The organism is Bradyrhizobium nitroreducens (assembly GCF_002776695.1).
Taxonomy (GTDB): domain Bacteria; phylum Pseudomonadota; class Alphaproteobacteria; order Rhizobiales; family Xanthobacteraceae; genus Bradyrhizobium; species Bradyrhizobium nitroreducens.
This window is the reverse complement of sequence record NZ_LFJC01000003.1, coordinates 7,162,423-7,219,014: the sequence shown is the minus strand read 5'-3', so window position 1 is coordinate 7,219,014 and position 56,592 is coordinate 7,162,423. Positions and strand designations below refer to the sequence as shown.

The window sequence follows — 56,592 nt, the reverse complement described above, 5'->3', positions numbered from 1 at the left end:
GACGTGATCTGATTCCAGTCCATGAAGTCGGGAATGCCGGGCGTCGACTGGATCTTGGTGTTCTCGACGCTCGAGGCCTCGAGCTTGAGGAACATCGCCATGCAATAGCCGCCGAGGCCGAAGAACACGCCCTGCCCCAGGCTCAGGATGCCGCCATAGCCCCAGCACAGCACGAGGCCGAGCGCGACAAAGGCGTAGGTCAGGTATTTCGCGACCAGATTGAGGCGGAACACGTCGAGCGTCAGCGGCAGGATCACGAACAGCACGGCGGCCAGAGCAATGAAGCCCATGAGTTCGGATCGATTGAAGAAGCGAGAGTTGATGATCATGACTTGCCTGCTTCCCGTTATTTGCGAACCTTGAGGGCGAAGAGACCCTGCGGCCGCAGCATCAGGATGCCGACCACCGCGAGCAGCGTGAGCACCTTGGCCATCGAGCCCGACATGAAGAATTCGAGCGTCGATTGCGTCTGCGAGATCGAGAACGCGGAGGCGATGGTGCCGAGCAGGCTGGCGGCGCCGCCGAACACGACGACCAGGAACGTATCGACGATGTAGAGCTGGCCCGACGTCGGCCCGGTCGAGCCGATCATGGTGAAGGCGCTGCCGGCGACACCCGCGATGCCGCAGCCGAGGCCGAAGGTATAGCGATCGACCTTCTCGGTGTTGATGCCGACCGCGCCGGCCATGATGCGGTTCTGCACCACGGCGCGAACCTGGCGGCCCCAGCGCGACATGTAGAGGACGTAGGCGACCGAGATGGTGATCAGCACGGTGAGGCACATCACGAAGACGCCGTTGATCGGCACCTCGATGCTGTCGGTGACGTGCAGGGAGCCGAGCATCCATTGCGGCAGCTCGACGCCGACCTCGCGCGCCCCGAAAACCGAGCGATAGGCCTGCTGCAGCATCAGACTGAGACCCCAGGTGGCGAGCAGCGTATCCAGCGGGCGCTTGTAGAGGTGCCGTATCAGCACCCATTCCACCAGCATCCCCAATGCGCCGGATGCGACAAAGGCCAGGATCATCGCGAGGAAGAAGTAACCGCTGAACAAGCTTGGCAGATAGGATTGGAAGAAGTTCGATGTCATCCAGGTGACGTAGGCGCCGAGGATCATGAACTCGCCATGCGCCATGTTGATGACGCCCATCTGGCCGAAGATGATGGCGAGCCCGAGCGCCATCAGGACATAGACCGAGAACAGGATCAGTCCTGCAAAGCCCTGCATGACGAAGATGGAGCCGAGATCACCAAGCGAGTAGTCGCCGAACATCGATGTCCTCCGTCGGGGATAAGGGTTCCGCGTCGCGATGCAGAGTCGCGACGCGGGGTCTTGAGGCATGGACTTGCGATCCACGCCAGGGAGTGGTTTTGCCTTGAGGGAGAGCGACGGGCGCCGCGGCCCTTACTGGTGGCGCGCCTTACTGATAGCCCTTGGGGAACGGATCGGGCTCGACGAGATCGGCGGTCTCGTAGATCAGCTCGAACTGGCCATCGAGCTTGGCGCGGCCGACGCGGGTCTTCGACCACAGATGATGGTTTTCGTGGATGCGCACATAGCCTTCCGGCGCACCCTTGAATTCGACGCCAGGCGAAGCCGCCGCGATCTTGTCGACGTCGAAGGAGCCGGCCTTCTCGACGGTCAATTTCCACAGCCACGGGCCGAGATAGGCCGCCTGGGTGACGTCTCCGATGACCGTCTTCTCGCCCCACATCTTCTTGAACGCGGACACGAAAGCCTTGTTGTTCGCATTGTCGAGCGACTGGAAGTACTTCATGCAGGCATAGGCGCCCGCGATGTTCTCGCCGCCGATGCCGTCGATTTCGTCTTCGGTCACCGAGATCGTCAGCAGCGCCTGCTTGGAGAGGTCGATGCCGGCAGCCTTGAGCTGCTTGTAGAACGCGACGTTCGAGCCGCCGACGACGTCGGTGAAGATGACGTCTGGCTTGGTCAGCTTGATCTTGTTGATGACCGAGTTGAACTGGGTATTGCCGAGCGGATAGTATTCCTCGCCGACCACCTTGCCCTTCAGCACGTTCTCGACATGCTTGCGCGCGATCTTGTTCGAGGTGCGTGGCCAGATGTAGTCGGAGCCGATGAAGAAGAACGATTTTGCGCCCTTCTCCTTGGCGATCCAGTTCAGGCCGGCGAGAATCTGCTGGGTCGCCTCCTGGCCGGTGTAGATGACGTTCTTGGACTGCTCGAGGCCCTCATAGAAGGTCGGGTAGTAGAGCATGCCGTTATATTGCTCGACGACCGGCAGCACCGCCTTGCGCGAGGCCGAGGTCCAGCAGCCCATGATCGCCGCGACCTTGTCGTTGACCAGGAGCTTCTTGGCCTTTTCCGCAAAGGTCGGCCAGTCGCTGGCGCCGTCTTCCTGGATGAACTTGATCTTGCGCCCGAGCACGCCGCCGGCGGCGTTGATCTGCTCGATGGCGAGCTTTTCGGCCTGGATCGAGCCGGTTTCGGAGATGGCCATGGTGCCGGTCGCCGAGTGCAGAATGCCGACCGTCACTTCGGTGTCGGTGACGGCAAGCCCCGTGGTGTTGACCGCCGAGGTCGCCGGGGCCTGGGCAAAAGCCCCCCGCGGCAGCATCGTCATGGCCGGCACGGCGGCCATTCCCATCAATAGTTTGCGCCGAAGCGGCGATAACAGGCCCTTGTTTGCTTCGTCCGACATGAGCACCCCACTTTTGTTCGAGAACACGCGATTGGTGCCGTGAGGATGGCTCGGATCTGGGCAGCGGAAGCATACGCAAGATCGCGTATACTGCACCGCAAAATGCCGACGTAGGCTTTTGGTACGGAATTTGCGAGGGCGCGGGGTCCGTATCGGGAGTGGGGTAAAGCGTGGCAGGGCGGCAGCGAATAGACCGCGTCAGGCGACAGTACAACCAATGGGTCGCCAACCAGACGCTGGAAGACTATGCGCTGCGCTTCACCGCCAAGAGCGCGCGGCGCTGGTCCGCCGCCCGGGTCGCCAACACGGCGCTGGGCGCGATTTCGTTCCTGGCGATGGAGGCGATCGGCGGCACCATCACCCTGAACTACGGCGTCACCAACGCGACCGCCGCGATCCTCGTGGTCTCCCTCATCATCTTCTGCTGTGGCGTGCCGATCGCCTATTATGCCGCCAAATGCGGCATCGACATCGACCTGCTGACGCGCGGCGCCGGCTTCGGCTACATCGGCTCGACCGTCACCTCGCTGATCTACGCCTCCTTCACCTTCATCTTCTTTGCGATCGAAGCGGTGATCCTCGCGTCCGCGCTCGAGATGTGCTTCGGGATTCCACGACCGGTCGGCTATCTCATCAGCGCCGTCGTCATCATCCCCTTGGTGGCCTACGGCATCACGCTGATCAGCCGGTTCCAATTGTGGACGCAGCCGCTGTGGATCGTGCTCCACATCATTCCGTTCGCGGCGATCGCCTGGCACAACCCGCACTCTTTTACGGAGTGGCGCAAGTTCTCGGGTGAGCACGGCGATCTCAACGGGCATTTCGACCTGCTGTTGTTCGGGGTTGCGGCCTCGGTGGTGTTTTCGCTGGTGGCGCAGATCGGCGAGCAGGTCGACTTCCTGCGGTTCTTGCCGCGCGACCGCCGCGCGTCCAGGGCGTCCTGGTGGATAGCGATGATGAGCGCTGGCCCCGGATGGATCGTGCTTGGTACCCTGAAACTTCTCGCGGGCTCGTTCCTCGCCTTCTTCGCGCTCAGCCATGGGGTGCCGCCCGAAGAGGCCGCCGAGCCGGCGCACATGTATCTCGAAGCGTTCCGCTACGTGCTGTCGCAGCCCGATCTCGCGCTGGCGCTGACCGGCACGTTCGTGATCCTGTCCCAGGTGAAGATCAACGTCACCAACGCCTATGCCGGCTCGATCGCCTGGTCGAACTTCTTCTCGCGCCTAACCCACAGCCATCCCGGCCGCGTCGTCTGGCTGGTCTTCAACGTCATCGTGGCGCTGCTGTTGATGGAGATCGGCGTCTACAAGGCGCTGGAGCAGACGCTGGCGCTCTATTCCAACGTCGCGATCGCCTGGGTCGGCGCGCTGGTCGCCGATCTCGTCGTCAACAAGCCGCTTGGCTTGCGGCCTCAGCAGATCGAATTCAAGCGCGCGCATCTCTACGACGTCAATCCGGTCGGCGTGGGCGCGATGACCATCGCCACCATCGTCTCCATCAGCGCCTTTTACGGCCTGTTCGGGCCCACCGCGAAGGCACTGTCGGCCTTCATCGCGCTCGCGGTGGCCTTCATCGCCGCACCGTTGATCGCCTGGGCCACGGACGGCAAATACTACATCGCGCGCAAGCCGAAGCGGAGCTGGCAGGACCTCGAGGCGATCCAGTGCTGCATCTGCGAGCACGCGTTCGAGCCGGAGGACATGGCCTCCTGCCCCGCTTATGCCGGGCCGATCTGTTCTCTGTGCTGCTCGCTGGACGCCCGCTGCCACGATCTCTGCAAGCCGCACGCGCGGATCCAGGTGCAGGTGTCGGAGACGCTGGGCAAGCTGATGCCACAGCCGATCTACGCACGGATCAACTCGCAGCTCGGCCATTATGTCGGCGTATTCGCGGTCTCTGCCGGCCTCGTCGCGCTGGTGCTCGGATTGATCTATCTGCAGACATCGGCGAGCGTGCATGGCGAGAACGCGCTCGTTTCCGAGGTGCTGTGGAAGGTGTTCTTCTCGCTCAGCATCATCATCGGCGTGGTGGCCTGGCTGTTCGTGCTGGCCCAGCAGAGCCGCCGCGCGGCCGAGGCCGAGACGCGGCGACAGACGACGCTGCTGATCCAGGAGATCGACGCCCACAAGCGCACCGATGCCGAACTGCAGCGCGCCAAGGAAGTCGCCGAATCCGCCAACCTCGCCAAGAGCCGCTATGTGGTGGGCCTCAGCCACGAGCTACGATCGCCGCTGAATGCGATCAGCGGCTATGCCCAGCTCCTGGAGCAGGATGCGACGCTGAGCACGAAGCCGCGCGATCAGGTCCGCGTCGTCCGCCGCAGCGCCGACCACCTCTCCGGCCTGATCGACGGCATTCTGGACATCTCCAAGATCGAGGCGGGGCGGCTGTATCTGTCGCGCGACGAGGTGCGGCTCAGCGAATTCCTCGACCAGCTCGTCGGCATGTTCCGTCTCCAGGCCGCGGCCAAGGGCATCGACTTCGTGTTCAGGCGGCCGCCCCACCTGCCGGTCGTGGTCTATGCCGACGAGAAGCGGCTGCGCCAGGTGCTGATCAATCTGCTCTCCAACGCGATCAAGTTCACCCAGTCCGGGAGCGTGCAGTTCGTCGTGCACTATCGCAGCCCGGTGGCCGAGTTCGAAGTGATCGACACCGGGCCCGGCATCCAGGGCGATGATCTCGAGCGCATCTTCGCGCCCTTCGAGCGCGGTGCACTCGGCGCCTCGCAGCCGCAGACCGGCACCGGGCTCGGCCTGACCATCAGCCGCCTGCTGGCCGGCGTCATGGGCGGCGATATCAAGGTCATGAGCACGGTCGGCATCGGCTCGACGTTCAAGGTCAAGATCCTGCTCTCGGAGGTCATCAATCCGCAGCGCATCGCGCCGGTGGAGGCTCCGGTCTCCGGCTATCATGGCGCGCGCAAGACCATCCTCATCACCGACGACGATCCCGTGCATCGCGACCTCCTGCGCGAGGTGCTGACGCCGCTCGGCTTCATCCTGCTCAGCGCGCCCGACGGCCCCGGCTGTCTTGCGCTGGCGCAGCACTGCCGGCCTGATTTGTTCCTGCTCGACATCTCGATGCCAACCATGGATGGCTGGTCGGTGGCTGAGGCCTTGCGCGCAAGCGGCCACCACCAGGCACGCATCCTGATGGTCTCGGCAAGCGCGTTGGAGGCCCACGGCACGCCGCTGGCACAGACCTTCCACGACGGCTATTTGATGAAGCCGATAGACATCCCGCGGCTGCTGGAGACGATCCGCCAGCTTCTCAGGATCGAATGGCAATACGGCCCGGACGAGATCGCGGTGTCGTTCTGGCGTCCCGAAAGCGGATCACGGCCGCCGGCGCGGCACATCGAGGCGTTGATCGGGCTCGGCCAGATCGGCTACGTCAAGGGCATCCAGTTGAAGCTCGATGAGATCGGCGGCGAGCATCCGGAGCATGCCGACTTCGTCGCGCAGATGCGCTTCCTGGTCGATCGCTTCGATCTCGACCAGTATATGGCCACATTGAAGACGTTGCATGCGCATGAACATTGAAGCGAAGAAGCGCGACATCGCGCTCGTCGTCGATGATTCCCCGGAGACGCTGCGGCTACTCACCGACGCGCTCGACGGCGCCGGCATGACAGTGATGGTGGCGCTCGACGGCGCGGCCGCGATGCGCATCGTCGACCAGATCACGCCCGACATCGTGCTGCTCGATGCCGTGATGCCCGGCATCGACGGCTTCGAGACCTGCCGCCGTCTCAAGCGCGATGCGGATCTTGCCAACGTCCCTGTGATCTTCATGACGGGTCTCGCCGAAACCGAGCACATCGTGCGCGGGCTGGAGGCCGGCGGCGTCGACTACGTGACGAAGCCGATCGTGATCGAGGAGATGCTGGCACGCATCCGCGTCCATCTCGGCAACGCCCGCCTGACGCAGAGCGCGCGCGCCGCGCTCGACGTCTCCGGCCGCTTCCTGTTCGCGGTCGACCGCCAGGGCCATTTGCTATGGGCGACACCGCAAGCGCAGAAATTGCTGTCCGACCATCACAGTGCACAGGCCGGCGACTTCGTCCTGACGCCGGCGCTGCTGCAATGGCTGGAGCAGGCCAGGGTCAAGGGCAGCTCGAAGTCTCAGGCGATCTCCTTGCCGGACAATCCGCAGCTCCGGCTCTATTACATGGGCGAAACCGCGCCAAACGAGTTTCTGCTGCGGCTCTCCAGGGAATCCGGCACCGCGCTGCCGGCCGAGTTCACCAGCGAGCTCGGCCTCACCACCCGCGAAGGCGAGGTGCTGGCCTGGCTCAGCAAGGGCAAGACCAACCGCGACATCGCGCAGATCCTGGGCCTCAGCCCGCGCACGGTCGACAAGCATCTGGAGCAAATCTACGCGAAGCTCGGCGTGGAGAACCGGACGGCGGCGGCAGCGATTGCAACGAATGCGACGCGACGGAATTCGTGAGCTGCGGTGTGGGCGTGTTGAGACGCCGCTGATTTGATATCTGGTGTCGTCCCGGACAAGCGCGCCCTTAAGCGCGCGCCAATCCGGGACCCTTAGCCACAGGGAGAGCGGAGTGTGAGGTGAATGTTACCGCTCCCCACAGGAGCCTTCAGCCACGCATTCCCTCACCCGTAGACGAACGCCTTGTCGTCCAGATCCGTCTTCGGGATCTCGTCCTTCTCGGTCCAGTAATCCTGGCTGTGCTGCCATTCCGGCTTGTCGCCGCGCTTGGGCAGCAGGTTCATGTTGCGCATCATGTAGCCGGGGTTGAAGTTTTCCGGATCGATCCAGGGCAGGATCGGCATGTTGTGATCTTCGGGTCGCAGCTTGACCTCGACTTTCTTCTTGCCCTTCGCCTTCATGTGGCCGAGCAGCCGGCAGACGAAGTCGGCGACGAGATCGACGCGCAGCGTCCAGCTGGCGCGGAAATAGCCGAACACCCAGACCATGTTCGGAACGCCCGTGAACATCATGCCGCGATAGGTGACGGTGTCGCCAAAGGCCAGCGGCTTGCCGTCGATCTCGAAGGCGATGTCGCCGAGCGCGGCGAGGTTGAAGCCGGTCGCGGTGACGATGACGTCGGCCTCCAGCACCTTGCCGGATTTGAGCTGAATGCCATTCTCGACGAAACACTCGATCTCGTCGGTCACGACGGAGGCCCTGCCGCTGGCGATACCCTTGAACAGGTCGGCATCCGGCACGAAGGCGATGCGCTGCCGCCACGGCCGGTAGGTCGGCGTGAAATGCGTCTCGACGTCGTAATCGGGGCCGAGCACCGCGCTGATCTGGCCGATCAGCTCCTTCTTCACCTGCTCCGGCTTGGACACGCAGAGCTTCGTGAAGGCATCCTGCTCGAACAGGATCTTGCGCCGGACGATCTCGTGAATCCAGGCCTCGTCGACCTGGAGCCGGCGCAGCTCCTCCGCGATCTCGATGGCGTTGCGGCCGAGCCGGAAATAGGTCGGCGAGCGCTGCAGCATGGTGACGTGCGCGCATTTGTCCGCGATGTTCGGCACCAGCGTCGCCGCGGTGGCGCCCGAGCCGATCACGACGACCTTCTTGTTCGTGAGGTCGATATCATCGGGCCAGGTCTGGGGATGAACGATGCGGCCCTTGAAACGGTCCATGCCTTCCCATTCGGGCGTGTAGCCCTCCGAATGGCGGTAATAGCCCTGGCACATCCAGAGGAAGTTCGCGGTGAAGGTCTTTGCTTCGCCGGTATCGGTCGTCGTCGCCTCGATGGTCCAGAGATTCTGCTCGCTCGACCAGCTCGCGGAATTGATCTTGTGCCCGTAGCGGATGTGCCGGGCGATATCGTTGTCGTCGATGACTTCCTTCATATAGGAGAGGATTTCCTCGGCGGTCGCGATGGGCGGGCCGACCCAGGGCTTGAAGCTGTAGCCGAAGGTGTGGAGGTCGCTGTCGGAGCGGATGCCGGGATAACGATGCGTGCTCCAGGTGCCGCCGAACGTCGTCTGCGTTTCCAGGATGACGTAGCTCGTGCCCGGCAGCTGCTTTTCGATGTGATAGGCGCTGCCGATGCCGGAGATGCCGGCGCCGACGATCAGCACGTCGAAGTGTTCGGAAGCTTGCTTGGTAGCGGTGTGACCGCGAACAGCGACATTCATTGTTGCTTCTATGCCTTGGTTGTTTTGCGGCCGCCCTTGACGGACGACGCGTTTCCTCCGCGGCATGATCACCCGCCGCGCTTCAGCTTCAAAATGACATAGATCAAGTCGCGGTCAAATCACAGCGCCGCACCCCAGCTCCGCGCGGTCTGCAAGATCCAGTCGCGGTAGAGCGTGAGCGGCGTGACGCCGGTCAATCCACCGCAGCCATCCCCGGCGTTCGGTCCCGTCGCCCAGCTGATGACACCGACGAGCACGGCGCCGTTCGGCTTGTCCTCGAACACGGGACCGCCGGAATCGCCGGTACAAGCGCCAATTCCGTCGCGAACACCGTTGGTTACGGGATCGACCAGGCGGATCTGGAGCGTGCCGGGCTGGCCCGTGACGACAAGTCCCGCGACGCGCGTGGCCCCGCCGCTCCTGCCATCACCGCGTACGGTGACGCCGGTACCGGCAATGACAAAACGGCTGCCGACCCGGATTGGAATATTCGGCGCGCCGACCGGCACCGCCGATTTTCCCTTGAGTGGAATTTCCAGTTGCAACAGCGCCACGTCTGCGCCGGCGCGATGGACTTGCGCCTTGTAGCCCGGGTGGATCGCGATGGTGCGCACGTTCAGCAATTGCGGTGCGCCACCACTGTGATCGACGATCTTGTAGTCCGCGCCCGGCTGCACGCAGTGAGCGCCGGTCAATACGATCTTCGGCGCGATCAGGGTGCCGGTGCAGGAATTGCCGCGCGAGCCGACGATGGTGACAACCGCGCGCGCGACTCCGTCGGTCTGCGGCGTGCCGCCACCGACGATGGCATGAGCGGGTGTCGCGAGCAGCGCGGCTGCAATGAGAATGGCAAGCTTCTTCATGGGAACACGCTTCGGCATTGGCGGCGACAGATTGCTTCGGACTGGCCCTTGCCGATAGCGCATGCTAGCCCTCTTGGAAAGGAATTGACGAGGACGGGATCTTGACGATCGAGGCGGTGATCTTTGATTTTGGCGGCGTGCTGACGAGCTCGCCGTTCGAGGCGTTCACGCGGTTCGAGACGGAACGCGGCCTGCCCGCCGACATCATCCGGCGCACCAATGCCGCCAACCATCTGGAAAACGCCTGGGCCAAGTTCGAGCGCGCCGAGGTCGACATCGAGACGTTCGATCGACTGTTTGCAGAGGAGTCGCTGGCCCTCGGCGCCGAGGTGCGCGGCCGCGAGGTGCTGCCGCTGCTGCAGGGCGATCTGCGGCCCGAGATGGTCGAAGCCTTGGAGCGCATCAAGGCGCAATTCAAGACCGGCTGCATCACCAACAACCTGCCGGCCAATGCGATCGGTAGCCTGACGGGGCGCTCGCTCTACATCGCCGAAGTCATGGTGCTGTTCGACCACGTCATCGAATCCGCCAAGATCGGCCTGCGCAAGCCCGACCCGCGCATCTACAAGATGATGGTGGAGACGCTGAAGGTCGATCCTGCCAAGTGCGTCTATCTCGACGATCTCGGTGTCAACCTGAAGCCCGCGCGCGAAATGGGCATGACCACGATCAAGGTAGCGAGTGGCGCGCAGGCCATTGCCGAGCTCGAGCAGGCGACGGGACTGAAGCTGATATAGTCCGCAAGTGCCGTAGGGTGGGCAATGCGAAGCGTGCCCACCCTAAGCAGATCGTGGGCACGGCGCTTCCGCGCCTTTGCCCATCCTACGAGACCTATTCCGCCGCAGCGGCGATGCGCTCGGGAAACGCCGCTGCCAGCGCAGCGCGATCCGGCTTCAGTACGCCGCGCTCGGTGATCAGGCCGGTGACGAGGCGCGCCGGCGTGACGTCGAAGGCGTAGTTCGCGACTGGCGAGCCCTCGGGCACGATGCGTACCGTCTCCAGCCGTCCGTCAGCGGTGCGACCGGTCATGTCGGTGACCTCGACTCCGCTGCGCTGCTCGATCGGGATGTCGCGGATGCCGTCATGGACGGAGAAATCGATCGTCGGCGACGGCAGCGCGACGTAGAACGGCACGCCGTTGTCGTGGGCGGCGAGCGCCTTGAGGTAGGTGCCGATCTTGTTGCAGACGTCGCCGTTGGCGGCGACGCGGTCGGTGCCGACGATGGCGAGATCGACCATGCCGTGCTGCATCAGATGGCCGCCGGTATTGTCCGGGATCACCGTGTGCGGCACGCCGTGATGGCCGAGCTCCCAGGCAGTAAGCGAGGCGCCCTGGTTGCGCGGACGGGTCTCGTCGACCCAGACATGGATCCTGATGCCGCGCTCATGCGCAAGATAGATCGGCGCCGTCGCCGTGCCCCAGTCGACCGTGGCGAGCCAGCCGGCGTTGCAATGGGTCAGCAAATTGACCGTCTCGCCGGGCTTCTTCGATGCGATCGCCTCGATCAGCTTCAGACCGTTGCCGGCAATGCCGCGGTTGATCTCGACATCCTGCTCGGCGATCTCGTCGGCGCGGGCGTAGGCTGCCTCGGCCCGCTCCAGCGGATCGACCGGCGCGAGCGCGACGCGCATCTCGTCCAGCGCCCATTTCAGATTGATCGCCGTCGGCCGCGCCACGATGAGCGTCTGGTAGGCCCGCTTCAGACCGGCATCGGAGGCGTCCTCGCGCATCGCGAGCGCCATGCCGTAGGCCGCGGTCGCACCGATCAGCGGCGCGCCGCGCACCAGCATGTCGCGGATTGCGACGGCCGCGTCTTCACACGATGTCAGCCTCGCGACGACGAATTCATGCGGCAGCCGGCGCTGGTCGATCGCGCCGACCGACCAGCCGTCGCGCTCGCGCCAGATGCTGCGGAAATGCTTGCCGTCGACCTTCATGGCATTCTGCCTTTTCGTAATCCGCCTTGAGCCTCAACCGCGCAGGATGCGCCCGGCCACCGCGTCCAGCTTCTTCAGAAGCTCCGGATCGCGCGCCTCGGGCGCCGTGATCAGCGCGCTGTCGAGCGCGCGGTCCGAGCCGATCGGGCACGGCTCGTGCTCGCGCGGAAAATCCTTTGCCAGCCGCGACACCAGCGCCTTCGCCTTGTCGGCGTTCGACGTCAACACGCGAATGATGTCCTGCACGGTGACGGCATCGTGGTCGGGATGCCAGCAATCGAAATCCGTCACCATCGCCACCGTGGCGTAGCAGAGCTCCGCCTCGCGCGCGAGCTTCGCCTCGGGCATGTTGGTCATGCCGATCACCGAATAGCCCGACGTCTTGTAGGTCATGCTCTCCGCGTAGGTGGAGAATTGCGGCCCCTCCATGCAGACATAGGTTCCGCCGCGTGCGATCGCGATGCCCTCGGCTTCAGCCGCCGCCGCGAGATGGATCCGCAGGCGCGGCGAGACCGGATGCGCCATCGAGACATGCGCCACGCAGCCCCGACCGAAGAACGAGCTCTCGCGCTTGTGGGTGCGGTCGACGAACTGATCGACGAGCACGAAAGTTCCGGGCGGCAGCTCTTCCTTGAAGGAGCCGCAGGCGGACAGCGAGATCAGGTCGGTGACGCCGGCGCGTTTGAGCACGTCGATATTGGCGCGATAATTGATGTCGGAGGGCGACAGACGATGGCCCTTGTCGTGCCGCGGCAGGAACACGATCGGCAAGCCGGCAATGGTGCCGCGCCTCAAAGGCGCCGATGGCTCGCCCCAGGGGCTCCTGATCACCTCTTCGCGCGCACCCTCGAGACCCGGCAGGTCATAGATGCCCGAGCCGCCGATGATGCCCAATACCGCCTGAGTCATGCCTGCTCCACCCTGTCAGCTCGATGCGACATGGTTAAGCTATGCCAGTTTTGCGGCGGTTTTGGAACGGGGGTGGTGGCGTGAGGGGCGATGGCGTCTGCCTCACCCTCGGCGGTCTTGCTTAAGCCGCGTTCGCCAGCCGCAGCTGGGTCGCGACCATCCGCTCCAGCGTCTCGACCGACTGGAAATTCTCCGGCGTGATCTCGGACTGCGGGATGGTGAAGTCGAACTCGGCTTCGACCCCGAGCATCAGATTGACCATATCCATCGAGGTCAGGCCGGCGTCGACAAGCTTGGCCGACGCAGTGACGTCCGCACTGAGCGAATTCTGTTCGAGGATGCCCTTCACCAGCTTGATGATGCGATTGCGCAATTCGGTATCAAAGGGTTGCATCGGCAAATTCCCGTCTGTCTGTCAAAGGTCGGACCGGCTTGCCGCTACGATGGGCACGGCCGGCGGGTCCCGCAATGGGCGACACCATTACTTCGCGTTTCTTAGTAAACGATGACTCAGATTGTCTGGAATCCGCCCCTCTTCCAGATTCCTAACGCGATGCCCGAAAATCGGGAGATGCAAACAACCGGACCTTAACTGTTCGTTCGGAATTTGGCTTTGTTTACCCTCTATTTCATCGACGAATTTGAATTAAATCCGTAGCCTCATCTCACAAGCAAGATGGCCGGAGGATCGCTTACGCGCATCGCGAATGATGCCGGCGATCTCGAACGGCAAACCGGAGGCGGACGAGTATGAACGTGCGTGAAGCAGTCCTCACTGTCGACGAAACACAGACGAGCTTCCTCGAGCAGGGCCCATCCCTGATCGAGCGCGCCGCCCGGACCGCCGCTGCTGCGGCGGCGGACGCCGACGGTGTCGATCGCGACGCCCGTTTCCCCCACAAGGCTTTCGAGATCGCCCGCGAGCAGAAGCTGCTTGGCGTCATGATCCCGGTCGAGTACGGCGGCTTCGGTGCGTCGATCCATGACGTCACCGACATCTGCTACACGCTCGGACGCGCCTGCGCCTCGACCGCCATGATCTATGCGATGCACCAGACCAAGGTTGCCTGCATCGTCAGGCACGGCCACGGCATTCCGTGGATGGAAACCATGATGCGCCGGGTCGCCCGCGACCAGTGGCTGCTCGCCTCCTCCACCACCGAAGGCCAGAACGGCGGCAACATCCGCGCCAGCGCCGCCGCCGTCGACCACGCCGGCGACACCGTCTCGCTGGTGCGCGACGCCACCGTGATCTCGTACGGCGCCGAAGCCGACGGCCTCGTCACCATTGCCCGCCGCGCCACCAACGCCGCGGCTTCCGACCAGGTGCTGCTGGCGCTCGCCAAGGACGACTATTCGCTGAAGCAGACCCAGGGCTGGGAAACGCTCGGCATGCGCGGTACCTGCTCGACCGGCTTCGAGCTGAAGGTCGATTGCCCCGCCGACCGCGTCTTCCCGGAGGCCTACGACAAGATCCACGCCCAGACCATGACGCCGTTCGCGCATCTGTGCTGGTCGTCGGCCTGGGCCGGCATCGCGGCCGCGGCCGTGACCCGCGCGCAGGCCTTCATCCGCAAGGCGGCCCGCACGTCCGGCGGACAGATGCCGCCGGCCGCCGCGCATTTCACCGCCGCGAAGATGTCGCTGGCCAAGCTGCGCGCGCTGATTTCGGCCAACATCGACGCCTTCTCCCGCGCAGAGCATGACGAACGCGCGCTGAGCTCGCTCGACTTCCAATCGTCGATCACGCTTCTGAAGGTGCAGGCCTCCGAGCTCGCGGTCGAGACCGTGATGCATGCGATGCGCACCGCCGGCCTCTCCGGCTACCGCAACGACGGCGAGTTCACCATGGGCCGGCACCTGCGCGACGTGCTGTCGTCCCCGATCATGATCAACAACGACCGCATTCTGGCCAATGCCGCGACATCGACCTTGATGAGCGGCGTGCCGGCAAGCCTTCGTGACTAAGTGCCTGGCGACTGAACCAACAAGAACAATTTTGAAATAGCAGGACATCGTCCCATGAACATTGCCATCCTCCCCGATTCGCCCGCGACCGCGCCGCAGATGACCGACCCGCTCGATCATCTCGCCGACAAGCTGTTCCATCGCATGGGCGCCGACGGCGTCTATGCCCGCACCGCGCTCTATGAAGGCGTCGTCGAAAAGCTCGTCGCGCTGATCACCGGCCATCGCGAGGCCGGCACCGAGGTGATGCGCTTCCCGCCGGTGATGAGCCGGGCCCAGCTGGAGAAATCCGGCTATCTCAAGAGCTTTCCGAACCTGCTCGGCTGCGTTTGCGGCCTGCACGGCACCGAGCGCGAGATCAATGCCGCGGTGAGCCGCTTCGATGCCGGCGGCGACTGGACCACCTCGCTGTCGCCCGCCGACCTCGTGCTGTCGCCGGCAGCTTGTTATCCGGTCTATCCGATCGCGGCGAGCCGTGGCCAATTGCCGAAGGGCGGCCTGCGCTTCGACGTTGCCGCCGATTGCTTCCGCCGCGAACCATCTAAGCATCTCGACCGGCTGCAATCGTTCCGGATGCGCGAATATGTCTGCATCGGCACTCCCGACGACGTCGCCGATTTCCGCGAGCGCTGGATGGTGCGCGCGCAGAAGATCGCGACCGACCTCGGCCTCACCTTCCGTGTCGACTATGCCAGCGATCCGTTCTTCGGTCGCGTCGGCCAGATGAAGGCGGTGAGCCAGAAGCAGCAGCAGCTCAAGTTCGAGCTCCTGATTCCGCTGCGCTCGGAAGAGCAGCCGACCGCCTGCATGAGCTTCAACTATCACCGCGAGCATTTCGGCACGACCTGGGGCATTCAGGACGCCCATGGCGAGCCGGCGCACACCGGCTGCGTCGCCTTCGGCATGGACCGGCTGGCCGTCGCCATGTTCCACACTCACGGCACCGACCTTTCCGCCTGGCCCGCCAGGGTGCGGGACGTTCTGGGCCTGCAGCCGCAGGCTCCGGCCGACGCTCATGTCGAAGGCTGGCGCTAAAAGCATGATCCGGAAAAGTGTGAAGCGGTTTTCCGCCGAGATCATGCTCAAAAGATAAACTCCACGAGGCGTGTCATTTCCACGGGTAAGACAAGCGTGATCCACACCAAGGTGCGATGCCGCGAGATCACCGAGTCCGATGTCGAGAAGATCGCGGACTTGCTGACGCGCGGCTTCGTCGGCCGTTCACGCGAATACTGGATGCAGGGCCTGCGCCGACAGGCTTTCCGGTCCGCACCGGAGGGCTATCCGCGCTTCGGCTACATGCTCGACAATGATGGCACGCCGGTCGGCGTGCTGCTGCTGATCTACACAGCCCGCAAGAATGGCGAAGAGACCGCCATCCAGTGCAATTTGTCGAGCTGGTATGTCGATCCGGCCTTCCGCAACTACGCTCCGCTGCTGACCAAGATTGCCCAGCGGCACAAGGACGTGACCTATTTCAACATCAGCCCGGCGCCGTGGACCTGGCCGATCATCGAGACCCAGGGCTTTCGCGCCTATTGTCGCGGTATCTTCTTCTCGGTACCCGCACTGGCGCGCGTTCCCCGCTGGAGCGAGATCGAGGTCATCTCGCCTCACGCCAAGACGATCGAGGGGCTCTCCGACTCCGAAACCGAGCTGCTGACGCGGCATGCGCGGTACAATTGCCTCAGCCTCGTCTGCCGCACGCCGAAGGGAGCGTTTCCCTTCATCTTGCAACCGGTGCGCATCCGCCGGGGCTTCATTGCGCCGCCAGCGATGAAGCTGATCTATTGCCGGAACGCAGCGGAATATGCCGCCTGCGCCGGCCGTATCGGCCGGCTGCTGCTCCGGCTCGGCAAGATCGCGGTGGCGGTCGATACCAATGGGCCGATTCCCGGCCTTGTCGGTTTCTACACCGAGCGGCGCGGCCGCAAATATTTCAAGGGCCCGCACCGGCCGCAGCTCGGCGACCTCACCGATACTGAGCTCGTGCTGTACGGGCCGTAGGGCAGCGGTCGGGCCAAGACCAAACCGTCGTCCCTGCGAACGCAGGGGACCCATACCGCGTGATCCATCTCTAAGCCCCGATAGTAGTACCGGGCCCCACTTCACTTCGAGCCTTCGCCAAATTCCTGCCTGTGGTTATGGGTCCCTACTTACGCAGGGACGACACCTCATTTGACGCGCGCCGATGGCCAACTCTTGCAGGCACCTCAGCAATCAGGATGCGCTCTCCATCGCCAGTCACCCTCCGTAAACTACTGCGCTTAAGGGAATTTTCCGGCCTCTTCGTTACCCTCGGCTGCTGAATTAAGTTGCGTTAAGTCTATTGCTCGCCGAGATCCCGCCGATCCCATGATTTCGACCCGCGACAACGAGCTTGGTGCACGCCGCGAGCAGGGCCTGGAGGCCCTGGTCGCGCTGAGCCAGCTTGCGCTCGACCACATGGAGCAAGGCGTCTGCGTCTACGATGCCGACAACCGGATCGTGCTGGTCAACCAACGCTACCTCTCCCTGTTCGACATGTCGGCGGAGGTCGTGCGGATCGGCACGCGTTACCGCGAGGTGCTCGCGCACAGCGCCGGCCGGGGCAACTTTCCGGAAAGCCAGCTTGACGCACTCTATTCGGCGCGGATGGCACAGATTGCCGGAGGAAGGCCGTTCCGGACCGAGCAGCGGCTTGCCTCCGGCCTCGTCATGTCGCTCGAGCTGAAGCCGCTCCCCGGCGGCGGCTGGATGACGATCTGCGACGATGTCACCCGCCTCGCCCGGCTCGAAGCGGAATTGCGCGTGCAGACCGAGCGAAGCCAGCACGCGCTCTCCAACATGTCGCACGGTCTCATCATGTACGACGCCGACAGCCACGTCGTCGTCTGCAACGACCGTTTCCTGAAGCTTTACAACCTCGATTCCGATGTCGTGAAGCCGGGCGTCTCGCATCGTACGGTGCTCGACCATTGGGTGTTGCGCGGCAATCAGTCCGGCATGCCCGCCGACGAATTCCATAGGGCCAGATTGGAGGACGTGCGTAACAGGCGAGCGAAAACCATGCTGGTCAAGCGTTACGACGGCCGCATGGTGCAGACGGTCTCCCGCTTCCTGCCCGACGGCGGCTGGGTGACCGTGCACGAGGATGTCACCGAGCGGCTGCAATACGAGGAAACGCTGCGGCAGCAGAACTTCATGCTCGATGCGGCGCTGGAGAACATGGCGCACGGACTCGCCTTCTACGACAGCGACATGCGCCTTCGCGTCTGCAACACCACGTACCGCAAGATCTACCGGCTGTCGCCGGAGGAGACCAGGCCGGGCACGCACCTGGGCGAGTTGATCGAGCGTTCGATGGCGAACGGAGCGTTTGCTTCAGAGTACAGCCCCCGGGAAATCCTCGAAGCCGCCCGAACGCGGATCGCGGACCGCGACAGCTCGCCGATGCGTCGGCGCATGTCGAACGACACCGTGATCTCGGTGCGCTATTGCGCACTGGCCGAGGGTGGCTTCGTCGCCACCTACGAGGACATCACCGACCGTGAGCACGCCGTCGAGGAGTTGAGCGAGCAGTACCGCCGCTTCGATGCGGCCCTGAACAACATGAGCCAGGGCCTTTGCATGCTCGACTCGAGCCTGCGCGTGATCGTCTGCAATCGCCGCTATATCGAGATGTACGGCTTGTCTCCTGACATCGTGAAGCCCGGCGTCTCGATGCGCGAGATCATGGAGCACAGCTGCGAGCTCGGCAACCACCCGGACATGACGGGCGCCAAGCTCTACGCCGACTATGTCGAACGGCTGCGCGAGGGCGAACACACGCTGCACCGGCATCTGAACGACGGCCGCATCATCAAGCTTAACCACAAGCGCATGGAGCAAGGCGGCTGGGTGGTCACCTATGAGGATGTCACCGAGCGTCACAAGGCCCAGGCCCGCGTCGCGCACATGGCGCGGCACGATTCGCTCACCGACCTGCCCAACCGCACGTTGTTCCGCGAGAAGATGAGCGAGGGGTTGAACCAGGTGGCGATCGCAGGCGGCGCGATGGCGGTGCTGTGCTTCGACCTCGACAATTTCAAGACCGTCAACGACCGCCTCGGCCATGCCGCTGGCGACCGCCTGTTGCGCTGGGTCGGAGCGCGCCTGAAGGAGAATGTCGGCGAGCACGACACCGTCGCGCGCCTCGGCGGCGATGAATTCGCCGTGCTCCAGCGCGGGCCGCAGCCGCAATCGGCGGAAAAGCTCGCGCGGCGCCTGGTCGAAATCCTCGGCCATCCGCCGCCGCTGGAAAACCAGTCGATCCATGTCGGCGCCTCCGTCGGCATCGCGATCGCGCCCGACCACGGGCTCGATGCCGACGAACTGATGAAGTGCGCCGACCTCGCGCTGTACCAGGCCAAAGCCAAGGGCCGCGGCGCCTACCAGCTGTTCGAGCCCGAGATGGAGGAGGAGGCGCGCAGCCGGCACGCGCTGGAGCAGGATTTGCGCGGTGCATTGGAGTCACGCGAATTCCACCTGGCGTTCCAGCCGCAGGTGCGGCTCGATTCATCGGAGCTCACCGGCTTCGAGGCGCTGCTGCGCTGGAAGCATCCTTCGCGCGGCTCCGTCTCGCCGGCCGAGTTCATTCCGATCGCGGAAGAGAACGGGCTGATCGTTCCGATCGGCGAATGGGTGCTGCGCACCGCCTGTGCGACCGCCGCGTCCTGGCCCGGTGTTGCCGTCGCGGTGAACCTGTCGCCGGTGCAGTTCCGCTCGCGCGGGCTGGTGGCGATGGTCACGAGCGCGCTGGCCGAAGCCGGCCTGCCGCCGCAGCGGCTCGAGCTCGAGGTCACAGAGACCGCCCTGCTCGACGACAGCGAGGCGACGATCGAGATCCTGCACCAGCTCCGCGCGCTGGGAGTCCGCGTCAGCCTCGACGATTTCGGCGTCGGCTATTCCTCGCTGAGTTACCTGCGCAAATTTCCGTTCGACCGCATCAAGATCGACCGTTCCTTCGTCGGCACGCTCGGCGAAAGCCCGGAGAGCGTGGCCATCGTCCGCACCATCGCAAGCCTCGGCTCCGTGCTCGGCGTCGAGACCACGGCGGAGGGCGTGGAGACCGAGGAGCAACTCGACTTCGTGCGCGAATGCGGCTGCACGGCCGTGCAGGGCTATTATTTCGGCAGACCCTGCCCGGCATCGGAGGTCGGGCGCGCCATCGAGACGCTGAACACGGTCCGGCGCGTGGCATAGAGCGGCTTCTGCTCCTTCAAATTCCGCCTCTCGGCACACGACCAAACGACCAATTGTCGCATGTTCCGGTTCTGCCGGGATTGCTGCACCCGCCGCTGCCCGCAGTCCGCGCAATGCGCTTTTCTTCTCCCTCGATTTCGGGAACAATCCTCTCACAAGAACGAAGGACGGCGGGCCCAACGAGGCCGCCGCGAGGGAGGAATTCCGATGCCGCGATACGGGCTGAAGACGATCGCACTTGCCGCGATGCATGTTGTCATGGGCGCACTGCTCTCGACCGCTGCCGGTGCGCAGGATTATCCCAGCAAGCCGATCACGCTGATCGTGCCGTGGCCGGCCGGCGGATCGACCGATATCTCGATGCGCGCGATCGCCGACAGCGCCTCGAAGGTGCTGGGACAGCCGATCGTGATCGACAACAAGGCCGGCGGCGGCGGCACGGTGGGACCGGCGACCATGGCGGCGGCCGCGAAGCCCGACGGCTACACCATCTCGCAGATTCCGATCACCGTGTTCCGCCTGCCCCTGATGCAGGACGTGTCGTGGGATCCGGCCAAGGACTTCACCTACATCGTCCATCTCACCGGCTACACCTTCGGTGTGACCACCAGCGCGGAGTCGCAGTTCAAGAGCTGGAAGGACGTGGTGGAGTTCGCGAAGGCGAACCCGGGCAAGGTGACCTATGCCACGCCGGGCGCCGGCACCTCGCTGCATATCGGCATGGAGCAGATCGCCGGAATGTCCGGCATCAAGCTGACGCAAGTCCCCTTCAAGGGCGGCGCAGAGACCAACGCTGCGGTGCTGGGGCAGCACACGATGCTCCAGGCGGACTCCACGGGATGGCGGCCGCTGGTCGACGCCGGCAAGCTCCGCCTGTTGATGGTGTGGACCGGCTCACGCTCGCCGAACTACCCTGACGTGCCGACGCTGAAGGAGCTCGGCTACCCCATGGTCTATGACTCCCCGTTCGGCATCGCCGGCCCGAAGGGCCTCGATCCAAAGATCGTCGCCAAACTGCACGACGCCTTCAAAAAGGCGGTCGAGGATCCGGCCGTCGTGGCCACGCTCGCCAAATACGACATGGTGCCGAACTACAAGAACACCGAGGACTACAAGAAGTTCGTCGTCGAGGTCACCGAGTCCGAGCGCAAGGTGATCGAGACGCTCGGGCTGGCGAAGAAGTAGAGCAAGGCCGCCAGCGTGTCCCGGACGCGGTGCAGCGCTTCTTTAGCGATGCACCGCAGAGCCGGGACCCAAGTTGCCACCGCATCGCTGGACCCCGGATCTGCAGCGCACCACTTCGTGCTGCGCAGCGTCCGGGGACCGACCGAGAGAAAATCGATGAACCACCCCACCAATGTAAAACTCAGCCTTTCCAACTCCGAACTCTGGGGCGGACTGATCGGGCTCGCGCTCGGCGGCTTCGTGATCTGGTCGGGCATGAAGCTCAAGCTCGGCACCATCAACGATCCCGGCTCCGGCTACGTGCTGTTCTACACGGGCATCCTGATGTGCGTGTTCGCCGGCGCCATCATCCTCTCGGCGCTCACCGAGGGCGGGCCGACGCTTGCCTCGCGCTGGGAGAACGTGCGCTGGAGCAAGCCGCTCCTGCTGATCGCGTGCCTCATGGCATTCTCCGTCGCGCTGGAGCCGCTCGGCTTCCTGCTGTCGTCGATTCCCCTGATGCTTTTGCTGTTGCGCTTGATCGATCCCGTACGCTGGACGCTGGCGATTCCCATCGCCGTCCTGGTGCCGGCGGGCATGTGGTGGGTGCTCAAGCGGCTGCTGTTGATCCAGCTGCCCTCGGGCCTGTTCGGGATCGGTTGACCCCATGGATACGCTCGTCAACGTCGCGCATGGATTCGGCGTCGCGCTGCTGCCGGTCAACCTGCTCTACTGCTTCATCGGCGTCTTCATCGGCACGCTGGTCGGCGTGCTGCCGGGCATCGGGCCGATCTCGGCGATGTCGCTGCTGTTGCCCGTGACGCTGTCGGGCACGCCGGAATCCGGCATCATCATGATGGCGGGCATCTATTACGGCTCGATGTATGGGGGATCGACCACCTCGATCCTGGTCAACATCCCCGGCGAGGCGGCTTCCGTCGTCACCTGCATCGACGGCCACCAGATGGCAAAGCAGGGCCGCGCGGGCCCGGCGCTCGGCATCTCCGCCTTCGGCTCCTTCATCGCCGGCACGTTCGCGCTGATCGCCTTGATGCTGGTCGCGCCAAAACTCGCCAGCGTCGCCATCGCGTTCGGCCCGGCGGAGTATTTCAGCCTGATGGTGCTTGGCCTCGTGGTGCTCACCTTCCTGACGCAGGGCTCGATGCCGAAGGCGCTGCTGATGGCCTGCATCGGCGTCGTGCTCGGGCTGATCGGGCTCGACAGCATCACCGCACAGCCGCGCATGACCTTCGGCCGCATGGAGCTGATCGACGGCATCGGGCTCGTACCCGTCGTGATGGGCCTGTTCGGCGTCGCGGAGGTGTTGCTCAACACCGAGCAGACGATCAAGCGCGACATCATCAACACCAGGATCACCCATCTCCTGCCCACCAGGGAGGACTGGAAGGCGAGCGCCGGTCCGGTCGGCCGCGGCACCATCCTCGGCTTCTTCCTCGGCATCCTCCCAGGAGGGGGCGCGGTGGTGGCCTCGTTCGCGTCCTACGCGCTGGAGAAGCGGCTGTCGAAGACGCCCGAGCGCTTCGGCCACGGCGCGATCGAAGGCGTCGCGGGCCCGGAATCGGCGAACAACGCCGCGGCAGGCGGGGCCTTCATTCCGCTGATGACGCTCGGCATCCCGCCGAACGTGGTGATGGCGCTGCTGCTCGGGGCCTTCGTCATTCACGGCCTGCAGCCGGGACCGCTGCTGATCACGCAGAACCCGGGCCTGTTCTGGGGCATCGTCGCCAGCATGTATATCGGCAACGTCATGCTGCTGGTCCTGAACCTGCCGATGATCGGCATGTGGGTGCAGCTGCTCAAGCTGCCCTACAACATCCTGTTCCCGCTGATCATCCTGTTCACGATCCTCGGCGTCTACTGCTCCAGCAACAACGTGTTCGACGTCTATGTGATGATCGCATTCGGCATCGTCGGCTATTTCATGCGCAAGCTCGGCTACGAGCCGGCACCGCTGGTGCTGGCCTTCGTGCTGGGACCGATGATGGAGAACAACTTACGCAAGTCGCTGATCCTGTCGCAGGGTGATCTCTGGACCTTCGTGCAGCGGCCGATCTCGGCGGTGTGCCTTGTGTTTGCCCTGGTGCTGCTGATCGCGCCGCTGCTGCCATCGCTGCGCAAGAAGCGCGAGCTGGTGGCGCTGGACGAAGGGGCGTGACGCTTTGCAGGATGGGCGGGGGCGCAATGGCTCCGTCCCACCCGACGACTTTCAATTTTCGCGAAAACAACCCCATGCACAGTAGAAGGGGGTTGATTTCAAAGAGGAAATTTTAGCGTGAAACGCTACACCGCCGCCGGCAGCGCGCTGTCCGGCGGAGCGCCCCACGGCCGCTCGGCCGAGGCCAGCCCGATCAGCCGGCCCTGGATGTAGTCGCAGCCCCAGTCGCGCAGCATGTTGGCGGCTTCCTCGTCCTGCACCCATTCGGCCACGGTCTTGATGTCGAGGCGGCGAGCGAGGTCGATCAGGGTCTGCACGAAGGCGCGGTCGTCGGCGGAATGGGTGATGTTCTGCACGAAGGCGCCGTCGATCTTGACGATGTCGACGCCGAGCTTGCGCAGGTTTCGGAACGAGGTGTAGCCGGCACCGAAATCGTCGATGGCGATGCGGCTGCCGAAATTCTTCAGCCGCGTGACGAAGCCGCGGACATCGTCGATGTCCTGGATCGCGACCGTCTCGGTGATCTCGACGATCAGCCGTTCGGCGACACCGGGATGGGCCAGCATCAGCGATTCGATCCCCGCCCACCAGTCCGGATCCATGGTCGTATCCGGCGAGATGTTGAGGCTGAGGCTGATGCCGGGTGCGGCCGCGAGCTCGGCGACCACGAGCTCGAGCACGCGGTGATCGACCAGTCGGATCAGGCCGAGCCGTTCGGCGACCGGTACGATGTCGGGCGCGAGCAGCACCTGGCCGTCGCCCTGGTCCATCCGCACCAGGCATTCGTGGAACGCACGCTCGCGCGAGACGGCCGACACGACAGGCTCATAGGCGAGCTTGATGCGGCGCTCGTTCAGCGCGGTGACGATCTCGTCGGTGACGCGGATGTTGACACGGCGCTGCGCATCACGCGCAGCATCCGGACGCCAGGCCGCAAACGAGCCCGCACGGCGGCGCTTGGCGGCGTCCAGCGTCTCATGGGCGCGGTTGACGGCCTCGTCGGTGTTGCGGGCATAGCGCGGCAGGCTGACAGCGCCGATCGATGCGGTGACCGAGACCGGACCGGATTTGGTCGGCACCACCTCGTCGCGGATGCCGGTGAGGAAGCGCTCGGCGGCGACATTCATGTCGTCGACAGTGCAGTTCTTCAGGATCAGGCCGAACTTGTTGCCGGAGAAGCGGCCGAGCACGTCGCCGCCGCGCAGGCGCGAACGGATGCGCTTGGCGATGTCGAGGATCACCGCGTCTGCAACGTCGAAGCCGAAGGCGTCGTTGACGCGGGCGAGGTGATCGATGCCGACCAGCATGAAGGCGGCGGTCGAGCGGAAGCGGGTGGTCTCCTCGATCGCCTCGGCCAGCGCCGCGATCAGGTGAGAGCGGTTGAGCTCGCCGGTCAGCGGATCGAGCCGGGCCAGCTTGGTCAGCTCCTCGTCGCGGGCATGGCGCTCATTGTTGATGCGAACCGACCCGATCGCGCGCACCGGGCGGCCGTCGGCGCCGGCGAACCAGCGGCCGGTCTCCTCGATCCAGATCACGGGATCGGCGGCGCTCATGCGGACGCCGTACTCGACGCGATAGGGCGTGCCGTCGGCGCCGTGCACGGCGGAAGTCTGCGCCAGCGCGGCGGTCCGCAGCGACGGCGAGGGCTCGATCAGCTTGGCGAATTCGGCGCCGGTCGCCAGCCGCTCGGCGGGGATGCCCGGGAAGACGCTCGCGGCCTGGTCACCCCAAACGATTGCATCGCTGGCGATGTCCCAGGCGAACACGGCTTGACCGAGCGCGGCCAGAATGTCGGAGGCTTGCGGCAATGCAGGGGTCAAAATCGCCTCGTTTCGGGACAGCGGGGGAGTCCTGAGTCGGCACAGGATACGGCCAGATTCGCCTTCGACCCTAGGCAAAGTTCATAAACAATTTGGAAACCACGTTCCCGAGGTGCCCAGGAACGATTAGGCTCGGCCGGCATGAGCCTTGCGAGATCACCACATGCAACGGCGCCCATGTCCCGAAACGCGCCAGTTCAAGCGGATTAACGGTGCTGTGATGGTGAGTGCGGGTGGATCGACAGAGACGGAGCGGCAAACCGGCATGGCCCTCGTGCCGCTGATGCCGACATTGCGGTGGGTCCACAAGGCGCCGCTGTCGCGCCCCGATCCCAGCTTCGTCACTCAGTTGATCGCCAATGCCGAGCACTTGCCCCAGACCAACCGGCTGCGGCGCGCCTCTTCCGAGGATGCGCTGACGGCCTATGGCCGCAAGCGCCCGCTGCAAAGCGTCAGCGCGCGAACACGACAGGTCGCTTGACGCCGGTCAGCGCGGCGGGGTGTCGGACGACGGCGGCGTGCCGTTACCCGGCTGAAGCTGTGGCGAGGGAATTTCCGGCGAAGTCGCGCCCTGCACGGGTTTGGGCGCAGGATGATCCATCAGCACGGATTCCGCGACGGATTGCGCCGTGGATGCGGGAGGCTCGACCGGCGCCGGCTGCGGCGCAACCACCGGCTCGAACTTGCGCTCGGCCACGGCGTCCTCTGCCGGAGCTTCCACCTGACGCTTGGCCTTGCGCGGCGCCGGCACCGTCGTTTCCGCGACATAGGTGACGCGGCGGCGCGTGCGCTGGGCGATGCCGCCGAGGAAATCCGCCATCGCCAGCAGCACCAGCAGGAAATAGGTCGAGTTGCCGAATTTGGGCCACATCACGAATTCGGCGGCCGCTCCGCCGAACAGGATCAGCGACAGCAGATGGTCCATCAGAAATTTCGATCCGGGCCGCGCGCCCTTGACCACTTCGAGCAGCAGCAGCACCACGCCCAGCGCGAGCAGGAGATCGGCGAGGGTAACCGGCCAGGCCTCGCCCGTGATCATCGGCACCCTGAACAGCACGTCCGTAAAGGAGACGGTCGGCATCAGGAAGGCGATGATGTTGTACACCGCGAGCGGAATCAGAAGCAGCGGAAAACCGACCATCGGCAAAACGCCTTCTCGATCATGACATCCGGACAGGACAATGCGGCGGCGAAGCATTCGCTCCGCCGCCGTCACTGTCTATCTCATGGGTGGGCCGAAATCAGGCAGGCGAAATCATCCTGCCCGGAGAAAGGTCCTAAACTCAGGACTCTTTCTTCTTCAGGACCTGCCGGCCCTTGTACATGCCGGTCTTGAGGTCGAGATGGTGCGGACGACGGAGCTCGCCGGAGTCCTTGTCTTCCACATAGGTCGGCTTCTTGATGGCGTCTGCCGAGCGGCGCATGCCACGGCGCGACGGCGAGGTTTTTCTTCTCGGAACGGCCATTTCAATATCCTCTAGGGATTGGTGTCATCAGGGCATCGTCCGCGAAGGGACGGCTCAGCACCCGCAAAACGAGGCGAGCTGAATGCCGATCAAGGCCGCGCTTATAGAGGAAGGCTGGCCGCAAAGCTAGGCTCTTGGCCTGGAAAATACGCCCGGAATGGGCCCAAAATCAGCGATTTTCCCGCCAGCAGGTCGCAAGCGAGCTCGCCTGCCCCCGCGCCATATAGGTCGCGGCCAGCCGCCGGACACCCGGACCCGGGGTTTTGGCGCTGCGTTTGACCGGATTCGGCAGGATCGAGGCCAGAAGCGCCGCCTCCCGGGGCGAGATGTCCTCGGCCGACTTGCCGAAGGCATAGGCGCTGGCCGCCTCCACGCCGAACTGGCCCTGTGGGCCGAGCTCGGCAATGTTGAGGTAAATCTCCAGGATCCGCGGCTTGGGCAGGACGAGATCGATCCAGAGCGCCAGCGGAAACTCCAGCGCCTTGCGGACGAAATCCCGGCCCTGCCAGAGGAACAGGTTTTTCGCGACCTGCTGGGTGATCGTGGAGGCACCCCGGAACGGCGTACCGTCCTCCTTGGCGTCGTCGATCGCCTCGCGCAGCGCGCCCCAGTCGATGCCGTGATGCTTGCAGAAATGGGCGTCCTCGGCTGCGATCACCGATCGCGGCAGTGAGGGCGACATCGCCGCCAGATCGATCCATTCCCGCTGCATCGGCGCGCCGCGAAGCGAGCGCCAGACCATCAGCGTCGAAACGGGATGGCCGGTGCGGTAGAACGGCGCGATCACATAGGGCGCGAGAATGACGACCGCGAGCGCTACGAGCAGGATTTTGACGATGCGCAAATCGACCTTTCCGGCATGGAACGAGAAGCGGCCACGGTTCTCCCCATTAAGTCTGTGATAATCCGGGCCTTTTCCAGCACTTTTTAGGCCTTCCAAACGATTGACTGGGGCGGGCTCATAAAGGATTGTCCCGCCGAATTTTAGTTCTGGAGCCCTTCTTGATGACCGGCACGTCCCCGTCCGATTTCGCCAAACGTCTGGACAAGACCGCTGATGACACCGAGGCCCTGCTCGGGCGCCTGCTGTCGGACGACATCCTGCACGATGAGATCGCCCGGCCCAAGCGGCTGATGGACGCAATGCGCTATTCGAGCCTGAACGGCGGCAAGCGCCTGCGGCCGTTCCTGGTGGTCGAAAGCGCAGCCGTGTTCGGCGTGTCGCGCGAAGCGGCCCTGCTCGTGGGCGCCGCACTCGAATGCATCCACTGCTATTCGCTGATCCATGACGATCTGCCGGCGATGGACAATTCGGACCTGCGCCGCGGCCGCCCCACCCTGCACAAGCAGACTGACGACGCCACCGCGATCCTCGCCGGCGACGGCCTGTTGACGCTCGCCTTCGACATCGTGACCCGCGACGAGATCCACCGCGACGCCAATGTGCGGCTCCTGCTGACGCGCGCGCTGGCGCGCTGTGCCGGCATCGGCGGCATGGTCGGCGGCCAGATCCTCGACCTCGCCGGCGAAGGCCGCTTCGGCGGCAACGAGCCGATCGACGTCGCGCGTATCCAGCAGATGAAGACCGGCGCGCTGCTGCGCTACGGCTGCATCGCCGGTGCGATCCTCGGCCAGGCCTCGAGTGCGGAATATCAGGCGCTCGACGATTACGGCCGTGCGCTCGGCGAAGCCTTCCAGATCGCCGACGACCTGCTCGACGTCGAGGGCGATGCCGCCGCGCTCGGCAAGCCGGCCGGCGCCGATGCCGTGCTCGGCAAGACCACGTTCGTCACCCAGCTCGGCATCGAAGGCGCCAAGCAGCGTGTCCGCGACCTGCTCGCGCGCGCCGACAGCGCGGTCTCGATCTTCGGCGATCGCGCCGCCGTGCTGCAGGCCGCCGCGCGGTTTGTCGCCGAGCGCAAGAACTGACCGTGCGATGACGGGCATCGACCAGGAAGATCCCGTCCTCACGCGCTTCCAAAAAATGTCGCGGCCGATGCGGCTGATCTATGCGCGGCCGCGGACGTTCATCTCGCTGGGTATCGGCATCCTCGTTGGCCTGCTGCTACCGGGCTCACCCCGGCTGACGACGCGGCTCGTGCTCGGCTGGGACGCGCTGATCGCAGTCTATCTCGTGCTGGTCTATGCGATGATGCTCTGCAACGACCACCAGCACATCCGCCGCAGCGCCGCGATGCAGGACGACGGCCGCTTCGTGATCCTGCTGGTCACGGCGATCGGCGCGTTCGCGAGCATCGCGGCGATCGTCGCCGAACTGGGCGTCCATCGCGGCCCCGCAGAGCTCACGATCGCGATCACCACCATCGCGCTGTCGTGGGCCGCCGTGCACACCACCTTCGCGCTGCATTACGCCCACGACTATTACCGGCACCCACCGGGCGGACTGCAATTCCCGAGCGGCGACAAGGAAGACCACGCCGACTACTGGGACTTCGTCTATTTCTCGTTCGTGATCGGCATGACCGCGCAGGTCTCCGATGTCGGCATCACCGACAAGACCATCCGCCGCACGGCCACGGCGCATGGGATCGTCTCGTTCATCTACAACACGGCCTTGCTGGCACTGACGGTCAACATTGCCGCGAGCGCCATCTCGAACTGACATCGTCCCGGCATTGCCGGGACGACTTGAATTGTCAGTTGCAGACCTCGGCATTGGCGTCATTGGCGGGGCCGCCACCGCCGCGATATTCGAGATGGCAGCCACGGCTGACCGGACGGCAGCCGGTGCTGTTGCAGAACATCTGGCCGCCACCCGTGGGACGGCTCGCACCGGCCGCAGCGGCAATGCCGGCCGCAGCGCCATAGCCGCCAGCGGCTCCGGCTGCCGCGCCGCCGGCCTGTCGCCGCTGCCGCGCGGGACGCTCATCACCGTCGTCGCGCTTTGCCGTTCCAGGCTTGGCCGGCTTTGCGGCGCGCTGCTTCTCGCACTCATTGTCGTCATTGACCGCATAGCCCTCACGGCAAACGATCTTGGTGCACTTGTCGCCGTCGGCCTTGAAGCCGTGCTCGCAAACCAGCGGACAGACCCGCGCCGGCTTGGCCTTGACCGCATCGAGCGCGTCGGTGCTCGCGACCTTCACGTCGAGCTTGGTGCCGGCATAGCGGTTGAACTGCGACAGTGAGCGCTGCGAGGAGGTGTTCCAGTTGCCGTCGGCCTGCCCTGAAAAACATCCGACCCGGCCAAGCTCGGTCTGCACCGAGCGGCTGAGATCGGCCGGCGCGGCTGCCGGCGTCAGCGAGGCAACGCTGGTGCCGGCCGGGCTCGCGGTGCTGGCCGGCGCGGCGCTCGGCGCAGCCGCGGCGAGATTGACGCGCTGCTGCTCGGCGGCGGCCGCCTGCTGCTGCGCCTGTTCTTTCGCCTTCTGCGCGGCGAGCTGGGCCTGCTCGGCGGCTTTGGCATCGGCGGCGGCTTTGGCCTGCGCGTCCTTCTGGGCGCCGAGAGCGGCGAGACGATCGCGCTCGGCCTCGGCCTGCTTCGCCTTCTCGACCGCGGCCGCATGGGCCTGCTCGGCCTGGAGCTTGTCGATCTGGAGCTTGGCGAGGTTGGCATAGAAGCCGTCGGGATGCTGGGCGAGGAAAGCTTCCCACGCCGGCTTGTTGCCGACCTGGAGCGCGAGCTCATAGTCGCGGCGCATGTCGGCCTGCCGGTTGACCACGGGCGCCGCCGTCGCGGCAGCCGCCACCTTGACCGGAACCAGCGGCACATCCTCGCCACCGAGCGAGCCGTAGACGAACGGCTCCTGCTTGTTGCCCGTTGATTTGAGCACGTCATCGCGCACGTAGCCGAAGGCGCGGCGGACATCGAGGCCCGGCGTCGTCAAATGCCGCGACAGCGCGACCGTAAAGGGGCTGTTGGCGCCGTCGCCGTCCTGGGCCGTGAAGCCCGCCTTGGCCGAATAGGCGATCAGCGTGTTGGGGCTGGTCGGCTCGACCTGGGCAAGACCGCGGCCGATGCCGCGCGAGGCAACGGTGCGCTTCATGGTCCTGCCGAATGGATTGTCGCGGCAGGCGTCCAGGATCACCAGACGAAGCTGCTTTGCCGGTTCGACGGCGACGAGGACGCGGTCGAGCGAAAGCGCCTCGTCATAGACGTCGGTGTCGCGCTCGAGCTTGGCATCGACGGGGATCAGATAGTTCGAGCCTTCGACCTCGATGCCGTGACCGGCATAGTAGACCACGGCAATGTCGGCCGTGCGGGTCGTGTCGGCAAATTCGCGCAGCACGCGCCGCGTATCCAGGGCCGACAGGTCCTGCCGGAAATCGACGACATCGAAACCGGCCTCTTTCAGCGTTTTCGCCATCACCGCACCGTCATTGACGGGGTTGGCGAGCGACGGCGCGTGCCGATAGGCCGAGTTGGCAAGCACCAGCGCGACGCGGTTGCCGGCGAAAGCGGGACCGGAGCCGAACAGCAGCGCTGCGGCGAGGAGAAGCTGGCAGAATCCGAGCAGTTTGCGCATGACACGACTTCCGAAGTTCGGGACGTTCAAGCCCCTTTGGAACCGCTTTAGCAGGATCTGGTGGCGGCGCTTGTGATGGAGGTCACGAAGGCCGCGCCGACAGCAACCCGAAAGCCCCCCTTTGTTTGTCGCGCCAGCGCGGTCGCGGTTCGCGGCCAGGCGGGCGGATCGACCGAGTTTCCCTAGCCATCGCCGATATGCCCCCGATATTGCGGCAGATCGTCCGTAATCTCGTGCCAGGGCGCCTTCGAGGCCACGAAAATATGGGCGCTGGGCCGGATCGAAGGGGCATCGACCAGGGTTCCCATGGCGACGTGGACCCATTGCCCTTCGCGCACCCGGGAATAAAGCAGCGAGCCGCATCGTCCACAATGGGCGTCATGGGTGGTGTCGTCGCCGAAAATGAGCCGGTGCTCGCCACCCCTGACGATGCGAAGCCTGTCCTGCGCGATGCCGGCGAACGGCTTGAAGGCCGAGCCGGTGGTCCGGCGACAGTTCGAACAGTGACAGTTCATCGCATAGGAGAACGCGTCGGCCACTTCGAATCTGATGGTGCGGCAGTAGCATTCGCCGATCAGGATAGGAGCATTCGAATTTTCTGATCCGGTCATGGCAAACCTCGGCGCAAATGGCCGACACACCCATAGCGCATTCTGATGCGTACGACTAAGTTCGCCCCAAGCCGTCATGCAAAAGGATGACCCATGAGCCAGAACCGGTCGAGCGTCGAAGCCGTCGTGCAAGCCTATTTCGACGGCCTTTACGAGGGCGACGCCGAAAAGCTCGGCACCATCTTCCATCCCTCCGCAGACTTGCGCTGGGTCGAGAAGGGCGAATTGCAGGTCCTGACCGTGCCCGACTGGCTCGACCGCGTGCGCAAGCGCCCCTCCGGCAAGGCCGAAGGCAAGCCGCGCGAGGATTTCATCGTCACCATCGACCGCTCGGACGACAAGACCGCCTTCATCAAGGTGCGATGCCAATTGCCGCCGCGCTATTTCACCGACTACCTGGTGGCGATGAAGCTCGCCGACGGCTGGCAGATCGTGTCGAAATCGTATCGTTACGATTTGAGGGAGTGAGGAGGCAAAGCCTTCCACAGTCCGACTTGGTAGGCAGCCCCTTCGGAACGAGCCCAACTCTCGCCACACGTCATTGCGAGGAGCTCTTCGCTGCGCTCGCAATGACGGCGCAAATAGCGAGTCCATTTCAACCCGACCTTCGGCTCCCCGGAAAGCCTCCCATGCCTCTCGACCGCCGCTCTCTGCTCGCCTCACTTGCCTGGATGGCCGCGTCTCCGGCGCTTGCCGCGGAGGCGCCGCCCGAACTCGAATCCTACGAGCGCGAGAGTGGCGGGCGGATCGGGGTCTATGCGGAGAACCTTGCGACCGGCAAGAAGCTCGCCTGGCGCGCCGACGAGCGCTTCGTGATGTGCTCGACCTTCAAGGCCTCGCTCGCGGCCTGCGTGCTGGCGCGGGTCGATCGCGGCGAGGAGCAGCTTGCGGCGATGATTCCTTACGGCAAGGCCGACCTGCTGGACTATGCGCCGGTCGCCAGGCAGAATCTCGCTGCCGGCGCGATGTCTGTCACCGAGATGTGCAAGGCGATCGTCGAGCTCAGCGACAACACCTGCGCCAATCTGCTGCTGGCGCGGATCGGCGGTCCCGCCACCCTCACCGCGTTCTGGCGCTCGCTCGGCGATACCACCTCCCGGCTCGATCACAATGAGCCGGAGCTCAACCGCTCACCGCCCGGCAATCCCCAGGACACCACGACGCCGGCGGCGATGGCAGGCAATTTGCGGCGCCTGGTGGTGGGCGAGGCGTTGACGCCGGCCTCGCGGACGCAGCTCACGGAGTGGATGGTGAACTGCAAGACCGGCGCGAACCGGCTGCGCGGCGGCCTGCCCGCAGGCTGGATCGTCGGCGACAAGACCGGCAACAACGGCAAGGATGCGTCAGGCGATATCGCGGTCGTCTGGCCCAGGCCCGATACCAAGCCCGAGACGCCGATCCTGATCACGGCCTATACGCAGGGCGGCACGCCGAATCCGGCGCAGATCGAAGCCGCATTCGCGCGCATCGGGCGCATGGTGGCCGAGCGGCTGGCGTGAGCCGCGCGCATTGACGCAGCAGTCGCTTCCGGGTCAAGACAGACCGCCATGGAAGCGAAATTTCAGACCTTTCTCATCCTGCTCGCCGTGCTGGCGGGCACCGCACTTGCCGCCCGCCGCTTCAACATCGCGCCCGCCATCCTGCTGATGCTGGCCGGCGTCGGCCTCGCCTTCGTGCCGGGCATGCCGCCGGTGGAATTGCCGCCGGAACTGGTGCTGCTGATGGTGCTGCCGCCGCTGATCTATTCGGCCAGCGTCGCCATGAGCTGGCGCGAGTTCAAGAACAATCTGCGCCCGATCGTGCTGCTCGCGGTCGGTGCGGTGATCTTCACCGCGGCGCTGGTAGCGGCCGCCACGCACACCATGATCGGCCTGCCCTGGACCATCGGCTTCCTGTTAGGGGCCATCGTCGCACCGCCCGACGTGGTGGCACCGCTCGCGATCGCGCGCCGCCTCAACATGCCGCGGCGGCTCCTGGTCATTCTCGAGGGTGAAGGGCTCGCCAATGATGCCACGGCGCTGATCCTCTATCGTTTCGCGCTGGCCGCGATCATGGTCGGGCATTTCTCGCTGCCGCTCGCGGCCGGCGAGTTCCTTCTCATCGTCGCCAGCGAGATCGCCTTCGGCATCGGCGTCGGCTGGCTCTCCCTTCGCTTCCGCAAATGGTCCGGGGATCCGCAGGTCGAGCTGACGCTGTCGCTGATCACGCCCTACGTCTCCTACTGGCTGCCCGAGCATCTCGGCGGCTCCGGCGTGATCGCGACGGTGGCCTGCGGGCTCTATGTAAGCTGGAACGGCCCCTTGCTGATCTCCTCGGCGACGCGACTGCAAGGCATCTTCTTCTGGGACCTCGTGATTTATCTGATCGAGGGCGTGCTGTTCCTGCTCACCGGCTTCCAGATGCGCGCGCTCTACGAGAAATCGAAGACGTTTCCGCTCGACGACATCCTGATCGCGACCGCGCTGGTGCTGGTGATCATCGTGATCGCGCGTTTCGCCTGGCTCTATCCCGCAACCTATCTGCCGCGAATGCTCAGCAAATCGCTGCGCCGGCGCGATCCGTCACCGCCCTGGCAATGGCCGTTCGTCCTCGCCTTCACCGGCGTGCGCGGCGCGGTGTCGCTCGCGGCCGCGCTGGCGCTGCCGTTCACGTTGCCCGATGGCAATGCCTTCCCGTATCGCGACCTGATCCTGTTCGTGGCCTTCGGCGTCATCTTCGTCACGCTGATCGGCGTCGGCCTCACGCTGCCGCCGGTGGTGCGCTGGCTCGGTGTCGCCCAGGCCGGCCGCAACGAGCATGTCGCCGAGCACGAGGCCGAGATCACGGCGCGGCGTCAAGCGCTGGACGCCGCGCTGAAATCGCTCGACGCGCTGACTGAAGAGAAGGATGTCTCCGACGAGGTGATGCGGCTGCTGCGTGCGCGTCACGAGATCCGGGTCAACCAACTCCCTGATTCACTCGACCCCACCCACCACGACGTCTCCGCGGCCGGCACCGCGCTGACCCGCGACCTGATCGCCGCCGAACGAAAATTCATTCACAATCTCCTGCGCGACGGCCAGATCACCGACGAGACGCGGCGGCGGATCGAGCGGGATCTGGATCTGGAGGAGGCGAGCCTGGCGAACCGGGAGTACAGAGGTGTGCCGCTGTAGCTTCGTCGGATCGAACCGACGGAGCAGACTACCGGCTCTCGCAAAACTCCCTCATCGCAGCCGCAACGGCCCCCGCGACCGCCTCCTGCCGCTCCGGCGAGTTCATCGCCATCTCCTCGTCGCGGTTGATGATGGAACCGGCTTCGAGCAGCACGGCGGCGCTTCTGGTCCGCGATAGCACGACGAGCCCATCATAGCGGTAGACGCCGACATCCTTGTCGAGCAGTTGGCGGCGATAACGGCCCATCACCGGCAAGGTGTACTGGCTGGCATAATGCAGGCCCTGCTCCTTCAACTGGCGGCCGATCATCCGTGCCAGCATCAGGCTGGTGGTAAAGTGCGGGTTCTGCTGCGACACGAACAATGAGTGGCCCGAAAAGCGATCGCTGAAATTGCTCTTCGCGCCGTCGAATTCCCAGGTATCGAGCAATTTGTCCGGCACCGAATCGTGGTGAACCGACAGGAAGAGATCCGCCCGGCCGTCATTGGCGGCGCTGACCCGCTTGAACAGGCTCGGCCGCGCCTTGCCGTCCGTGACGAGCAGGCGGGTTGCCGCAAAACCTTCGGACTTGAGCTTTGCCGTGATGCGTCGTGCAAGAACGAAATTGAAGCCGAACTCCGGATCATTGCGCGCGCTGAGGGCGCCGTAGGAGTCGGGAGTGTGACCGACGTCGACGACGATCCGGAATTTCGGCATCTCGCACTTGGCGGGCGGTCTGGTCGTCTCGATTTTTCGCGCAGCGGCCTCGCTGCGGCCGGCTGGCGCAAGCGATGACAACAGGATCGCGGCGACCAGTCCGGCGATGATGCTGCGCGCTTGCCCCATGCGTTACTCCGCAGCCGCAATCCGCGGGCGGCCGACAAAGCCCGCGACATCGCCAAACCGTTCCAGCATCACGGCCGGCAGATCCTTGGTCTTGCTGGTGACGCAGGCACCGGAGCGCACTGCGCAGCGGTCCTGGTGCGCCGCCTGTGGCGGCGGCTCGCCTTGCTGGAGCGCGCGGGCCAGCTCCATCACGACTTTCCGGAAATGCATGATGCCGAGATCGGTCGGTCCGAGATGCTCGCGGGTGCGGTCGGCGATCGGGCCCTGGCTGTCCTGCACGGCGGCGTCCTGCTCGGAGACGCCCCTGATGCCGGTATAGCTCCGGGTCTTCTGCAGCTTGCGGTCGATCAGGTAGTCGTTGCCCTTGTGCCGCAGCGGCACGTAATTGTCGTCGACCTCTGCGATCACGCCGTTGCCACGATCATAGGCGTCGCGCTCTGCTTGCGTCAGCGGCCGCTCCGGATTCCAGGCGTAGGTATAGATCCAGCAATTGGTGTCGGTGACGGGCACGAAGGTCTGGCCGAAGATGTTCTCGCCCGGCATCGCGCTCGGCGCATAGGCATGGAAAGGCATCAGGAACTGCGCGATGCGCCAGTAGATATTGTCGCTGCCGGTGAGCCGGCCGCCGGCAATCGTCAGCCCCGCCTCGTGCGGGGTAACCTTGATCACCGGGCGCGGATCCTCCGCGATCCAGCGCATGTGATCGCTCGACATGCGCGCGATCGGATTCACAAAGTGCTTCTTGATATCGAGGATCTCGTTCTCCTCCTTGTCGAAGGAGAGATGAGCGAAGGTGAAATGCGCGGTGTCGATCGAGCCTTCCAGTGCCTGCACCCAGTTGCAGTCCTGCCATTTCTTGCTGACGTAGCGGTGCGAAGCCGGCAGCAGCGCCATCTCGAGATCGGGCAGCTCGGGCATCGCCTCGAGAGGCCCCATATAGGCCCAGATCATCTCGCCCCATTCGCGCACCGGATAGGATTTGATGCGGATGAGATCCTTGGCATTGAGATCGGGATAGGAGGTCGGCATGTCGACGCACCGACCATCAGTGTCGAACTTCCAGCCGTGATAGACGCAGCGGATGCCGCACTCCTCAACGCGCCCGAGCCAGAGATTGGCCCCGCGATGCGGGCAGTACTGGTCGATGACACCGACCACGCCGCGCGTGTCGCGGAAGGCGAGCAGCTCCTCGCCGAGCACGATGATCTTCTTCGGCTCACCGTCGGGTTCGGGGAGCTCTTCCGAGAGCAGAACCGGAATCCAGAAGCGGCGCAGCAATTCGCCCATGCCCGTACCAGGGCCGGACTCGGTCAGGAATCTATTGTCCTCTGCGCGAAGCATGGAAAATCCTCCCGATCTTGTTTTGGGGAAGATTGGCGCGAGAACGGGGAAGCGTCAACGCAAGAACGGCTCAAGCGAGGGCGAATTGGACACAGCGCAATTGCCGCGGTTCCTGCCGAGATAAGGGGCGGATCATGAAGACCGATCCGCCCCGTCGCGATTACCTGACGGTGACGGCGACCGTGTAGACCTTGCCATTATCGGGGTCGGTGGGGTCTGCCGTCACGCGCCGATACGTGAAGGAGTCTTCACCGACGTACCCCTTCTTGGATTGGTACACCACGCTGGTCAGCCGCACGGTCTTGGCCTCTCCATTTCTCAATTTGCGTTGTCCGGAACTTGTTCTCGTCGTCACAGCACCATTCTTCGGCGGCGACACGACTTCAATGCTGACGGGCCAGACCTTGCCACTGGCGTCGACGCGCCAGTGTCCGCCGCATTTGCAGATTTCCTTAGCCTCGCCGGATTTCACGACGAGCGACGTGTTTCCTCCGCCCGCATGGGCGGCACAGAGGATTCCGAAGAACAGGACGAGCGCCGCGATGACTTTCATCGAGAAAGTCGTCGGCAGCCGCAGCAAGTAGGTTGTCATGTCATATATCTCCAATGAAAAGATTCAGCGCTATCGTTAAGGTGTCATCCCGGCTGGCGAGGCCGATGCCTTCGGCCCGAGCTATTTCAGCGACCTCGCAACTCGAAAACCAACGTTGCTGACACGTCCTTCGGACTGCACGCCATATCGGCTTCCGGCTTCGACCGCGTCCGCCTTGCTGACCCACGAGCCTCCCCTCAGGACACGCTGCTCACACCTGCCGCTCAGCCAGGGGCTGCCGTCACTGGGCGCACCGTCATACGTGTCGTTGACGCAATCCTCGACCCATTCCCAGATATTGCCGTGGACCTGGTAGAAGCCCCACGGATTCGGCTTGAAGGAATCGACCGGGGCCGTCTTTTGGCTCGAGCCGCCACGTGCATTCTTGTCCTGACCGGCCTTGTCATCGTAGTTGGCCTGCCCTCGGGAGACCGAGGCTCCCCACCAGAACGACGTCGTCGTCCCTGCCCGCGTCACATATTCCCGCTCGGCCTCGCTCAATAGACGATAGGTCTTGCCGGTGCGGGCCGACAGCCAGGCCACGTAGCTCTTGGCATCCGACCAGGAAATATTAATCGCCGGCCGCCTCCCGCGGCCCCAGCCGTTGTCCCAGGGCTTGTAGCCGTTGCATCCGCCATCGGCGACGCAGGCATCCCATTCCTCGAAGGTGACGGCGTAGCGTCCAACTGCGAATGGACGCGCGAACGTGACCTTGTGGCGGTATGATTCCGTGGAGCGCTTGGGCCCGCTGTCCGACGATCCCATCATGAAGGCCCCCGGCGCGACCACGACCATCTCCGGACACTTCTCACACTCCTTGAAGCTGGCCTTCTGCTTCAGGGTCGCCTCGTCCGAATCGGACAGCGTCTTGAGGCCGAGTGCAGTCAATCCTTCGCGCGGAGGGACGATGTCTGCAGCGGGAAGCGTGGCGTTGGTGGAGGCCAGCTGCGTCGCCTGGAGGGCCTTGAGGCGTTCGCGCACCTCCGCCGACCGCGCGCTCTCGGGGAATTTGCCGAGGAATTCTTCGAACATGGCCGGCGAACGCCCGTCCTTGATCGCGTTCCAGACGATCTCATCCGTCGCGGGCGGAGGCGGGGGCGGCGGAGGTAGGGCCGCCAATCGTTCCTTCTTCAATTCGTCGCGCCGCGACAACGCGGCAGGGACGTGCGAGCTGTTCGAATATTTGGCGGCGTATTCGTCGAAGATTGCGGGGTCGTGCGATTCCTTGATCGCGTTCCAGACGATTTCATGAGCGGGCGGCGGAGGCGGCGCCTGAGCGGCAGCGATCTCCTTCTTCAGCTCATCCCGGCGTTGCCGCGCGTCCGCGACGTGCGAACTCGCCGCATATTTGTTCACGAACTCGTCGAAGATCGCGGGATCGCGCGATCCCCTGATCGCGGCCCAGACGATGTCTTCTGCGGCGGGAGGCGGCGGAGCTTGCGCGGCGGCAATCTGCTTGTTGAGCTCATCCCGGCGGGTCCGGGCGTCCGCCAGATGCGGGCTCGCGGGAAACTTGCTGGCGAAATCATCGAAGATGGCCGGATATGTCGAACCCTTGATCGCATCCCAGACGATTTCGTCAGCGGTCGGAGGCGGCGGAATGCGGGCAGCTGCGGCGGCAATCTGCTTTTGCAGTTCGTCGGCACGCGACTGCGCTTCGGCCCGATGTTTGCTGCCGGGGAACTTGTTGAGGAAATCATCGAAGATCGCCGGGTAGGTCGAATCCTTGATCGCCGCCCAGACGATTTCGTCGGCGGTCGGCGGCGGAGGTATGCGCGCCGCTGCAGCAGCTTGGGCCCGCCGGAGCTCGTCGCGCCGCGCCTCGGCTGCCTTCAGATGCGCGGTCGTCGGAAACTTCGCGATGAACTCCTCGAACACGCCCGGATAGGTCGAATCCTTCACGGCGTTCCAGACGATGTCATCCGTCGTCGGCGGAGGCGGCAGTTTCGGTGCATCGACGATCGAGATGACGGAGCCGCCCAACGATCCGTAGACGAACGGCTCCTGGTGGCGATTGGTGACCTTCAGCACTTCGTCGCGAACCCGACCGAACGCAATTCGCAGATCCAGGCCGGGAGCCGCGATGTTGTGCAGCAGCGCGGACGTGAAGGGACTGTTTTTCGCATCGCCGTCCAGCGCGACCGATCCGGCCTTGGCCGCAAAGGCAATCAACGTATCGGACACCGCGGGCTCGACCTTCGCCAACCCGCGACCGATCGATCGGGAGGCTATGGTTCGCTTCATGGTCTTCAGGAACGGATTGTCCCGGCACGCGTCCAGGATGACGAGGCGAAGCCGCCGGGTGGGCTCGATCGATTTCAGGATGCGATCGAGGGAAACGGCTTCATCCTCGATGTCGAAATCGCGGGACAATTTGGCGTCGACGGGGATGACGTAGTTAACGCCGTCGACCTCGATGCCATGGCCGGCGAAATAGACGACAGCCACGTCGGCATCGCTCGCCATCTCGGCAAAGTCGCTGATCGCGCGCCGCATGTCCGAAATGCCGAGGTCGCGGCGGGCATCGACCGCGGAAAATCCTGCGGATCGGAAGAGAGAGGCGATCTCGGCGGCGTCATTGCGGGGATTCGGAAGGCTCGGAACGTTCCGGTACGACGAATTGCCGACCACCAGAGCGACGCGCTTCTCAGCCAGTGCCTGATCCGCGAACCCGTAAAAAACGAGCGCAAGAATGGTAACCGCCACCCAGCGCATAAGATTCCCCCAAATCACCCTCGGCGAGTATATCGCTGGTTGAAGCGCCCGCAAGCTGCCCGCGGCAGCCCACATCATTCGACGGAGGGCGCGACAAATCCGTGATTCAGGTCACTCAGCAATTGGTGAATTCAGGTCACTCAGCAATTGGTGAGGGCCGTCATTCAGACCGGCCGCTCCCCCTTCACCGTCACGCGCGTGCCCGAGCGCGTATGCGGCCAGTAGTCCCACATCGCGCGGTGCTGGGTGCAGCGGTTGTCCCAGAACGCGATGGCGTTCTCGGTCCAGCGGAAGCGGCATTGGAACAGCGGGTTTTCGGCGTGCTGGTAGAGGTAAGCGAGCATCGCGTCGCTCTCGTCGCGCGGAATGCCGTTGATGTGGCGGGTGAAGCCCCGGTTGACGTAAAGCGCCTTCTTAGCCGTGACCGGATGCGTGCGCACCACGGGATGCTCGGCGTTCGGATAAGACGGACGGTCGGCGACGCCGTAGTTTGCATAAAGCCCGCGATAGATCGGCTCGCCGTCGTGCAGCGCGGTCAGCCCGTCGAGATAGGCCTTCATGCGGTCGGACAGCGCCTCATAGGCCGCATACATGTTGGCGAACAGCGTGTCGCCGCCGCGCGGCGGGCATTGCTTGATATAGAGGATCGAGCCCATCGGCGGCTCGAGGTCGCAGGACACGTCGGAATGCCAGCCCTCGCCATTGGCCCGCGGCGAATTCTTGTCGGCATAGATCTTCATCAAGGCCGGATCTTCGTCCTCATGCGGCGCGGCGGGATGGAAATGCAATTCGCCGAACTTGCGGCCAAAGGCGAGATGCTGCTTTGGCGTGATGTTCTGGTCGCGGAAGAAGATGACGAGGTTTTCGGCGAGCGCGCGATGGATCTCGTCCATCTGCCGGTTGGAGCGGGTGTCGCCTTCGACGAGCGAGCCGATGTCCACGCCGGAGATTTCCGCACCGATGATGGGCGTGAGCTTTTCGACCGCGATGGTCTCGTAGGGTGCGCCGTCTTCAGCGGTGTGGCGGTAGCGCGGGCCCTGCTTGCCGGCGAGTGAGCTCATGGCGTGTCTCCCGATCATTGTTGATTGGGAGCATCGTAGCGCGCTGTCATAGATGTGCAATCTGCACCGCAAACACAGTCGTCGTCCCGGACAAGCGCAAGCGCAGATCCGGGATCCATAGCCACAGGGAGGTGTTTGGCGAAAGCTCGGCGTGACTATCCGTCGTAACCACACAGTCCTGTGGTGATGGATCCCGGATCGGCGCGCGCTTGAGGCGCGCTTGTCCGGGACGACAGCGGAGTGTGGTGCGCTAGAGCATTTTCGGTTCTGATTGAATCAGAACCGAAGCTCTAGATTCTTGTTTTGACGCGTTTTCTTCACGCGAACCGGTGTCCCCTTCGCTCGAAAACGCTCTAGCGGCACGCCCGCGGATCAGCCGCCACGTACTGCCCATCCGGGTAGCGGTAGTAGCAATTGCCCTGCGCCCAATAGTAACCGGGCTGGGATGCGGCAGTGGCGCCCGCGATGGCTCCGGTTGCGCCGCCGAGAACCGCGCCGGCGGCTGCCCCGGTTGCATTGCCCGAGATCAGCCCGCCGAGCACGCCGCCGACAATAGCGCCGCCGAGTGCGCTCACACCGGGATCGGCCGGCGGCGGAGGCGGAGGTGGCGGCGCATAGGCGACGGGCGGCGGCGGAGCATAGGCCACCGGCACGTCGTCGTAGTACTCCTCAGAAATGTAGGCGGGCGGGCCAGCCATTCGCTGCGGATAATAATACCAGACGCCGCCAACGTCCCACCACCAGCCGGAGCGGCCGTTGTGCACTTCGTGGCGCCAGCGCCCGCCATCCCAGGAGCGATTGCCACGATAGGCGTGTCCGCCCCAGTCGCGCGTCGGAGCGGGACCATGGGCGACATAGCGTCCCGGCGGCGGACCGCCGGCAGGACGCGGACCCGGTCCTGCATGGGGCTGGACACCGGGCTGCGGCGCGGGTCGGGCCACCTGCTGCGGCGGCGGGCCCTTGCGCACGTTCTGATTGTTCGGAGGCGGCGCCCCGGCGGCGGGGCCGGCAGGAGGCTGGCCGGCATCCCTCGGGGGTCTCGCCTCCTGGGCCTGCGCCGACAGCGCGAGCAGCGACATGGCCGAAACCAAGGGAATGATGATCTTCATGCGGTTGGACGCACTCATGCGTGCTTGACCCCCTACTCTTTCGATCGCTCTCGCGATTGCCGTGGTGCCTGCGCGTTAGACGATTCGCCCCGCGCTGGGCTTGATGCCGGCTGACATAGCTGACCTGCTTTGGTCAGCGAAGTCCCGTTACAAATGATTAAGATCGCGGCAATTTTTCGGCCCGAGCGGCCACGCTGGAACGGCGTCTAGCGGGCTGGCTCGATCACGTTGCAGTTGCTCCGCCCGGACATCAGGCAATCCTGCATCTTGCTGGCCGCGGTAAGGTCCCGGGCCAGCCACCAACCGACACCGAGGATGACGATCGCGATGATCAGGCCGGCAACCGCGCCGCGGCGGTTGTCACCGGATGGCGGCCTCGGCGTGGATTTCGGCTTCTCGCCCGGTTGGGGTTGGAACATCGACATGGCTACCTGATCGCGCGGGGCGCCGGCTTATCACCTCTGCGACGTCCCGTCACATCCCGACCGGCCGCTTCGGTCCGATTTCCCAGACTCAGCCTCGGGTCGCCCGGAGCGCGTCCTTGCGCGAGGTTTCGACCGCCGGAATCGCCTGCTGGGCCCGCGGCGCACAGGTTGTGAGCACGAATGCGGTCTGGGTGCACTCCCAGTCGGCCCCCAGGACGGCACTTTCGATGGGCTGGGGACGCGCGAGGAGCAGCATGGCACCGGCCGCCGTCACCACGGCGACGGCAATTACGAGCGCCTTGAGGCTCAATCTTGAGATCGTCATGCCCGAGCTCCGTGTCGCGGGGACGCTAGGCGTCGCCCTCGTGGTCCCTTATGAGGGACATCACAATTCGGCAGTTTTTCCGGGCTACGAAGAGATCGTCGGGGGTGGCGATTTTCGTTGACCTGATCGGCTGCGATTATGGGTGGCTTCGCGACGCGCAGCGATGTACACGCTACTGCGTCGCGTGGCGCCTGCTATGCCCAGCCGACGTACCAACAGGCAGTCATGTAGGATCGAAAGCGAGGAAGACAAGGCTCGTCGATGAGTGGATTCAGGGAACCAGGTTTCGCAGACCGGCAAAAAGCGGCGCAAGAGGCGCGCAAGAATCTTTTGAACAAATTCAAGTCGCAGCCGGGTCCTGATGATCCCGCGGTGGCGGCGAAGCGCGCCGAGCGCGAGGCTCTCGCGGCCAAGCGCGCCGAGGCGAAGGCTGCGCGTGAGGCGGAGAAGGCCGAACAGAAGCGCCGCGAGGAAGAGGCCAAGGCCGCCGAGGCCGCACGGATCGCGCGCGAGGCTGAGGAAGCCGAAGCTCAGCGTGCTGCGTTGGAAGCCGAGCAGAAGGCCAAGCGCGACGCGCGTTACGCAGCCCGCAAGGCCAAGCGCAAGTAACTTGACGAGTGACCTTCGCAGGTCACGTTCAATTGAAATTGAACCAAGACATATTTTGGGGCGGTCGGAGCGACCGCCCCAAACATTCGCGCGTGCGTTTGCCTGTTGCCAAACGCCTGGATCGCGAACGGGCGAGGATCAGTTCTTCTTCATCATCCCGTCGTCTTTCTTCATGCCGTCCTTCGACATGTGGTCCTTCTTCATGCCGTCGTCCTTGGACATGGTGTCCTTCTTCATCATGCCGTCCTTGGACATCGTGTCCTTTTTCATCATGCCGTCGTCCTTGCCCATCTTGTCCTGGGCAAAAGCGGCCGGCGGCAGCGCAAGGCCAAGCGCGAGAGCGGCAGCCGAGACGCCGAGCACGATGCGGGTGCGAATGGTCATGGATCAACTTCCCTTCGAGATGTGTTTGTCAGCGACGGACGCCGCTATCCAAACTCGACGAATGGACGGACCGCCTTGTTACGCCGCCGCCGATAAATTTTAGCGAGCGCGTTGCGATCCGTCGCCCGAAGGAGCCCAGGACCGGCAGTGGCAATCGGATGTGTGTGCAGCGCAGCACGTCCGGCACTTGCCGCGGCATTCGGTCTCGAACTATCAGATGAGAGAATACCGGGTGAAAGACCGGCTAGGATGGGCCTACGCACTGGTCACACGACCCGCCAATCACGCCAAACAAGAACCGTTCGAAGAACCGTCCAAGGGGATTACACCATGCTCACGCGCCGCCATCTGATTGCGACCGCCGTCGCCGCACCCGCCATCCTCCGCTTGGGCACCGGCACCGCGCAGGCCGCCACCACGTTGAAGATCTCGCATCAATTCCCGGGCGGCACCATCGACAAGGGTGATTTCCGCGACCGGCTCTGCCGCATGTTCGCCGCTGAGATTGCCAAGCGCAGCAATGGCGACATCGCCGCGGAGATCTATCCGAACTCCTCGCTGATCAAGACCAACGCGCAGTTCTCCGCGATGCGCAAGGGCGCGCTCGACATCTCGCTCTATCCGATGCCCTACGCCGGCGGCGAGCTGCCCGAGACCAATATCGGCCTGATGCCCGGCCTCGTGACCACCTACGACCAGGGCCTGCGCTGGAAGAAGGAACCGGTCGGCAAGGCGCTGACCGACTTCCTCGCCGACAAGGGCATCATCCTGCTCACCTGGGTGTGGCAGGCCGGCGGCGTCGCCAGCCGCTCCAAGCCGATCGTCGCCCCGGAAGACGCCAAGGGCCTGAAGGTGCGCGGCGGCTCCCGCGAGATGGACATGGTGCTGCAGACCGCCGGCGCCTCGGTGCTGTCGGTGCCTTCGAACGAAATCTACGCGGCGATGCAGACCGGGGCCTGCGATGCCGGCATCACCTCCTCGACAAGCCTGATTTCGTTCCGTCTCGAAGAGGTCGCGAAGTCGCTGACGTCAGGCGCAGGCGCCTCCTACTGGTTCATGCTCGAGCCGCTGATGATGTCGAAGGCGATTTTCGACAAGCTGCCGAAGAACCATCAGGACATCCTGCTTGCAGTCGGCACCGAGCTCGAGGCCTTCGGCCGCAAGGGTGCGCAGGACGACGACGTCGAGGTCGCCAAGGTCTACGAGAAGGCCGGCGCCAAGGTCTCGGCGCTCGATGCCGCCACCGTCGGCAAATGGCGCGACATCGCGCGCGACACCGCGTGGAAGGATTACAGCGCCAAGACCGCGACCGCCGCAAACCTGCTCAAGCTCGCCACCGACGTCGCGGCATGAGCCACGGTCCGCTTCCGGATCGTAACGACCACGCAACCGCTGCCGCGGGCATTGGCCCTGCGGCGGCGATCGATCGCGGTCTTGCCGTCCTCAACAGCATCATCGTCGTGTTCGCCGCAATCGCGCTGGTCGCGGCCTGCTCCATCCTGAGCTACAGCGTGCTCAGCCGTGCGCTGTTCAAGGCCGCCAATTACTGGCAGGACGAGGCCGCCGTTTTCCTTCTGGTCGGCGCCACCTTCATGACGGCCGCCTATGTGCAGCAGAACCGCGGCCATATCGGCATCGAGGCCTTCGTCGGCCTGCTCTCGCCGCTCGCCAACAAGATCCGGCTCTGGCTGGTCGACGCTGCCACCTTCCTGTTCTGCGCCTTCTTCACCTGGAAGTCCTGGACACTGGCGCATGAAGCCTATGTCGACGGCCAGGTCTCGAACTCGATGTGGTCGCCGCCGCTCGCCATCCCCTATTCGCTGATGGCGCTCGGGATGAGCCTGCTCTGCATCCAGATCCTCGTGCAGCTTGCGCTGCCCCTCACCGGAGCCAAGCGTTCATGAGCGTGTTCGGTATCGGCGTTGCCTACGGTGTTGCGACGCTGCTCGTGATGTTTTCGGGCATGCCGATCGCGTTCGCGCTCGGCGCGGTCGCGGTCGTGTTCATGGGCATCTACATGCCCACCGCGTCCCTCGATACGGTGACGCAGAACGTCTACGAGGAGATGGCCTCGATCACGCTGTTGTCGATCCCGCTCTTCATCCTGAAGGGCGCGGCGATCGGCAAGTCGCGCGCCGGCCAGGATCTCTATTCGGCCCTGCATGCCTGGCTGCATCGCGTGCCCGGCGGCCTCGGCGTTGCCAACGTGTTCGCCTGCGCGCTGTTTGCGGCCATGGCGGGCTCCTCGCCCGCAACCTGCTCGGCGATCGGCTCGGCCGGCATCCCCGAGATGCGCAAGCGCGGCTATTCCGGCGGCTTCGCCGCAGGGATCATCGCCGCCGGCGGCACGCTCGGCATCCTGCTGCCGCCGTCCATCACCATGATCCTGTTCGCGGTCGCAGCCGAAAAGTCGCTCGGCCGGCTGTTCCTCGCCGGTATCGGGCCGGGTCTCCTGCTCGTCTCGTTGTTCGGCTTCTACGCCGTCTTCCGCTTCCGCCGGGAATATGCGGCAGCTGAAGCGATCTACAAGAAAGGCGGCCCTGAGGCCGCGATCCTCGCTCGCGACGAGTACACGCTGGCCGAACGCTTCAGCGTGCTGCCCCGCGTGATCCCCTTCGTGCTGCTGCTGACCGGCGTCATGATCGCGCTCTACGGCGGCTACGCCACGCCGTCGGAGACCGCTGGCCTCGGCGGCCTCCTCGCGCTGGCTCTGATCGCGGCGATCTACAGCGTGTGGCGGCCAAGCGACCTTGCGCCCATCATGAAATCGACGATCCGGGAATCGACCATGCTGATGATGATCATCGGCATGTCGCTGCTCTACTCCTACGTGATGAGCTATCTGCACATCTCGCAGTCGGTCGCCGAATCCATCGTCGCCATGCACCTGCCGCGCTGGGAGCTGCTGTTCGCGATTCTGGTCATGGTCGTCGTGCTCGGCTTCTTCCTGCCGCCGGTCTCGATCATCCTGATGACGGCGCCGATCATCCTGCCACCGCTCCGCGCCGCCAATTTCGACATCATCTGGTTCGGCGTGGTGATGACCATCGTGATGGAGATGGGGCTGATCCACCCGCCGGTCGGCCTCAACATCTTCGTCATCCGCAACGTCGCCCCCGACATTCCCTTGCGCGAGGTGATCTGGGGCACCCTGCCCTTCGTGCTGCTGATGATGTTCGCGGTGCTGCTGCTGTGCCTGGTGCCTGGGATCTCGACCGGGCTGCCGGATCTGGTGATGGGGCCGGACGGGAGCAGGTAGCGGCAATCTGGGTCTGGGACACGTTTGGTCCCACATCGCCCACTTATTGAGCGCCGTGGTCCCGGAACAGCCCGGCGAGAGCCGTCCCGCCCGTCATTGCTAACCAACGACGAAGCAATCCAGGTTCTTTGGTTACAACCAAAGATACAATCCATAATTGTATCGCGTTGACATCACCTCACTTGCTATTTATGGTTGTATACACGCAAAACGTGTAGGCGACATGCCCTGTTTTAGAGCCCCTGAGGAATACTCATGTCATTCGTTCAGACTTTTCAGATCGTCAACAACAGCACTTACACGCTGTATCTCGACCGGATCGGCAGCACAAACCTCGGTGACGGAGAGTGGCCCGCGACCGTCGCGGGCAACTCCAAATCCCCGACCTTCAAGCAGACCGGCTCCTCCGACATCAACCCGACGGCGGTCTATAATTTCCAGGGCACGCACATCCCGATCAACGCCTATCTGCATTTCTATTGCGTCGGCGTAGATCCCGCCCTCCACGTCAACATGACGATGCAGTTCAGCCCGCCGCCCGTTTCGATCGGCAGCAGTATCTCCGAAGACAATACGGACAACGGCCACAGCTACACGACCGACACCGCGACCACCGACCACGTACCGATCCTCAGGATCAGCACCACGGGCAACGGCTCTTCGCGCGGCAATGCGATCTTCACGATCGGCCCCTGACGGCCGGCGCGCTGAAGCCAGCTCCAGTGCAGATCTCGCGCGGTGGGCAAAGCGAGAGCGTGCCCACCATCTGCCGATGAGTGCGGAAACATGGTGGGCACGGCGCCTACGCGCCTTTGCCCACCCTGTACCCCTTTTGGGGGTTCGTAGCCGGGCTAACGGTATAGACTGGCACCACAGGCCGTCCGCCGGGAGTAGCCTTGCCGACCAACGAGAGCAGTGACTACGGCTCGCTCTTCCGCCGTCCCTTCGGCGGGGCCACGCTGCCGGCCACCACCTGCAACAGGTCCTTGCGCACGGCCTCGATGTGCCGTTCCAGAAACCGGCAGGCTTCCTCGACCTTCTCCGCGCGGCAGAGCGCGATCAGATGGGCGTGCTCCTTCTCCGCAATTCCCATCGCCTTGGTGTTGGAGAGCTGCAGGCGTGTGTAGCGGTCGCTGGTCTGGAGCAGTGACAGCACGATCGTCCGGGTGCGCGGCTGCGGCGCGTGGACGTAGAGCGCCATGTGGAAGTCGGCGTTGAGCTGGCCCCAGTCGCTGACATTGCGTGCCTTGATCGCCTTCTCGAAGCTCTTGTGGATGCTATCGAGCCCGTCGAAATCCTCCGCGGTGAAGCGCGGCGCCGACTGCGCCAGCAAGCGCGGCTCCAGGATGCGCCGCAGGTCGAACACGTCGTTGATCTCGTCCAGCGACAGCTCGGAGACGATGGCGCCTTTCTGCGGGACGATGCGTACCAGGCCTTCGGCCTCGAGCTGGAACAGGGCCTCGCGCACCGGGATGCGGCTGACGCCATAGGTGTCGCCAAGTGCATCCTGGCGCAGCTGCGATCCGGCCGGATAGGTGCCGTCGAGGATCGCCTGGCGGAGCTGGTCGACGATCGCGGCCGACAGGGTGCGATGCTTCAGAGGCTGTTTCATCTGACCTTCTGTTGTCCTTCCCGACTCGTCGGTGCGAAGCGGTCCCTGTCTTGCATGTTGAGCTGCCCGGCAAAAGCCGTGCTCCGCAAAGCCGGTGCCCAGCAAAGGCGCGCCCTGCCGCCGATTTGACCGCAATCTCCGTTTGACTCCCAAAATGTATAAATTATACATTTGGCAATCGCACGACAAATCTTTCGGGGGTTGGGGCCTTCATGATCGAGCAGACGATGCCGGCCACACGCGCGCTCAGTCTCCGGCGGACGATCGTCCGGACGTCGAGCGCCCTGCTCGCTCTCGAGCGCCTCGCGCTGATGGGCCTGATGTATCTGCTCACCGGGCTGATCCTGGTGAACGTCGTCACTCGCTACTCGCATTTCCCGATCTACTGGATCGACGAATCCGCTGTTTATTGCGTGGTCTGGCTGACCTTCATCGGGGCGTCCGCGATGACGCGACTGCGGCTCGACTTCGCGGTCACGATGCTGACGGAACGCCTTTCGCCGCAGCGCCAGAAGCTCGCAAAAGTGATCTCGACCGGCCTCGTCGTCGTGTTCGGCGTTGCCCTGATCGTCACCTGTGCGCTCTGGATGGATCCGATCGGCCTCGCACGCGCCGGCTTCGACGGGCGCAAACTCGCGGCCGAGACGTTCAACTTCCTCTACACCGAGCGTACCCAGACGCTGAACTGGCCGACCTGGGTGATGTATCTGACGCTGCCGATCTTCGCGGTGTCGATGACCATTCACGGCCTCGCCAATCTCCTGGAAGATCTCGACCTGGTGCCGCGCACGAAGCTGACCGGCTTTCAGCTTTCCGAGCTCGACGGGGTCAACTGATGATCACGTCCGCAGCCTTCATGGCCTTCATGCTGGTCGGCGTGCCGATCGGCCTCTGCCTCTGCCTCGCCAGCCTCGTCTATATCGCGGCCTCCGGCAATCCGGTGCTGTTCCAGTCCTATCCGCTCCAGCTGTTCGGCGGCGTCGACAGCTACGGCTTGATCGCCATCCCGCTGTTCATCCTGATCGGCGAGATCATGAACGGCGGCGGTATCACGCGGCGTATCGTCGACATGGCGATGGCGTTCGTCGGCTCGCTCAAGGGCGGGCTCGCCTACGTCAACATCCTCGCCAACATGTTCATCTCCTCGATCCTTGGATCGGCGACCGCGCAGGTCGCGATCATGGCCCAGATCATGGTGCCGGAGATGGAGAAGAAGGGCTACGACAAGACCTTCGCCGCCGGCCTCACCGCCTATGGCGGCATGCTCGGCCCGATCATCCCGCCTTCGGTGATGTTCGTGGTCTACAGCGTGCTGGCGCAGGTCTCGGTCAGCGACATGCTGATCGCCGGCATCGTGCCGGGCGTCATCCTGACCGTGATGTTCTGCCTCGTCATCGCGCTGATGGGCTACATCTACAACTATCCCCGTGCCGACTATCAGACGCCGCGCCAGCGTGTCATGACGATCCTGCGGACGTCGCCGACGCTGCTGATCCCGATCGTCATTGTCGGCACCATCCTCGGCGGCCTTGCCAACGCGACGGAGTCCGCCGCAGTCGGCGCCGTCGCCGCGGCCCTGGTCGGAAAATTCTGGACCAAGGAGTTCGAATTCTCGCAGCTCCCGCAGATGATGCTGCGCAGCGCGATCTATTCGGCGATCGTGCTGTTCCTGGTCGCGGCTGCCGCCGTGTTCTCCTGGGTCCTGATCTTCGGCAAGGTGCCGCAGGAGACCGCCGCCTGGATCCAGACCGCCGCCAAGGATCCCGTCAGCTTCATGCTGATCTGCAACGTCATCCTGCTGGTGATCGGCACGGTCATCGACGGCATTCCCGGCCTGATCATGACGGTGCCGATCCTGCTGCCTGTTGCCACCGAGGTCTATCACATCGATCCCCGCCAGTTCGGCGTCGTCGTGGTGATCAACCTCGTGCTCGGCCTGTTGTCGCCGCCGGTCGGGCTCTGCTTCTTCGTCGCGGCCGCCGTCACCGGCGCCAAGCCGGGCAAGATGTTCATGGTGACGCTGCCGTTCTTCGTCATCTCCTGCGTCCTCCTGGTGCTGCTCTCGCTCTACCCCTCGCTCTCGCTGATCCTCGTCAAATAGGCCCATCCGAAAGGAGCCCGACCATGCCGCTTTCACGTCGCCGCTTTCTCGCCGCCAGTGCCGCCGCATCCGTGTTCGCACCGTCCCTGGCGCTGGCCCAGGCCAAGGAGTTCCGCCTCGGCCTGATCACGCCGAACGGTCATTCCTGGAACAAGGCCGCGCTCAAGTTCGGCGACGATCTCAAGGCCGCCTCCAACGGTCGCCTGACATTGACCGTGTTCCACTCCGGCCAGCTCGGCAACGAGACAGCGATGATGCAGCAATTGCAGTCCGGCGCGCTCGATATGGGGTTCATCCAGGCCGCCGAGCTCGGCTCGCGCGTGCCGCATATCGCGGCGATCAACGCGCCCTACATCGTCCGCTCGACGCCGGCGGTGGCGAAGTTCGTGCGGCATCCGGCTGCCGTGAAGCTGTTCGACGTGTTGCCGCAGGAGACCGGCACGATCGGCCTCGGTTGGGGCATCACCGGCATGCGCGCGGTGTTCTCGTCCAAGGACCTGAATTCGCTCGCCGACATCAAGGGCATGAAGCTGCGCATCAACCCGACGCCGGTCTACCGCGATTTCTATTCCTCGCTGGGGGCTGCCCCGACGCCCATTCCGACACCGCAGGTGTTCGACGCCATGGCCAACGGCCAGGTCGACGGCCTCGAGGCGGATCTGGAATTCTCCTGGAACCAGCGCTTCGACAAGGTGTCGAAGGTGATCCTGCAGATGAACGCTGTCTTCATGCCGATGGCAGCCGTCGTCTCCGGCCGGGTCTGGCAGTCATTGCCGCCTGCCGACCGCGAGCTGATCGCCAAGCTGGTGAAGTCGACACTGGACGCGCAGATCGACGAGCTCGCCGGCAACGAGCCCGCGCTGATCGAGAACTTCAAGAACGCGCCGATCCCGATCCGTCAGGTTCCGGCCGGCGACACCGAGGCCGTCATCGCCGAGTTCGACAAGATCTGGCTGCCCAAGGCTCCCGTTCTCGCCGAGCTGCGCAAGGTCGGCGCGACCCTCTGATCCTTCCGCCAACCTCCTCACACCTGCCGGCGGCCCCAGCCCCCCGCCGGCCTTTTTCATCTGGAGAAAAAACATGCCCCGCCGCGTTTCCTGGGAAGGCGTCTTCCCGGCCGTCACCACCCAATTCCACGACGACCTCTCGCTCGACATCGACGCAACCGCCAAGGTGATGGACGGGCTGATCCGCGACGGCGTCTCCGGCCTGATCGTCTGCGGCTCGGTCGGCGAGAACACCTCGCTGGAGCGCAAGGAGAAGGTCGCAATCATGGAGACGGCGAAGTCGGTTGCGGCCGGCCGTGTGCCCGTGCTGTGCGGCATCGCCGAATTCACCACGGCGTTTGCGGTCGAAACCGCCAAGGAAGCCGCGCGCGTCGGCATCGACGGCGTGATGGTGATGCCCGCCCTGGTCTATTCGTCCAAGCCGCACGAGACCGCCGCGCATTTCCGCGCCGTTGCCTCTGCGACCGATTTGCCCGTCATGCTCTACAACAACCCGCCCATCTACAAGAACGACGTTACCCCCGACATCCTGGCCTCGCTCGCCGACGTCGAAACCGTCGTCTGCTTCAAGGATTCCTCGGGCGATACGCGCCGCTTCATCGACACCCGCAACATGGTCGGCGACCGTTTCGTGCTGTTCGCGGGTCTCGACGACGTCATCGTCGAGAGCGTCGCCATGGGCGCGGTGGGCTGGGTCTCCGGCATGTCGAACGCCTTCCCGCGTGAGGGCGAGACGCTGTTCCGCCTCGCCAGGGCCGGACGCTTCGCCGAGGCGATGCCGCTCTACGAGTGGTTCATGCCGCTCTTGCATCTCGATGCGCGCCCCGACCTCGTCCAGTGCATCAAGCTGTGCGAGCACATCATGGGCCGCGGCACCGCGTTGACCCGCCCGCCGCGCCTTGCGCTCCTGCCGCAGGAGAAGGCTGAAGTCGAAGCCATGATGGCGAAGGCCCTCAAGAACCGGCCGCGCCTGCCGGATGTCGGCCTGAAGGCGGCCTGAGCGAAGATCTCGTCGGGTGGGTTACGCCGAGTGATTGCGCTTCGCGCGGTCACAGAGCTAACCCACCCTCCGAAGCTTACGAAGCCGCCCGCTTCCTCTTCGCATTCAACGCCGACGCCACGCGGCTGACCGGCGGCTTGCCGAGCACGGCGCTCATCGCGTTGGTGGCCGCGAGCAGCTTCTCCATATCCACGCCCGTCTTCACGCCCATGCCTTCGAGCATGTAGACGACGTCCTCCGTCGCGACATTGCCGGTCGCGCCCGGCGCGTAGGGACAGCCGCCAAGCCCGCCAGCGGCGGCGTCGATGACGCGGACACCCTCCTCCATCCCGGCATAGAGATTGGCGAGCGCCTGGCCGTAGGTGTCGTGAAAATGCATCGCGAGTTTTGCGGGCGGGATGTTCGCTGCGACCGCGCGCAACATCTCTTTCGCCTTGCTTGGCGTACCGACGCCGATGGTATCGCCGAGCGAGATCTCGTAGCAGCCGAGATCCCACAGCGTGTTCGCGAGATCGGCGACCGCCGTCGGCTTGATCTCGCCGTCGAACGGGCAACCCAGCACGCAGGAGATGTAGCCGCGCACCTTGACGCCATCAGCCTTGGCCCGCGCCAGCACCGGCTTGAACCGCTCGATGGATTCCGCAACCGTGCAGTTGATGTTGGCCCGCGAAAAGCCCTCGGAGGCCGCAGCGAAAACGGAGACCACCTTGGCGCCGGCGGCGCGGGCCGCGTCATAACCCTTCTCGTTCGGCACCAGCACGTGGAACTCGGCGCCCTTGACGTAAGCGACGCCGCGCAGCACGGCGTCCGAGCTTGCCATTTGCGGGATCGCCTTGGGCGAGACGAACGCACCGACCTCGACCGTATCGAGGCCGGCCCCGACCAGCGCCTCGATGAAGGCAATGCGGGCCTCGACGCTGACGGGCGTCTTCTCGTTCTGGAGGCCATCGCGCGGCCCCATTTCGATGATGCGGACCTCGGCGCTCATGTCACTCCCCCAAAGGTTCGACCACGGCGAGTTCGACGCCTTCCTGCACGATGTCGCCGACCTTGCATTTGATCGACTTCAGCACGCCGGCATAGGGCGCCCGCAGCGTCTGCTCCATCTTCATGACTTCGAGCGTGAGGATCGGCGCGCCTTTTTCGAGCTTGGCACCCTCCTCGGCCAGCACGGCGACGACCGTGCCCGGCAAGGGCGCGGCGATCTTGTCCGCGCCGGTCTGCTCCTCGGTCTCGCCGCCGAACGGATCCACCCAGTGCAGGTCGAAGCGTCCGTTGCGCGTGCGCAAATACAACTCGTGGCCGTCGATCACGGCCGCAACCGACGATTTGACGCCGTCCAGCGTAAGGTCGAAGCCGCCGTGCTTCGCCGCGATCGTGAACGCCAGCTCGCGCTCGCCGATCACCAGCGTCGACGGTCCGCTGCCATAGTTCAGGGTGACCTTCTGCTCCGGCCCATGGCCGACGCGAAAGGCGAAGCTGCGCCGGCGGCGGCCGACAGGCTGCCAGCCGAAAGTCTGCCAGGGCGAACCCGCCTCACCTCGCCGTTCCTCGTTGATCACAGCGGCGACGGCGGCGCAGAGCTCCAGCTCGCCGGGCGCCGGCGCGGCCGACGTCAGCACCGCCAGCTCGCGCTCGATGAAGCCGGTGTCGATCGCATTGCTCCGCACCTTCGGGTGCGTCATCAGCGCCGACAGGAACGGGATGTTGGTGACGATGCCGCGGACGTCGGACTCCTCCAGCCCGCGGTTCAGCCGCTCGATCGCGACATCCCGCGTCGGCGCCCATGCGATCATCTTGGCGAGCATGGCGTCGTAATAGGGCGAGACGCTGTCGCCCTCGCGATAGCCCGCATCGATGCGCAGGCCGCCGGTTTCCGACGGCAGGCGCCAGGTCGAGATCCTGCCGACCGACGGCATGAAATTCCTGGTCGGGTTTTCGGCGTAGACGCGCGCCTCGACGGCATGGCCGTTGAGCTTGATCTCATCCTGCTTCATCGGCAGCGCCTCGCCGAAGGCGACGCGCAGCTGCCACTCGACGAGGTCGATCCCAGTGATCAATTCAGTCACGGGATGCTCGACCTGCAGGCGCGTGTTCATCTCGATGAAGAACACGTCCTTGCCGTCGGACACGAACTCGATGGTGCCCGCGCCGACATAGTTCACCGCTCCGGCCGCCTTGCGCGCGGCGGCGCAGACGGTCTCGCGCTGGGCAGCATTGAGCGTCGGCGACGGCGCCTCCTCGATCACCTTCTGGTGCCGGCGCTGCAAGGTGCATTCGCGCTCGAACAGCGACAAGAGATTGCCGTGGCTATCGCCGATGATCTGCACCTCGATATGGCGGGGATTGTCGACATATTTTTCGATCAGCATACGGTCGTCGCCGAACGCCGCCTTGGCCTCGCGCTTGGCGCTGACGATGGCGGGCGCAAGCTCGTCGGCCGAGCGCACGATGCGCATGCCGCGGCCGCCGCCGCCGGCCGACGCCTTCACCAGGATCGGAAAGCCGACCTTGTCGGCCGCCTTCGCCAGCGTCGCATCGTCCTGCGCGTCGCCGTGATAGCCGGGCACCAGCGGCACCCCTGCCTTCTCCATCAGCGCCTTCGAGCCGGATTTCGAACCCATTGCGTTCATCATGTCGGCAGTCGGGCCGACGAAGACGAGGCCGGCATCGTAACAGGCTTGAGCGAACTCGGCGTTCTCCGACAGGAAGCCGTAGCCGGGATGGACGGCCTCGGCGCCGGTCTTCTTCGCAGCTTCGATCAGCCGCTCGACATTGAGATAGCTGTCGCGGGCACGAGCCGGCCCGAGCAGCACGGCCTCGTCCGCGAGCGCGACATGCATGGCGTCGCGGTCGGCCTCGGAATAGACCGCAACCGTGCGCAGGCCCATGGCACGCGCGGTGCGGATGACGCGGCAGGCGATCTCGCCGCGGTTGGCGATCAGGAGCGTGCGAAAGCGGCGGTAGAGCTTTGAGCGGTCCATCGCATCACATCCTGAACAGGCCGAATTTCGTCGGTTCGATCGGCGCATTCGACGCCGCCGAGAGGCCGAGGCCAAGCACGAGACGCGTGTCGGCCGGGTCGATCACGCCGTCGTCCCACAGGCGCGCGGTCGCGTAATAAGGATGCCCCTGGCTTTCATATTGCGCGCGGATGGGCTCGCGGAATTTGTCTTCCTCTTCCTTCGACCAGCTGTCGCCCTTGGCCTCGATGTTGTCGCGGCGGACCTGGCTCAGCACCATCGAGGCCTGCTCGCCGCCCATCACCGAGATGCGCGCATTCGGCCACATCCACAGGAAGCGCGGCGAGTAGGCGCGGCCGCACATGCCGTAATTGCCGGCCCCATAGGAGCCGCCGATCACGACGGTGAATTTGGGCACCGAGGCGGTCGCAACGGCCGTCACCAGCTTGGCGCCGTCGCGCGCGATGCCGCCGGCCTCGTATTTCTTGCCCACCATGAACCCGGTGATGTTCTGCAGGAACACCAGCGGAATACCGCGCTGGCAGCACAGCTCGATGAAATGCGCGCCCTTCAGCGAGCTCTCACTGAACAGAATGCCGTTGTTGGCGATGATGCCGACCGGATAGCCCCAGATGTGGGCGAAGCCGCACACCAGCGTCGTGCCATAGAGCTTCTTGAACTCGTCG

At 64.6% G+C, this 56,592-nt stretch carries 52 protein-coding genes (2 of these 52 cut by a window edge); 25 read left to right on the top strand and 27 right to left on the bottom strand.

What is annotated here, in order from left to right; all coding sequences use genetic code 11:
- The 3 genes from urtC to urtA all read right to left on the bottom strand — a co-directional run.
- Nucleotides 1–329, bottom strand: the start of a protein-coding gene (urtC, locus tag TSA1_RS34235; protein ID WP_174719200.1) for an urea ABC transporter permease subunit UrtC. It extends 817 nt beyond the left edge of the window; the window shows 329 of its 1,146 coding nt (coding positions 1–329); its start codon is at nt 327–329; the stop codon falls past the left edge of the window.
- 17 nt (nt 330–346) lie between these two features.
- Nucleotides 347–1,273 (bottom strand): urea ABC transporter permease subunit UrtB, encoded by a 927-nt coding sequence (gene urtB / locus TSA1_RS34230; protein ID WP_100180158.1) that lies wholly within the window; start codon nt 1,271–1,273, stop codon nt 347–349.
- 148 nt (nt 1,274–1,421) lie between these two features.
- Nucleotides 1,422–2,681 (bottom strand): urea ABC transporter substrate-binding protein, encoded by a 1,260-nt coding sequence (urtA, locus tag TSA1_RS34225; protein WP_100180157.1) that lies wholly within the window; start codon nt 2,679–2,681, stop codon nt 1,422–1,424.
- Between the two features lie 170 nt (nt 2,682–2,851).
- On the opposite strand from urtA, the gene TSA1_RS34220 reads away from it, so the two are divergent.
- Both TSA1_RS34220 and TSA1_RS34215 read left to right on the top strand, forming a co-directional pair.
- Nucleotides 2,852–6,223: a hybrid sensor histidine kinase/response regulator gene (locus tag TSA1_RS34220; RefSeq protein ID WP_100180156.1), complete on the top strand. Its 3,372-nt coding sequence runs from the start codon at nt 2,852–2,854 to the stop codon at nt 6,221–6,223.
- The gene (locus TSA1_RS34215) at nt 6,213–7,133 is read left to right on the top strand and encodes a response regulator (protein ID WP_100181494.1); all 921 of its coding nucleotides are present in this window, start codon (nt 6,213–6,215) and stop codon (nt 7,131–7,133) included. The genes TSA1_RS34220 and TSA1_RS34215 overlap by 11 nt, the downstream gene beginning before the upstream one ends.
- A 164-nt stretch (nt 7,134–7,297) precedes the next feature.
- Here the strand turns inward: TSA1_RS34215 and TSA1_RS34210 are convergent, their stop codons facing one another.
- Entirely contained in the window at nt 7,298–8,800 is a 1,503-nt protein-coding gene (locus tag TSA1_RS34210) for a flavin-containing monooxygenase (protein ID WP_174719199.1), read from the bottom strand.
- Between the two features lie 119 nt (nt 8,801–8,919).
- Nucleotides 8,920–9,663: a S1 family peptidase gene (locus TSA1_RS34205; protein WP_174719198.1), complete on the bottom strand. Its 744-nt coding sequence runs from the start codon at nt 9,661–9,663 to the stop codon at nt 8,920–8,922.
- 101 nt (nt 9,664–9,764) lie between these two features.
- Here TSA1_RS34205 and TSA1_RS34200 point away from each other — a divergent pair, with 101 nt between their 5' ends.
- Entirely contained in the window at nt 9,765–10,400 is a 636-nt protein-coding gene (locus TSA1_RS34200) for an HAD-IA family hydrolase (protein WP_174719197.1), read from the top strand.
- A 94-nt stretch (nt 10,401–10,494) separates the two neighbouring features.
- Here the strand turns inward: TSA1_RS34200 and mtnA are convergent, their stop codons facing one another.
- The 3 genes from mtnA to TSA1_RS34185 form a co-directional block, all read right to left on the bottom strand.
- Nucleotides 10,495–11,601 (bottom strand): S-methyl-5-thioribose-1-phosphate isomerase, encoded by a 1,107-nt coding sequence (mtnA, locus tag TSA1_RS34195; protein WP_100180154.1) that lies wholly within the window; start codon nt 11,599–11,601, stop codon nt 10,495–10,497.
- Nucleotides 11,602–11,634: 33 nt separating this feature from the next.
- Nucleotides 11,635–12,510 (bottom strand): S-methyl-5'-thioadenosine phosphorylase, encoded by an 876-nt coding sequence (locus tag TSA1_RS34190; protein WP_100180153.1) that lies wholly within the window; start codon nt 12,508–12,510, stop codon nt 11,635–11,637.
- Nucleotides 12,511–12,631: 121 nt separating this feature from the next.
- Complete coding sequence (locus tag TSA1_RS34185) at nt 12,632–12,904, bottom strand: phosphopantetheine-binding protein (RefSeq protein ID WP_100180152.1); 273 nt, start codon at nt 12,902–12,904, stop codon at nt 12,632–12,634.
- A gap of 356 nt (nt 12,905–13,260) precedes the next feature.
- Between TSA1_RS34185 and TSA1_RS34180 the strand changes: the two genes are divergently transcribed.
- From TSA1_RS34180 to TSA1_RS34150, 7 genes are all read left to right on the top strand, one after another.
- Nucleotides 13,261–14,478, top strand: a complete 1,218-nt coding sequence (locus TSA1_RS34180; RefSeq protein WP_100180151.1) for an acyl-CoA dehydrogenase family protein — start codon at nt 13,261–13,263, stop codon at nt 14,476–14,478.
- Nucleotides 14,479–14,532: 54 nt separating this feature from the next.
- Nucleotides 14,533–15,513 (top strand): amino acid--[acyl-carrier-protein] ligase, encoded by a 981-nt coding sequence (locus tag TSA1_RS34175; protein WP_100180150.1) that lies wholly within the window; start codon nt 14,533–14,535, stop codon nt 15,511–15,513.
- 96 nt (nt 15,514–15,609) lie between these two features.
- Nucleotides 15,610–16,485, top strand: a complete 876-nt coding sequence (locus TSA1_RS34170; RefSeq protein ID WP_100180149.1) for an acyl-CoA acyltransferase — start codon at nt 15,610–15,612, stop codon at nt 16,483–16,485.
- Between the two features lie 348 nt (nt 16,486–16,833).
- On the top strand, nt 16,834–19,701 hold the full coding sequence (locus tag TSA1_RS34165; RefSeq protein ID WP_100180148.1) for a PAS-domain containing protein: 2,868 nt from the start codon (nt 16,834–16,836) through the stop codon (nt 19,699–19,701).
- Nucleotides 19,702–19,908: 207 nt separating this feature from the next.
- Nucleotides 19,909–20,886 carry a Bug family tripartite tricarboxylate transporter substrate binding protein gene (locus TSA1_RS34160; RefSeq protein WP_100180147.1) on the top strand — a complete coding sequence of 326 codons (978 nt, stop codon included), beginning with the start codon at nt 19,909–19,911 and terminating at the stop codon, nt 20,884–20,886.
- A 156-nt stretch (nt 20,887–21,042) separates the two neighbouring features.
- Nucleotides 21,043–21,528: a tripartite tricarboxylate transporter TctB family protein gene (locus TSA1_RS34155; RefSeq protein WP_100181491.1), complete on the top strand. Its 486-nt coding sequence runs from the start codon at nt 21,043–21,045 to the stop codon at nt 21,526–21,528.
- A gap of 4 nt (nt 21,529–21,532) precedes the next feature.
- On the top strand, nt 21,533–23,041 hold the full coding sequence (locus TSA1_RS34150) for a tripartite tricarboxylate transporter permease (protein WP_100180146.1): 1,509 nt from the start codon (nt 21,533–21,535) through the stop codon (nt 23,039–23,041).
- A gap of 125 nt (nt 23,042–23,166) precedes the next feature.
- On the opposite strand, the gene TSA1_RS34145 is transcribed toward TSA1_RS34150, so the two are convergent.
- A complete protein-coding gene (locus TSA1_RS34145; RefSeq protein ID WP_100180145.1) occupies nt 23,167–24,861 on the bottom strand; it encodes a bifunctional diguanylate cyclase/phosphodiesterase in 1,695 nt (564 codons plus the stop codon).
- Nucleotides 24,862–25,126: 265 nt separating this feature from the next.
- Between TSA1_RS34145 and TSA1_RS34140 the strand changes: the two genes are divergently transcribed.
- The gene (locus tag TSA1_RS34140; protein ID WP_430649787.1) at nt 25,127–25,342 is read left to right on the top strand and encodes a hypothetical protein; all 216 of its coding nucleotides are present in this window, start codon (nt 25,127–25,129) and stop codon (nt 25,340–25,342) included.
- A gap of 6 nt (nt 25,343–25,348) precedes the next feature.
- Here the strand turns inward: TSA1_RS34140 and TSA1_RS34135 are convergent, their stop codons facing one another.
- The 3 genes from TSA1_RS34135 to mtgA form a co-directional block, all read right to left on the bottom strand.
- On the bottom strand, nt 25,349–26,002 hold the full coding sequence (locus TSA1_RS34135; protein ID WP_174719196.1) for a hypothetical protein: 654 nt from the start codon (nt 26,000–26,002) through the stop codon (nt 25,349–25,351).
- 142 nt (nt 26,003–26,144) lie between these two features.
- Nucleotides 26,145–26,327 (bottom strand): 50S ribosomal protein L32, encoded by a 183-nt coding sequence (gene rpmF, locus TSA1_RS34130; protein WP_007598106.1) that lies wholly within the window; start codon nt 26,325–26,327, stop codon nt 26,145–26,147.
- A 169-nt stretch (nt 26,328–26,496) separates the two neighbouring features.
- The gene (mtgA, locus tag TSA1_RS34125; protein WP_100180143.1) at nt 26,497–27,171 is read right to left on the bottom strand and encodes a monofunctional biosynthetic peptidoglycan transglycosylase; all 675 of its coding nucleotides are present in this window, start codon (nt 27,169–27,171) and stop codon (nt 26,497–26,499) included.
- Between the two features lie 161 nt (nt 27,172–27,332).
- On the opposite strand from mtgA, the gene TSA1_RS34120 reads away from it, so the two are divergent.
- Nucleotides 27,333–28,256, top strand: a complete 924-nt coding sequence (locus tag TSA1_RS34120; protein WP_100180142.1) for a polyprenyl synthetase family protein — start codon at nt 27,333–27,335, stop codon at nt 28,254–28,256.
- A 7-nt stretch (nt 28,257–28,263) separates the two neighbouring features.
- Complete coding sequence (locus tag TSA1_RS34115; protein ID WP_100180141.1) at nt 28,264–28,950, top strand: DUF1345 domain-containing protein; 687 nt, start codon at nt 28,264–28,266, stop codon at nt 28,948–28,950.
- A 34-nt stretch (nt 28,951–28,984) separates the two neighbouring features.
- On the opposite strand, the gene TSA1_RS34110 is transcribed toward TSA1_RS34115, so the two are convergent.
- Together TSA1_RS34110 and TSA1_RS34105 are read right to left on the bottom strand one after the other, a co-directional pair.
- Entirely contained in the window at nt 28,985–30,811 is a 1,827-nt protein-coding gene (locus TSA1_RS34110; RefSeq protein WP_100180140.1) for a caspase family protein, read from the bottom strand.
- Between the two features lie 182 nt (nt 30,812–30,993).
- A complete protein-coding gene (locus TSA1_RS34105) occupies nt 30,994–31,422 on the bottom strand; it encodes a GFA family protein (protein WP_100180139.1) in 429 nt (142 codons plus the stop codon).
- Between the two features lie 93 nt (nt 31,423–31,515).
- Between TSA1_RS34105 and TSA1_RS34100 the strand changes: the two genes are divergently transcribed.
- The 3 genes from TSA1_RS34100 (at nt 31,516) to TSA1_RS34090 (ending at nt 34,577) form a co-directional block, all read left to right on the top strand.
- Complete coding sequence (locus tag TSA1_RS34100) at nt 31,516–31,890, top strand: nuclear transport factor 2 family protein (RefSeq protein ID WP_100180138.1); 375 nt, start codon at nt 31,516–31,518, stop codon at nt 31,888–31,890.
- A 161-nt stretch (nt 31,891–32,051) separates the two neighbouring features.
- On the top strand, nt 32,052–32,921 hold the full coding sequence (bla, locus tag TSA1_RS34095; RefSeq protein WP_100180137.1) for a class A beta-lactamase: 870 nt from the start codon (nt 32,052–32,054) through the stop codon (nt 32,919–32,921).
- A gap of 48 nt (nt 32,922–32,969) precedes the next feature.
- A complete protein-coding gene (locus tag TSA1_RS34090) occupies nt 32,970–34,577 on the top strand; it encodes a Na+/H+ antiporter (RefSeq protein WP_100180136.1) in 1,608 nt (535 codons plus the stop codon).
- Between the two features lie 28 nt (nt 34,578–34,605).
- Here the strand turns inward: TSA1_RS34090 and TSA1_RS34085 are convergent, their stop codons facing one another.
- From TSA1_RS34085 to TSA1_RS34050, 8 genes are all read right to left on the bottom strand, one after another.
- Complete coding sequence (locus tag TSA1_RS34085; protein ID WP_100180135.1) at nt 34,606–35,403, bottom strand: N-acetylmuramoyl-L-alanine amidase; 798 nt, start codon at nt 35,401–35,403, stop codon at nt 34,606–34,608.
- Nucleotides 35,404–35,406: 3 nt separating this feature from the next.
- Entirely contained in the window at nt 35,407–36,744 is a 1,338-nt protein-coding gene (locus tag TSA1_RS34080; RefSeq protein WP_100180134.1) for a Rieske 2Fe-2S domain-containing protein, read from the bottom strand.
- A 160-nt stretch (nt 36,745–36,904) separates the two neighbouring features.
- Nucleotides 36,905–37,336 carry a hypothetical protein gene (locus TSA1_RS34075; protein ID WP_100180133.1) on the bottom strand — a complete coding sequence of 144 codons (432 nt, stop codon included), beginning with the start codon at nt 37,334–37,336 and terminating at the stop codon, nt 36,905–36,907.
- A gap of 81 nt (nt 37,337–37,417) precedes the next feature.
- Nucleotides 37,418–40,051, bottom strand: a complete 2,634-nt coding sequence (locus TSA1_RS40485; RefSeq protein WP_100180132.1) for an SUMF1/EgtB/PvdO family nonheme iron enzyme — start codon at nt 40,049–40,051, stop codon at nt 37,418–37,420.
- Nucleotides 40,052–40,215: 164 nt separating this feature from the next.
- Entirely contained in the window at nt 40,216–41,112 is an 897-nt protein-coding gene (locus tag TSA1_RS34065) for a TauD/TfdA dioxygenase family protein (protein ID WP_100180131.1), read from the bottom strand.
- A gap of 353 nt (nt 41,113–41,465) precedes the next feature.
- Nucleotides 41,466–42,239, bottom strand: coding sequence for a hypothetical protein (locus TSA1_RS34060; RefSeq protein WP_100180130.1), 774 nt, complete (start codon nt 42,237–42,239; stop codon nt 41,466–41,468).
- A gap of 188 nt (nt 42,240–42,427) precedes the next feature.
- The gene (locus tag TSA1_RS34055) at nt 42,428–42,646 is read right to left on the bottom strand and encodes a hypothetical protein (protein WP_245448485.1); all 219 of its coding nucleotides are present in this window, start codon (nt 42,644–42,646) and stop codon (nt 42,428–42,430) included.
- An 88-nt stretch (nt 42,647–42,734) separates the two neighbouring features.
- Complete coding sequence (locus TSA1_RS34050) at nt 42,735–42,971, bottom strand: hypothetical protein (protein WP_100180129.1); 237 nt, start codon at nt 42,969–42,971, stop codon at nt 42,735–42,737.
- Between the two features lie 261 nt (nt 42,972–43,232).
- Here TSA1_RS34050 and TSA1_RS34045 point away from each other — a divergent pair, with 261 nt between their 5' ends.
- Nucleotides 43,233–43,580 (top strand): DUF6481 family protein, encoded by a 348-nt coding sequence (locus TSA1_RS34045; RefSeq protein ID WP_024337786.1) that lies wholly within the window; start codon nt 43,233–43,235, stop codon nt 43,578–43,580.
- A gap of 138 nt (nt 43,581–43,718) precedes the next feature.
- On the opposite strand, the gene TSA1_RS34040 is transcribed toward TSA1_RS34045, so the two are convergent.
- Nucleotides 43,719–43,964, bottom strand: a complete 246-nt coding sequence (locus TSA1_RS34040; RefSeq protein ID WP_100180128.1) for a pentapeptide MXKDX repeat protein — start codon at nt 43,962–43,964, stop codon at nt 43,719–43,721.
- A gap of 330 nt (nt 43,965–44,294) precedes the next feature.
- On the opposite strand from TSA1_RS34040, the gene TSA1_RS34035 reads away from it, so the two are divergent.
- From TSA1_RS34035 to TSA1_RS34020, 4 genes are all read left to right on the top strand, one after another.
- The gene (locus tag TSA1_RS34035) at nt 44,295–45,317 is read left to right on the top strand and encodes a TRAP transporter substrate-binding protein (RefSeq protein ID WP_100180127.1); all 1,023 of its coding nucleotides are present in this window, start codon (nt 44,295–44,297) and stop codon (nt 45,315–45,317) included.
- Nucleotides 45,314–45,868 (top strand): TRAP transporter small permease, encoded by a 555-nt coding sequence (locus TSA1_RS34030; RefSeq protein WP_100180126.1) that lies wholly within the window; start codon nt 45,314–45,316, stop codon nt 45,866–45,868. Before TSA1_RS34035 ends, TSA1_RS34030 begins: the two co-directional genes overlap by 4 nt.
- The gene (locus TSA1_RS34025; RefSeq protein ID WP_100180125.1) at nt 45,865–47,223 is read left to right on the top strand and encodes a TRAP transporter large permease; all 1,359 of its coding nucleotides are present in this window, start codon (nt 45,865–45,867) and stop codon (nt 47,221–47,223) included. Before TSA1_RS34030 ends, TSA1_RS34025 begins: the two co-directional genes overlap by 4 nt.
- A 255-nt stretch (nt 47,224–47,478) precedes the next feature.
- On the top strand, nt 47,479–47,919 hold the full coding sequence (locus TSA1_RS34020) for a hypothetical protein (RefSeq protein WP_100180124.1): 441 nt from the start codon (nt 47,479–47,481) through the stop codon (nt 47,917–47,919).
- A gap of 223 nt (nt 47,920–48,142) precedes the next feature.
- On the opposite strand, the gene TSA1_RS34015 is transcribed toward TSA1_RS34020, so the two are convergent.
- Nucleotides 48,143–48,835, bottom strand: a complete 693-nt coding sequence (locus TSA1_RS34015; RefSeq protein WP_100180123.1) for a GntR family transcriptional regulator — start codon at nt 48,833–48,835, stop codon at nt 48,143–48,145.
- A 227-nt stretch (nt 48,836–49,062) separates the two neighbouring features.
- Here TSA1_RS34015 and TSA1_RS34010 point away from each other — a divergent pair, with 227 nt between their 5' ends.
- The 4 genes from TSA1_RS34010 (at nt 49,063) to TSA1_RS33995 (ending at nt 52,943) form a co-directional block, all read left to right on the top strand.
- Nucleotides 49,063–49,671, top strand: coding sequence for a TRAP transporter small permease (locus tag TSA1_RS34010; protein WP_100181488.1), 609 nt, complete (start codon nt 49,063–49,065; stop codon nt 49,669–49,671).
- Nucleotides 49,671–50,936 (top strand): TRAP transporter large permease, encoded by a 1,266-nt coding sequence (locus TSA1_RS34005; RefSeq protein WP_100180122.1) that lies wholly within the window; start codon nt 49,671–49,673, stop codon nt 50,934–50,936. Before TSA1_RS34010 ends, TSA1_RS34005 begins: the two co-directional genes overlap by 1 nt.
- Nucleotides 50,937–50,959: 23 nt before the next feature.
- A complete protein-coding gene (locus tag TSA1_RS34000; RefSeq protein WP_100180121.1) occupies nt 50,960–51,943 on the top strand; it encodes a TRAP transporter substrate-binding protein in 984 nt (327 codons plus the stop codon).
- A 73-nt stretch (nt 51,944–52,016) separates the two neighbouring features.
- Nucleotides 52,017–52,943 (top strand): dihydrodipicolinate synthase family protein, encoded by a 927-nt coding sequence (locus TSA1_RS33995; protein ID WP_100180120.1) that lies wholly within the window; start codon nt 52,017–52,019, stop codon nt 52,941–52,943.
- A 76-nt stretch (nt 52,944–53,019) separates the two neighbouring features.
- Here the strand turns inward: TSA1_RS33995 and TSA1_RS33990 are convergent, their stop codons facing one another.
- The 3 genes in view from TSA1_RS33990 to TSA1_RS33980 are tightly spaced (at most 4 nt apart) and all read right to left on the bottom strand, a layout consistent with a single transcriptional unit that may run on beyond the window.
- Nucleotides 53,020–53,931 (bottom strand): hydroxymethylglutaryl-CoA lyase, encoded by a 912-nt coding sequence (locus TSA1_RS33990; protein ID WP_100180119.1) that lies wholly within the window; start codon nt 53,929–53,931, stop codon nt 53,020–53,022.
- A gap of 1 nt (nt 53,932) precedes the next feature.
- Entirely contained in the window at nt 53,933–55,927 is a 1,995-nt protein-coding gene (locus TSA1_RS33985) for an acetyl/propionyl/methylcrotonyl-CoA carboxylase subunit alpha (RefSeq protein ID WP_174719195.1), read from the bottom strand.
- Between the two features lie 4 nt (nt 55,928–55,931).
- Nucleotides 55,932–56,592, bottom strand: partial view of a carboxyl transferase domain-containing protein gene (locus TSA1_RS33980; RefSeq protein WP_100180117.1) — the 3' portion only. 944 nt of this gene lie beyond the right edge of the window; 661 of the gene's 1,605 nt are visible here — the last part of the coding sequence; its start codon lies beyond the right edge, outside the window; it ends in the stop codon at nt 55,932–55,934.

Bases quoted from the DNA above. Each gene is read 5' to 3' on its own strand.
- urtB (WP_100180158.1), bottom strand. From the start codon at position 1,273: ATGTTCGGCGACTACTCGCTTGGTGATCTCGGCTCCATCTTCGTCATG.
- TSA1_RS34205 (WP_174719198.1), bottom strand. From the start codon at position 9,663: ATGAAGAAGCTTGCCATTCTCATTGCAGCCGCGCTGCTCGCGACACCC.
- TSA1_RS34180 (WP_100180151.1), top strand. From the start codon at position 13,261: ATGAACGTGCGTGAAGCAGTCCTCACTGTCGACGAAACACAGACGAGC.
- TSA1_RS34135 (WP_174719196.1), bottom strand. From the start codon at position 26,002: ATGGTCGGTTTTCCGCTGCTTCTGATTCCGCTCGCGGTGTACAACATC.
- rpmF (WP_007598106.1), bottom strand. From the start codon at position 26,327: ATGGCCGTTCCGAGAAGAAAAACCTCGCCGTCGCGCCGTGGCATGCGC.
- TSA1_RS34030 (WP_100180126.1), top strand. From the start codon at position 45,314: ATGAGCCACGGTCCGCTTCCGGATCGTAACGACCACGCAACCGCTGCC.
- bla (WP_100180137.1), top strand. From the start codon at position 32,052: ATGCCTCTCGACCGCCGCTCTCTGCTCGCCTCACTTGCCTGGATGGCC.
- TSA1_RS34100 (WP_100180138.1), top strand. From the start codon at position 31,516: ATGAGCCAGAACCGGTCGAGCGTCGAAGCCGTCGTGCAAGCCTATTTC.
- TSA1_RS34150 (WP_100180146.1), top strand. From the start codon at position 21,533: ATGGATACGCTCGTCAACGTCGCGCATGGATTCGGCGTCGCGCTGCTG.
- TSA1_RS34080 (WP_100180134.1), bottom strand. From the start codon at position 36,744: ATGCTTCGCGCAGAGGACAATAGATTCCTGACCGAGTCCGGCCCTGGT.
- TSA1_RS34090 (WP_100180136.1), top strand. From the start codon at position 32,970: ATGGAAGCGAAATTTCAGACCTTTCTCATCCTGCTCGCCGTGCTGGCG.
- TSA1_RS34005 (WP_100180122.1), top strand. From the start codon at position 49,671: ATGATCACGTCCGCAGCCTTCATGGCCTTCATGCTGGTCGGCGTGCCG.
- TSA1_RS34215 (WP_100181494.1), top strand. From the start codon at position 6,213: ATGAACATTGAAGCGAAGAAGCGCGACATCGCGCTCGTCGTCGATGAT.
- TSA1_RS34000 (WP_100180121.1), top strand. From the start codon at position 50,960: ATGCCGCTTTCACGTCGCCGCTTTCTCGCCGCCAGTGCCGCCGCATCC.
- TSA1_RS34120 (WP_100180142.1), top strand. From the start codon at position 27,333: ATGACCGGCACGTCCCCGTCCGATTTCGCCAAACGTCTGGACAAGACC.
- TSA1_RS34015 (WP_100180123.1), bottom strand. From the start codon at position 48,835: ATGAAACAGCCTCTGAAGCATCGCACCCTGTCGGCCGCGATCGTCGAC.
- TSA1_RS34210 (WP_174719199.1), bottom strand. From the start codon at position 8,800: ATGAATGTCGCTGTTCGCGGTCACACCGCTACCAAGCAAGCTTCCGAA.
- TSA1_RS34065 (WP_100180131.1), bottom strand. From the start codon at position 41,112: ATGAGCTCACTCGCCGGCAAGCAGGGCCCGCGCTACCGCCACACCGCT.
- TSA1_RS34175 (WP_100180150.1), top strand. From the start codon at position 14,533: ATGAACATTGCCATCCTCCCCGATTCGCCCGCGACCGCGCCGCAGATG.
- TSA1_RS34140 (WP_430649787.1), top strand. From the start codon at position 25,127: ATGGCCCTCGTGCCGCTGATGCCGACATTGCGGTGGGTCCACAAGGCG.
- TSA1_RS34035 (WP_100180127.1), top strand. From the start codon at position 44,295: ATGCTCACGCGCCGCCATCTGATTGCGACCGCCGTCGCCGCACCCGCC.
- mtnA (WP_100180154.1), bottom strand. From the start codon at position 11,601: ATGAAGGTCGACGGCAAGCATTTCCGCAGCATCTGGCGCGAGCGCGAC.
- TSA1_RS34110 (WP_100180140.1), bottom strand. From the start codon at position 30,811: ATGCGCAAACTGCTCGGATTCTGCCAGCTTCTCCTCGCCGCAGCGCTG.
- TSA1_RS34185 (WP_100180152.1), bottom strand. From the start codon at position 12,904: ATGCAACCCTTTGATACCGAATTGCGCAATCGCATCATCAAGCTGGTG.
- TSA1_RS34165 (WP_100180148.1), top strand. From the start codon at position 16,834: ATGATTTCGACCCGCGACAACGAGCTTGGTGCACGCCGCGAGCAGGGC.
- TSA1_RS34055 (WP_245448485.1), bottom strand. From the start codon at position 42,646: ATGTCGATGTTCCAACCCCAACCGGGCGAGAAGCCGAAATCCACGCCG.
- TSA1_RS34050 (WP_100180129.1), bottom strand. From the start codon at position 42,971: ATGACGATCTCAAGATTGAGCCTCAAGGCGCTCGTAATTGCCGTCGCC.
- TSA1_RS34075 (WP_100180133.1), bottom strand. From the start codon at position 37,336: ATGACAACCTACTTGCTGCGGCTGCCGACGACTTTCTCGATGAAAGTC.
- TSA1_RS34045 (WP_024337786.1), top strand. From the start codon at position 43,233: ATGAGTGGATTCAGGGAACCAGGTTTCGCAGACCGGCAAAAAGCGGCG.
- TSA1_RS40485 (WP_100180132.1), bottom strand. From the start codon at position 40,051: ATGCGCTGGGTGGCGGTTACCATTCTTGCGCTCGTTTTTTACGGGTTC.
- TSA1_RS34160 (WP_100180147.1), top strand. From the start codon at position 19,909: ATGCCGCGATACGGGCTGAAGACGATCGCACTTGCCGCGATGCATGTT.
- TSA1_RS33985 (WP_174719195.1), bottom strand. From the start codon at position 55,927: ATGGACCGCTCAAAGCTCTACCGCCGCTTTCGCACGCTCCTGATCGCC.
- TSA1_RS34010 (WP_100181488.1), top strand. From the start codon at position 49,063: ATGCCGGCCACACGCGCGCTCAGTCTCCGGCGGACGATCGTCCGGACG.
- TSA1_RS34025 (WP_100180125.1), top strand. From the start codon at position 45,865: ATGAGCGTGTTCGGTATCGGCGTTGCCTACGGTGTTGCGACGCTGCTC.
- TSA1_RS34085 (WP_100180135.1), bottom strand. From the start codon at position 35,403: ATGGGGCAAGCGCGCAGCATCATCGCCGGACTGGTCGCCGCGATCCTG.
- TSA1_RS34020 (WP_100180124.1), top strand. From the start codon at position 47,479: ATGTCATTCGTTCAGACTTTTCAGATCGTCAACAACAGCACTTACACG.
- TSA1_RS34040 (WP_100180128.1), bottom strand. From the start codon at position 43,964: ATGACCATTCGCACCCGCATCGTGCTCGGCGTCTCGGCTGCCGCTCTC.
- TSA1_RS33990 (WP_100180119.1), bottom strand. From the start codon at position 53,931: ATGAGCGCCGAGGTCCGCATCATCGAAATGGGGCCGCGCGATGGCCTC.
- TSA1_RS34155 (WP_100181491.1), top strand. From the start codon at position 21,043: ATGAACCACCCCACCAATGTAAAACTCAGCCTTTCCAACTCCGAACTC.
- TSA1_RS33995 (WP_100180120.1), top strand. From the start codon at position 52,017: ATGCCCCGCCGCGTTTCCTGGGAAGGCGTCTTCCCGGCCGTCACCACC.
- TSA1_RS34190 (WP_100180153.1), bottom strand. From the start codon at position 12,510: ATGACTCAGGCGGTATTGGGCATCATCGGCGGCTCGGGCATCTATGAC.
- urtA (WP_100180157.1), bottom strand. From the start codon at position 2,681: ATGTCGGACGAAGCAAACAAGGGCCTGTTATCGCCGCTTCGGCGCAAA.
- TSA1_RS34060 (WP_100180130.1), bottom strand. From the start codon at position 42,239: ATGAGTGCGTCCAACCGCATGAAGATCATCATTCCCTTGGTTTCGGCC.
- TSA1_RS34115 (WP_100180141.1), top strand. From the start codon at position 28,264: ATGACGGGCATCGACCAGGAAGATCCCGTCCTCACGCGCTTCCAAAAA.
- TSA1_RS34105 (WP_100180139.1), bottom strand. From the start codon at position 31,422: ATGACCGGATCAGAAAATTCGAATGCTCCTATCCTGATCGGCGAATGC.